This window comes from Leucobacter alluvii, from assembly GCF_039530485.1.
In the GTDB taxonomy this organism is placed as follows: domain Bacteria; phylum Actinomycetota; class Actinomycetes; order Actinomycetales; family Microbacteriaceae; genus Leucobacter; species Leucobacter alluvii.
Window position 1 is genome coordinate 329,747 of record NZ_BAAAOP010000012.1, and the last position, 57,671, is coordinate 387,417.

A 57,671-nucleotide genomic window follows, 5' to 3' on the forward strand; every position below is an offset into this window, starting at 1 on the left:
ACGCACCAGCGGTGCCTGCACCGCGGCCGCCGCGGCCACGGCCGGCGAAGCCGCCTGCCGGGCGCGGCGCGCCGAAGCCGCCTGCACCGGGAGCGCCACCGCCGCCGCCTGGACGGTTGAAACCGCCACCGCCGCCACCGGGACGACCGCCGCCGGGCCGACCGGGGCCGCCTGCACGACCGCCGGGGCCGCCTGCGCCGCCGCCCTGAGGGCGCGGAGCGGGGCGCGGGATGTTTCCGGGGTTCGGGCGCCCGGCAGCGCCGGCACCGGGACGACCCATGCCCTGATTCGGGGCGAACGGGTTGTTGCCCGGGCGCGGGGGACGGGGGATGCCCATGCCCTGGCTGGACGCGAACGGGTTGTTGCCCGGACGCGGGCCACCCGGCTTGGGGCCACCCGACTTCGACCCGGAGGCGGGCTTTGCCGCACCCGGCTTCCCGTCAGCGGATTTCGCCGCACCGGGCTTCTGCCCGCCCGGCTTCATCTCGGCCAGCGCTTCTGCAGCCGGGGATGCGGGTTCGGCCGCCGGCTGCGCCGGGGCGGCCTCGGCCGGGGCAGGAGCCTCGGGCTCCGGCTTCGGGGCGGGCTTCGGGCCCGGCTTCGGGGCGCCGGCAGCCTTCTTGGCGGCGGGCTTCGCAGCCGCATCGCCGTCACCCTGGGCCTTGGTCACACCGTCTGCCTCGAGGGCAGCCTTGACCTTGCGCGCCACCGGGGGCGCAATGCTTGACGAGGACGCCTTGACGAACTCGCCCATATCTTTGAGCTTGGCCAGAACGACCTTGCTATCGACACCGATCTCCGCAGCGATCTCGTGTACGCGTGGGTTTGCCACTTTTCTCCTGTCTGGGTTCACGCCAGACAGGCGAGAACCATTAATTAGCCGACGGGCTTCATTGTGAGCCGCTCATTAGTTGTCCATGAGTGTTTTCAGCCTGTTCTCTAAGGGACTTACGTCGGGTTTCCCCGACACTCGCAGTGCACGGAGGAGGATTCCTCGCGTCACCGCACGATCCAGACACTGGAACACGGGATGCACCCACGCTCCTCGCCCCGGAAGCACCGCGCGATCGTCGACCAGAAGTCGACCTTCGCGCACCACCACCCGCAGCATCTCTGTGCGCGGGGCGCGTTTGCGACACGCGACACAGGTCCGAACCGGAACCATCTTACCAGCTTCCTACTTTCTGCTCTCCCAGATGCGGCGCCGCTCTCAGTCGAAGCCGCATCTGGGAGCCTCAGACGCTCACGATCAATCGCGTGCGTCAGTCGTTCATGATGGAATCCGGCTGGATGTCGATCTTCGCGCCCGTCAGCTTCGCGGCGAGGCGGGCGTTCTGACCTTCCTTGCCGATCGCGAGCGAGAGCTGGAAATCGGGAACGAGCGCACGCACCTGCTTCAGCGATTCGTTCAGCATGAACACGTCGGTCACCTTCGCCGGCGACAGCGCGTTGGCGACGAATGCCGGCAGCGCGGGCGAGTAGTCGACGATGTCGATCTTCTCTTCTCCGAGCTCGCTCATCACGGCGCGCACGCGGCTGCCGAGTTCGCCGATGCACGTGCCCTTGGCGTTGATTCCTGCCTGCTTCGCGCGGACTGCCACCTTGGTGCGGTGACCGGCTTCGCGGGCCAGCGACACGATCTCGACGAGCCCCTCGGCGAGCTCGGGCACTTCCCGTTCGAAGAGCTTGCGCACGAGTCCGGGGTGGGTGCGGGAGACGATGACCTGCGGCCCCTTCGTGCCCTTCGACACGCTGGTGACGTACACGCGCAGACGTGTGCCGTGCGCGTAGCTCTCACCGGGGATCTGCTCCTCTGGAGGGAGGATCGCCTCGAGTTCGCCCAGGTCGATGTGCACCATGCGAGGGTTCGGCCCCTGCTGCACGACACCGGAGACGATCTGGCCCTCCTTGTCTTTGAAGGTGCCGAGCACTGCGTCGTCGGTGAGGTCGCGCAGACGCTGATTGATGACCTGCTTGGCGGCGCTCGAGGCGACTCGGCCGAATTCATCGGTGGTCACGTACGACTCGCCGATGACCTGGCCCTCGTCGTCGAGTTCAGGGATGAGCACGGAGATCTCGCCGCTCTTCCGGTCGAGGGTCACGCGCACATCGCTCTCGCGGGGAACGGGGAGCTTCTGGTTCTCCGCATGGCGCAGGTATGCCGACTGAATCGCTTGCTCGATGATCTCGATCAGTTCGTCGAAGGGGATTTCCTTCTCACGCTCGATCTGACGCAGCGTGACGAGTTCGATCTTCACGAGTGGCCTCCTGTGGTATTGAGATGTCTATTCAAATATGGTCCGCGCGCAGGCGGACCACTCAGGATACCCCACTCGGCTCATCGCCTTTCGAGCACATCTCCTCGTCGGTCAGTCCTCTGGAAACGCGACGTGCACCGGTTGCACGCGCCCTGATTCGATCGCGACACCTCGGCCGACCGGAAAATCGGCGCGCTTCACGCGGCCCAGCGGTTCCCGGAACGGCGACTGCCCTTCGGTGCTGTCGGGCTGAAGCGCGAGCCCCCAGTTCGGCTGCTTGAGTGCGCTGAACAGATCCCAATTCGCACTCCCACTGCCCTGCTCGAACTCGAACAGCACGAGCACGTCCGAGCGCCGGGCGGCCTTCGCGAGCGCGATGAGTTCGGGGAGCGCTTCGGTGCCTTCCGCATCAGCCGGCCGTTCGATCACGACGATTCCGCGCTTTCCCGACGGCGGGAAGACCGGCACGGGTTCCTCGCGGGCAGGATCAGGCAGACCGCCGGGCGCCCCGAGGGGTCCGCCGACGATTCCGGCTCCGATTCCTCCAGGCGGGGATCTTCTGGCCCCGGGCTTCCCTCCGAGCGCTATCGTCAGCGCCCGGGCTCGCTCCCTGACCCCGTCTTCGCCGAGTCCGATGTGGTCCCACCCGTCTCGCCGGCAGAGTCCATCCGGGGTGAAGGTGAGGAGCACCCGTTCGAGAGCCTCCCCCCGAGCACCGGCCCACCGCCGGAGCGCCTGCACGCAGACGCGAGCCGCTGTCGAAAGGCCTGAGCCCGGAGGCCCTGCGATGACGCCGAGCCCAGTGGCAGGCATCCCGATCGGTGCGAAATCATCGGTGTCGATGCCGTACACCGGTCGCCCACCGGCGTCCTCGCTGAGCGCCGAGAGAGCGATGTGCGTCGGCGCGTTGCGGATCGGCAGGGCCTCCGTCACCCCGAGCCCTCTGAGCTGTTCGGCGAGCCGTTCGAGCCCGTGCGCCTGCGCACCCAAGCCGTCTCCGTCTCCGATGCGGGCGATCTGGATCTCGTCGTCCGACCGCACCATCAGTGCGCGGCCCGCAGACGCGCCCTCAAGCGCGTCGGCGCTCACACCGAGCTGGTGGTAATCGTGCGTACCCGCGAGGCGGAGCACGAACTGCTGCTGCACCGCGGACGCCATCGCGGCCGGGATGGCTGCGGGCCGGTCGCTGGTCAGCACGACATGCACACCGACCGAGCGTCCAGCGGACATGATCTCGCCCAGCATCTGCATCGGGGAGGTGGGCCCTCCGAGAGTCTCGGTCGCCTGCCGGAAGGCGGCGACACCATCGACCAGAAGCACGATCCGCGATTCATCTTCCCCGTTCGGCGTGCGGCGGAAGGCCCGCAGGCCGGCAGCCCGCGCTGAGGCGTAGCGGGAGCCGCGCTCTCCGATCAGGCCGAGCACGTGTCGCAGTATGCGCGCGGTGAGCTCCGAGTCCGCGAGCGGGGCTACGGCACCGACGGTGGGCAGCACGTCGAGCGCCTCGAGCGCTCCCCCGCCCGCGTCGATGGCGTAGAGCTGCACCGGGAAGTCGTCGGCACGGGTGCTCAGCGAGGCCGCGAGCGTGATGAGCGCTGTAGATTTTCCGGTACCGCTCGCGCCGATGAAGGCCACGTTTCCCGTCTCTTCGAAGTCGATCGCGACCGGACGCTGAGCTTGAGAAGCTGACTCGTCCCGCAGGCCGATGATCGGCGCATCGTCGATGTCTTGGAGCAGATCATTCGCCTGCTGCCGAACTGACTGGAGTCCGAGTGACACGGGAAGCGCGTCGAGCCACGGGCGGCGCGGCGCGGCGACCCCGGTCTTCACCGCCGCCGCCACGATGCCGTCGCGGAGCTGTTCGATATCCCGCGGAGGCTTCGCGCGACGGCGCGGTACGAGCTGGGGTTCCGGTGGGATGTTCCACGGTTCCCCCTCCGTGAAGCCCAGCGATCGAAGCTCGACACGAGATCCAGGGGCGCTGTGTGCGGCTCGCCCTCCGAGGTATCCCGTCTGGAAGTGGGCGATACGCCCTGGGCCGACCTTGAATGCGCCGCGGCCCGGAGTTTCGGCGGCGAAGAAGGCCGCATCGGAGACGTCGAGCACGTCGGCACTGTCCGATTCGTCTGCCATGCGCAGTGCGATGCGCAGATTCGTATTGGCGCGCAGATTGTCGGTGATGACCCCCGCGGGCCGCTGGGTCGCCATCACGAGGTGCAGCCCGAGCGAACGGCCGCGCTGGGCCACGTCGATGACGCCGTCCACAAATTCGGGAACGTCTGCAGCGAGCGCGGCGAACTCGTCGATCACGATGACGAGCACTGGCGGTGCCGCAGGATCCGAACGTCGCTCCATGGTGATCAGATCCTTGGCGCCATGCGCGGCGAGCAGTTCCTCTCGATGGTGGAGTTCCGCCTTCAGCGACGCGAGTGCCCTGCGCACCAGGTGGGGGCTGAGGTCGGTGACGAGCCCGACCGTGTGCGGAAGGTCGACGCATTCCGCGAACGCGGCGCCGCCTTTGTAGTCGACGAGCAGGAAGGTGAGCCGGTCCGGGCTGATCGTCGCGGCCAGGCTCATGATCCACGATTGCAGGAACTCCGATTTCCCGGCTCCAGTCGTGCCGCCGACGAGTGCGTGCGGGCCGTGCGTGCGCAGATCGATCACAGCGGGACCGTCTGGGCTCTGGCCGATGACGGCGGCGAGGGAGATCGGTTCGCGCTCGTCCCCGGCTTTCCAGTTCCGGGACACGCTGCCGGACTGGTGCCATGCGCGCACCACTGGCTCTGCCCCGCCCAGCAGGTCGGTGCCGTGCAAGTCCCTCAGCTGCACCGTCTTCGGGAGATCGCTTTCATCCAGAGCACGTGCGCTCACATCTTCTACCGGAGCGAGGCGCCTCGCCAGTTCGAGTGCTTGCAGCGATTCCATCGGTGCAAGGCGTTGGAGCTGGATCGAGGTGCCCGTTCGCACGAAGCTGACCCGGCCTTCGGCGGTGCTGAGCTCGACGAAGGTGCGGCATGCTGCGGGGAGTCGGTCCGTGGAGGGGGCCACCCAGATGAGGTGCATTCCGTGATCCGGGCCGTCTTCCGCGAGTGCGATGATGCGCGAGGGATCGATGAGCCCGGTGTCGAGCACGAGCACGACCACTGCTGGAACTACCGGAAGGTCGCCGACTGCAACGCCGGAGTCCTCGTCGTTGCGCGTCTCTTCCTCGAGATGCGACCGCACGGTTCGGCGGCGGTTCGGCGCCTGCCGCCTGGATTCGAGCAGCCCTTCGAGAGCAGTGATGAGTCGCGCCGAACTGGAGGAATCATCGGCCAGCTGCCAGGAGGGGATCGGACTGGTGACGGTGTCGATATGCGGAAGCCATTTCAACCATTCCCACTCGCCCGCGTGGTGCGCCGATGCCAAGCAGGCGAGCACCAGTTCGGACGGAGAGTGGAGGCCGGCGAGTTGCATGATGAGAGACCGCGCGATGCCCTCCGCCCAGATCGGTTCTCCCACCACGCCGATCGACCCGCACCGCTCGAAACGCTCGAGCAGCGGGACCGGTGCGACGTGAGCGAACTCCGCTTCGACGCGCTGAAGCGCCTCCCACTGCACGAGGTCGGTCTCGCCTCGCGCGGGCAGTGCGATCTCGGTGCGACTGGGAAGCTCACCGTCACCGAAACGAACCTCGAGGAAGGATCGGTGCTCCGGTCTGCGCGTCCAGAGCAGGCCCGAGCGGTGCTGCACCGCATCAGCGATCTCGGCGAGCGTGGGGGTCTCGGAGGCGCGAACCTCGATTTCGCGTGTTCTCAGGTCGGTGAGTTCAGCGCGATCGAGGGCGAGTGATTCCACGAACCTCGCGAGGTCGCGCTTCTGCTTGCGTTTGCTTCCCGCGCGGGTGTCGAGCCATGATCCGATCATCATGAGCGGGGAGAACGCGACCATCATGAGGCTCATGGGCGATTGGGTCACGAGGTACATGGCGCCACCCATCATCATCGGCGCCAGCATCGCGAGCATCGGGATTCGATTCCGTTCCGCGGGGCGCGGCGGGGCCGGGAGTTCGCGCTGCGATGCTGGAAACATCGGGGCCACGCGCGGAGCGCGGACGTGCATGACGCGGTGCGAGAAGCTCGGGGTGTCGGGCACGGGCGGTCCCGGCGTGATCCGCACCGTGACGTCTCCGAGGGCGAGTTCGCGGGGTCGATCGACACGGCACTCCGTGATCGCCTCTCCTTCTGGTCCGCCGAGCAACACGCCGTTGGCGGACCCGAGATCGTGCACGACGATGCTCGTCGTACGGCCGGCGACGATTTCGATCTGGGCGTGCCGTCGCGACACGCTCGCATCGGTGAGGTGCACGCGGGAGCTGGGGTCGCGGCCCACCGCGTTCGTGCCGGCGATCAAACTGTAGGTCGCTCCGGCGTGCGCGCCGGTCAGCACTTCGAGGTATGCGGCGACGTCGATGAGCCGTCGTTCGGCGCTGCGATTGCCGAACTCGGGAACGGCTTCGATGATCCACCCCGATTGCAGCCCGGAGGCGCCGAGCGGTGACATCGGGTCGAGGAGGAGCACGGGTTCGGATGCTCCGGCTCTGCCCCGCAGGGTGACCGGTATGCGACGGGTCTGCGCGGCGCGAGCGAGTCGTCCGTCTCCGGAGACACCGGCTCTGAGGAGCGCTCGTGCCGCGTCGCCGACCGTTGCCGTCACATCGCATGAGAGCGTCACGTCGTGAAGACCGAGGTTCGGCACGGCGAGGGTGAGCTTCAGCTTCATGTGAGTTGTTCGTGCAGCGTCCGCTCACTCCACGGGCGTGTTCTGGAAGCGGTACAGGGGAGCATCCGTATCCTCATCACCGCCGGGTGCTGACGTTTCGCCACGAAAGCGAGCGAGGTCGCGCACGTTCTTCTGCACGGCTACGGACGCGAACAGGCTCATGGCGAATCCGATGCCGTAGAACCCCTTCTCGCTGAGCGTCATGCTGCCCGCATTCCAGAGGCCGATCGCGAGGAGACCGAGCGCGAGCGCAACAGCGCACCAGGCGATTCCATAGTAGAGATTCGTCACCGGCAGTTTCTCAGCACGGTCGCGCACGGTCTTCTGCAGTGAGACCGCAGCGAAGAGACCGAACATGAGCACAGTGAAGTAGTACCCCTTTTCGTTGAGTTCCATCCGCGCATTGAACAGGCCGATCAAGTACGTCGACATTCCGATCAGGAGCGCGAGCCACGAGGCGCCGATGAAGGCCGGCGTGGGCTTGTGCGACGATTCCTGGGGTTCGTGCATGGTGTGTGTCCTTCCTGCAGCAGCGTTTGATGTCGCCACTGGTGTTCGTGCATACCGTGGTGGGCTCGTGAGCGAGCGGCTCCGAGCATGCCGCTCATTCCTCCGATTCGTTCTCCATCTCGCTGTGGAGCCTCCAGTTGGTCACCGTGTTGTTCACGGAGCAGGCGGTCGCGACTTCCAGGGACATGCCCTCCTTCGATGCCTGGAAGGCCAGCTGCGCGCCGTCCTCACCGTCGGCGCGGAAGTACGGATCTGACTCGTATGAGCGAATATCGGATACCGCCCAACCCTCCGATTCCCAGAAGGAACGCACCGCTGCAGCCGCGGCCAAAGGATCGTCTGCGCTCAGGTTCTTCAATGACTCGTCCAGCCGCCCTCCTGAACCGCAGTCGCGAGGGAACAGGGAGTTCAAAGTCCGAGCGCGATCTTCGGGCCTGTCGCGTGCCCACAGAACGTCATTGTTGTAAATGTCGTACCAACCCTCCGCGACCCCACTCGCGGCGATCGCAGCATCGAACTGCTCTCCCACCCATTCCCGCTGCTCGTCCAGCGTCATGTTCGTCGTCTGATTCCCGGGTTCGCTCGACACGATCGGCACCTCCTGCATGCAGCTCGACAGCATCATGACTGCAGCGAGGCCTATCGCCACAATCATCGTCTGTTTCGGTCTGGTCCAACTCATCGTCATTCGGCCTCGCAGGTCACTCGAATCGGTGTCACCGTGCGGCCGATGCCCGTGGTCTCGACGCACATTCCCGCGGTGCGCGTGAACGACCGCCACAGATCCGGGTCGATGTGACCGGTGGTGATCTTCGCGACGGTGTCCAAAGATTGGGTTCGCACGTCGAGGTACCCGTGGCCTTCCGACGCGGACATTCCTATGATGTCCCGGCTATCGCCTTCGCCGATCGTGGAATGCCCGTCGGTATTCTTCAGATTCTGGTTTGGATCGCCCTCGGAGGAGAACGCGAGACCTCCCGCATACACGGGGCTCTGCAGATGCAGCTGGAAGAGGTCGCGCGCATCTGGGTTCGGTTGCCCGCGCCCAGAGAAGCCTGCCCCGAGCGGCGCCAGATGATCGCCCGAGGCGTGCGTGGTGAAGATCGCCTTCTGTCCAGTTGCGATCTCCCGTACCCGTAGCACGTCGTACGAGGGAACCGTTTCGGTATCGAGACCCGCGGAGCCGAGCATGGTGAGCGAGTCCACCGGATGGTCCTCCCCGATCAGGGTCAGCGCGAATGTGGCGAGCGTGGTGCCGTAGGAGTGGGCGAGCACGTTCACCTCCGGGAGGCCGGACTCGCCCACACTTCGCGCCGCGTGAGCACCCTCGAGCTCAGCCGCGAAACGCGGCGCGCCCGCCCTCGCCGCGTCCACGGAGAGCACCCCGAAGTCGCCCGTTTGCGGTAGATTCGGGGTGTCGTACCCGAGCCAGGCCACCGTCGCGGTCGAACCAGAGAACCCCGACACCTTGTTCTGCGCGCTGTAGACGTGCCGGCTCGCTTCATCCCAGCCTTCCAGCGCCAGATGGGCGTCGCTGTTCATTCCCGCGACCTGCCAGGTCGTGTGCGTCGCCGTGTCCAGGCCCCCGTACCCGACCGCAGCCTTCGGCACCTCACTCGTCATATCGAGTGCGACGAGTTGGATGGGCGGCCTTCCCTCTCCGAACTGCTTTTCTTGATCGGCTTCGAGCTTCAGAATCTCCCGAATATCGGCCAGCAGCTGCAGCTGCTCGGGGGTCATGGCCTGCGGATACTGCTGGTAGAACTCCACCATCTTGCGGTTCGCCGCATCGCGGACCCCATACGGGAGACCGGGAAGATTGCCGACGACCCATGGCACCTCATCGATCAGGCGCTCGCGTTCGACCGGCTCCAGTGCCGCCCAATTCGCCGCGACGGTTTCAGGATCGGGCGGGTGGTCCCACGTGAGCTCGCCCGATTCGGTGCCGAGCAGTTTCGTCAGCAGCGGATGCGACTTCTTCGTCTCGGGCGCATCTTCACTCGTGCCCCACAACTCCCCGGATATGGTCACGGCGATGGTGAATCTACGCGCCTCGGCACTGTCGGAACTCACGCTGATGAGCTGCCCGATCGCGGTGTCGTCGAGGGCACCGATCAGACGCTCCTCAGCTCTCCGACGCTCCTCGATGAGGTTCGACCACGTCGTCTTCGCATCTTGGATGCTCACGAGTGCGGCTTGCCAGATCGATGCGGCGCGCATCCATTCGTGCTCGTGCATCGAATGCAGGTGCTGCACGGCGAGTTCCTGCTGATCGGCGTCGAGGTCTCGCGCCTGGCTTCCGAGCTGGGGTCGGGGCATCACGCCTGGTGCCCCGACAGACCACTCATACGGCGTCTCGACGCGAATCACTGAAGCGATGCTCTCGATCTGGACGGTGCACTGACGAATCTCCGACAGGGCCTCGTCGACGCCCTGCCGTGTCCGTTCTGCGCTGTCATGAATCCGGTCCACCTCCGACGCGTAGGCGTCGAGGGCGCTCTTCGCATCGCTCGCCGCCCGGAATACCGTGTTTGCTCCCGGGAGCAGGAATTCGCTGATCTTCGTGCTGAGGGTCGCCAGGGCAGTGCTCTTCTCCGACCCGAGGGTGAATCGAGCATTCTGCACATCTGCGGCGTACTGCATCGCATCCGAGGCGACATCCTGCGCGAATCGACCGATCGCGTTGATCTCGTCAACTGACCCGACTACGGGCGTGCCCTCGAGCAACGTCGCACCGTCGACTGGAACGTAGATCGTCACCGCCCGGTCCCCCTCACGGCGAATCCGATGTAGAGAGCGCTCGCCAGACGCGCGTCCAGATCAGAGCTGTCGCTCATGATGCCGGCGACCCCGGTGCTCGCGGTCTTCGCAGCGTCAGCGAGGGCGAGTCGGCCGGTCGAGAGTCCGGTGATGAATCGCGCTATCTCTTCGCCGGCTCCCGTGATCGTCGCGGGAGCACCGCCCGGCAACGATTGGTTTCCGTCGATCATCACACGCGATGCAGCGACGAGATGTGAGGCTGCCGCTTCGAGCACCGCGTCGGAGATCTTCAGACCGTCAGGCATAGTCATTCCCTCGTTTCACAGAGACTCGGCGCGACCCGCAGCGTGCCATTGCTCCCCGGCCGAACCGGAGCACGACCGGAGCTGCGAGTCGAGCCGATCAGCCTCAGTTGATCTTGGCGGCGATCTGGGCGTCCATCTCGCGCATCGCATTCGCGGTCTGCGTGAGGAAGGTCTGGATCTCGGAGAGCTTCTGCACGACCGTGTTCGCGCTCGTCGTGTAGTCGTTGTAGGCCGCGTTGAACTTGCCCGACGCCTGGTCGGTGACGAAACCGGAGGTGACCAGATTGTTGATCTGCATCTGCAGTGCGCGAAGCTTCTCGGTGATTTCGTCGCGCCCGGTGCCGAGCTGCGAAGCAGCCTGCTCCATCTCGCCGTAGGTCACATTGATGTTGGCCATGGGGATCCCTTCTCTCGCGCGATCCCCCCGGCTCGCGTCAGTGCTGATGGTCATCGCCCGGAGTGTCCGGGAGATGACTTCCACCGTATGGAGTCGCGAGACGGGAGTGCACAGCACTCGGCAGGAATGTGGATAACTGCGGTATACGAGGGCGAGCACTCCGGTATGAGCGGCGATGCGATGCGGTGATTCGGCGAGAGGCTCCGCGCGGCCATATGGAAAACGGGGCGCCGCTGCACCAGCAGCGACGCCCCGTCACACCTGCGCGACCGAAGGCCGCGATCCTCACATCACACGCGCACGCCGAAGAGGCCGGGCACGTCGGAGAGCGCGACCTTCTCCTTGGTTCCGGCGGCCCGATCCCACACCTCAGCGAAACCGTCCGCCGCATCTCGGCCCACGACCACCACGCGAGGAACCCCGAGCAATTCGGCGTCGCCGAACTTCACGCCGGGCGACACCTTCGGGCGATCGTCGAAGATGACCTCGACACCGGCGGCATCGAGCGTCTCGACGAGCGACTCGGCGACCTCGTATACAGCCGCATCCCGGCCTGTGGCGACGACGTGCACGTTGAACGGCGCGACGGCTTCCGGCCAGATCAGCCCGCGATCGTCGTGGTGCAGTTCGGCGAGAATGGCCATGATGCGAGTCACTCCGATGCCGTACGAGCCCATGGTCACCGTGACGAGTTTGCCGTTCTCGTCGAGCACCTTCAGCCCGAGTGCCTCAGCGTATTTGCGGCCGAGCTGGAAGATGTGACCGATCTCCATGCCGCGAGCGGTCTCGATCGGCCCTGATCCGTCGGGAGCGGGATCGCCGTCGCGCACGTCGGCGATCTCGACCGTGCCGTCTGCGACGAAATCCCGCCCGAAGACGAGATGCGCGACGTGCTGGCCTTCGACGTTCGCCCCGGTCACCCAGGTCGTGCCCGCGACGACGCGCGGGTCGACGAGGTACCGCAGGCCCGTAGCGCTCTCGGCGCCGAGCACAGGGGTGATCCCGCCCTGGTCGTCGATGCGCGCCGGCCCGATGTACCCCTTCACGAGGCCGGGGTGGCGGGCGAGATCCGCGGCCGTCGCCGGCTCGACCTCAGCGCCAGGGAACGCGACTTCCGCGCGCTTCATGTCGGCGTCGCGGTCTCCGGGGATGCCAACGACGACGATCTCGCGCTCGCCGCCGATGGGCGTCACTGCGAGCACGAGGTTCTTCAGCGTGTCGGCGGCGGTCCATGCGCGCCCGTCCTCGCGCGGCAGCACCGCGTTCGTGTGGGCGACAAGGGTGTCGATCGTCGGGGTGTCGGGCGAGTCGTAGACGACGGCCGACGGCGCATCGTCGAACGGAATGGCCTCGGGAACGGGGGTGGAGTACGCCTCGACATTCGCCGCGTACCCGCCGGCAGAGCGCACGAAGGTGTCCTCGCCGATCGACGTCGGCAGGAGGAATTCTTCGCTGCGCGATCCGCCCATCGCGCCAGCGTCGGCGGAGACGATGGCGTATTCGAGACCGAGCCGGGTGAAGATGCGCTCGTAGGCGGCGCGCTGGCGCTCGTAGCTCGCGTGCAACCCCTCGTCGGTCGAATCGAACGAGTAGGCGTCCTTCATCGTGAACTCGCGGCCGCGCAGCAGGCCGGCGCGGGGCCGAGCCTCATCGCGGTACTTGTCCTGAATCTGGAAGAGCGCCAGCGGCAGGTCCTTGTACGACGTCACGATGTCCTTCACCATGTTGGTGAAGACCTCTTCGTGCGTCGGTGCGAGCAGGTAGTCGGCGCCGTGGCGATCCTGCAGGCGGAAGAGGGCGTCTCCGTACTCATCCCACCGACCGGAGGCTTCGTATGGCTCGCGGGGCAGCAGTCCGGGGAAATGCACTTCGTGCGCACCGGCGGCGACCATCTCCTCGCGGATGATCTGCTCGAGCTTGCCCTTCACCCGCAAGCCGAGCGGCATCCACCCGAAGATTCCCGGGGCCTGGCGCCGGATGTAGCCCGCGCGCACGAGCAGCCGGTGGCTCGCCACCTCGGCGTCAGAGGGATCTTCTCGGAGGGTCTTGAGAAAGTAGGAGCTGAGCCGCGTAATCACCTCACCATCGTAGCCCGCGCGCCGCGCGTCGGAGGTGCGCCGTACGCTGGAGCCGTGATGCGAAACCGCTGGCTGCACTGGCTCGCACCGGCACTGGTGCTCGCGATCGCTGCTGCGCTGAGGTTCTGGGCTCTCGGCCGTCCCGGGGTGCTCGTCTTCGACGAGTTGTACTACGTGCGGGATGCCATCAGCCAGCTCGCGCACGGATACCCGACGACCTGGCCCGATGACGAACCGGACATGAGCGGGTCGCGTGCGCTCGGCTTCTCCGACGAGCCGTCGAACGCGGTGCACCCTCCACTCGGCAAGTGGCTCATCGGCCTCGGAGTGCTCGTGTTCGGGCCCGGTTCCGGCTGGGGGTGGCGAAGTGCGGTCGCGCTCGCCGGCGTGCTCACCGTGGCGGTCACGATGCGCCTCGGCTGGCGCATCACCCGGAGCGTCGTCGTCGCATGCACCGCGGGTCTCCTCCTCGCGATCGACGGAGTGCACGTCGTACTCACGCGAGTGGGTCTGCTCGACGGCTTCCTCACCCTCGCCGTCGCGATCGGCGCGCTGTGCGTCTGGCGCGATATCGAATGGACCGGGGCACGGGCGACGACGCCGGATCAGCGTGACCGCTCCGGTCCACCGCCGCCCCGCGTTCCGGTGCTCTGGCGCCGCCCGTGGCTGCTCGCGGCCGCGGGAGCCTTCGGCGCTGCGGCCTCGATCAAATGGTCCGGCCTGTACCCGCTCGCTGCCTTCCTCGTCTTCATCACCGTGCGCGATCTCGTCGTCCGGCTCCGGGCACGGGAACGCCACGCCGTGCCGCGCGCTGCGTGGCAGGCCGTCGTCGCCGGGCTGGTCGCCCTCCCCGCTGCTGTGCTCGTGTACGTCGCCAGTTGGGCGGGCTGGATCCTGAATCCCGGCGGGTGGAGCCGCACCGCAGGAGAAGCATGGTGGCCGGCGCTGCTGCAGTATCACGCCGAGATGCTCGACTGGCACCGGTCGCTCAGCGCGCCGCACCCCTACGCCTCCCATCCGCTGACGTGGCCGCTCGCGCTTCGCCCGACCGGGATGTACGAATCCCGCTGGGGTTCTGATGCTGGGTGCCCGTGGTCGGCCTGCGCAGCGGTCGTGTCGCCCCTGCCGAACCCGCTCGTGACCTGGGGTGGCGCGATCGCGCTCATCGCACTCGTCTGCGTCATCGTCTTCCGCGCGCGCCGCGGGCCCGACCCGCTGGTGACCGCGAGCGCGTTCGTCGTCGTCGGCTACCTCTCGGGGTGGCTCCCGTGGGTGCTGACCGTGTCGCGTTCCGCGGTCTTCCAGTTCTACGCCGTGGTGCTGACGCCGTTCTCGGCGATCGCTCTCGCGATGGGGCTCGCGCTGCTGTGCCGCGTGCGCATGCGACCTCGGCTGAGCGCGGGTGAACCGCATCCGGCGGCGAGCGCGGCCGGCGATGCGGCGGCGAGCCATGCGGCGGCGAGCGGTGTGACGGCGGCGAGCGAGCACGGACGCGAGTTCGAGGGCCCCGGCGGGGGCTCGCCCGAGACTCTGCTCGGAATCCGGATCGCGGTCGCCCTGTATGTGGTCGCCTGCATCGCTCTCGCCGTCCTGTTCCTCCCTGTCTGGTCCGGGGCGCCGATGGCCGAGTGGTTCTGGCGCGCGCACCAGTGGGTGCCCGGCTGGCAGTAGCAGGGCGGCGGACTCAGTTCGCCTGCTCCCTCAGAGCAAGCGCCATGACAGCGCCCACGCCGTGAGTTCGTGCCGATTCGAGAGCTGGAGTTTGCGCAGCACGTTCGAGACGTGCGTCTCCACCGTCTTCACCGAGAGGAACAGCTCGGCTGCGACCTCCTTGTAGGCGTAGCCGCGGGCGATCATGCGCATCACCTCTTGCTCGCGCGCCGAGAGACGGTCCAGTTCATCGTCTCGCGCCGCGGTCTCCCCGCCGCCCGTGCCGAACGCATCGAGCACGAACCCCGCGAGCCGCGGCGAGAACACGGCGTCTCCGCTGTGCACCCGCCCCACCGCTGCCGTCACCTCGGCGCCGGATGCGGTCTTCGTCAGGTACCCCCTGGCGCCGGCGCGGATGACCTGCACGACATCGTCGGCCGCGTCCGAGACGCTCAGCGCCAGCACACGGATGCCGCGCGTCGCAGGGTTGCCCGCGAGACGCTGCAGCACCTCGGCCCCGCCACCGCCGGCGCCGCCGGGCAGGTGCACGTCGAGCAGCACGACGTCGGGCACGGTCGCCGTCACCACCGCGACCGCCTCGTCGACGTTCGCGGCTTCGCCGACCACCGCGAGCTCGTCCCCGAGTTCGGCTCGGAGACCGGTGCGGAAGATCTGATGGTCGTCGACGATGACGATGCGGATCTCGTGCGGTGCGCGATTCATCGGGTCTCCTCGTTCTGCGCGGTCTCATGGTGCGTCATTCCCGCGGGTTCGGTCGGCGTCTGCCGGGGAATCCCGAGCCGTACCGAGGTGCCCCCGCCCGGACCGCGCACGATCCGAGCCTGCCCACCGGCTCGTTCCATTCTGCCGAGGATCGACTCGCGCACGCCCATTCGCCCCTCGGGAAGGTCGTTCGGGTCGAGCCCGACTCCGCGGTCTGTGATGTCGATCGTCACCCGATCCTGCGTCGCTTCGAGATAGACGGTGACGTCGCCGCCCGCGTGACGCGCGGCGTTCAGCATCGCCTCGCGCGCCGCTGCGACGATGGGTGCCGGCGCGACGAGCCCCTCGCCCGCTCCGACTGAGACGACCTCGAAGCGCACGGGATGATCGGCTTCGAGCGCTGCGGCGTGCGCGCGGAGCTCGGTGTCGACGGCCTCGCGCGGCTGCGGGGCGCCTCCATCGGCCGCACGAAACAGCCACTCGCGCAATTCCCGCTCCTGGCCTCGCGCCAACCGGGCGACCTCGCTGCCCGGTTCCGACCGCTGCTGGATCAGCGCGAGGGTCTGCAGCACCGAGTCGTGCAAGTGCGCGGCGATGTCGGAGCGCTCGGCCTCACGAGCTCGGGCCGCGCGCTCGCTCATCAGCTCGCGATTGATGCGGAGCAGCCAGGGCGCCACTGCAAGGGCGACGCCTCCGAGCACCGCGAGTGCCGCGCCGATGACGGTCCAGGTGTTCGGCTCGCGGGCGGTGACGAAGAACATGAGGACACCGACGGCGACGAGCGCGAGGGCCCCGAGGGCTCGCGGCAGCGCATGGCGATCCGGGCGGTCGCGATCTGCGATCTGCCACCAGGTGAGGCCGACGCCCACCAGTACGGCGAGTGCGGGGAGCAACAGCTCGAGTCGCAGCTGCACCCCGAGTCGCTCGAGCACGAGACCGGCGCCCGCCAGCAACAGACACGTGCCGAGCAGCAATTCGGCGATGGGCCAGCGGGGTCGGCGCTCGTTCGCAGTGTCGGCTGCGGGCGCTCCGAGTTCGATGGGGGGCACCTGCGCCGCGGGCATGCGCGTCGCAGGTGCCGATGGCGCTGTCGCCGACGGGGCCGCCGGAGTCGCTGCAGCTGCCGGAGCCGAGGCAGCCGAGGCGGGAGCAGCAGCCGAGGCGGGAGCAGCAGACGCAGTGGACGTCGCGGCAGCAGGCGGGGTCAGCGCCCGTCGAAGCGGCACGATGCCCGCATCGTCGCCGTTCCACGGCACAGTGGCCCAGAGCCACAGGTAGAGCACGGCCCCGGCTCCGCCCAGCGCGGTCAGCACGAGCATCGCAATGCGCACCGTCTGCGACGAAACGCCGAGATGCGCCCCGAGTCCCCCGCAGACGCCCATGAGCACGCGGTCATCGCGCGAGCGGGTGAGAGGAGCATCGGCCATGCCCCCATCCAATCAGGTCACGCGACGCGTGGGGGTCTCGGGGTCTCGGGATCAGGGAAGGATCAGGGTGATCCCCCATGGCCGAGCATTCCCGTCTCAGCCAGACTCGAACCATGGACACCACACCTCCCACACCGGGCCCCGCAGTGCCGCCTGCGGGCCAGGGCTTCTTCACCTGGTTGCGCGGTCTCGGCATCACCCGCAGCAGCGACCGGTGGTTCGCCGGCGTCGCCGCCGGAATCGCAGATCGCCTTCGGATCGATCCCATCATCGTGCGCGGCATCTTCATCGTGCTCGCGCTGCTGGGAGGCCCTGGCGTTCTGCTCTACCTCATCGGCTGGCTCCTCCTGCCCGACGCGAACGGCCGCATCCACGTGGAGGAGATCATCCGGGGGCGAGCAGAGACCGGGATGATCGTCGTCGCCGTGATCCTCACGGCAGTCGTCATCGTTCCGGGCATTCTCGGCCTCGTGAGCCCTGGAGACGCCTACCCGCTGTTCAGCGTGTGGAGCTGGGGCGTCTGGGGGTCGCTCGGCATTCCCGGATGGGTCACTGCGACAGCGGCCTGGCTGTCCTGGATCGCGATCCTCGTGCTCGGGTTCTTCTGGGTACGGAGCATCGTGCTCAAGCGCGGCCGAGAATACGGCGAACACGCATCCGGTGCCGACGACGCGGCGTCAGGAGAGGCCGGGGCCGATCCGGATCACGCGGATCGCGCTGCCGACCGCGAGTACGCCCGCACCCCGCACGACTCCGCCGATTCCGCTGCATCGTTCGCCGCGCGGGCGAGCGAGAGCGCCGACCGCGTCGCACGGGACGCCGCTGACTGGGGTCGCCGCGCGGGCGCCGCTGCCGATAAGTGGGGGCGAGAGGTCGGCGAGCAGACCGAGGCGTGGAGCGCCCGCTACGCGGAGCACCACGACGCGCATCGGCTGGGAGCCGCCCACACGGTGATCACCCTGGCACTCGCGCTGCTCGCGGGCGGACTCGCGGCACTGTGGACGACCTCAGTGCACGGTCCGCTCTCGATCGAGAGCGTCGCTCCCGACGCGCTCATCACGGGCCTCATCGCGGCGCTCGCCGTGCTGGCATTGTCGTTGATCGTCGCCGGAACACGCGGTCGGTACACCGGGTGGATCGGGTTTCTCTCGTTCTGCGGTGTGGTGGCGTTGCTCATCACCGTCGTGCTCCCCTGGGGCACTCGCTTCCAGCCGTTCGGCAATCTGCATGTGACCGGAGCGGAGACCGGTGCCGTCGTGCTCGCGGGCAACACCACGGTCGATCTCGGGGATATCGAGACGAGAGCGGGCGGCGCCGATGATCTCGAGGTGTGGGTGCTCGCGGGTCGCAGCACCATCGAGCTTCCTGCGTCGTCTCCGGTCATCGTGCACGCGCGCGTACTCGCTGGACGGATCGATGAATCCGGCCGCAACGACCTCGACTCGTCTCGAGCGACCCAGATCGTGACGAGCGGGCCCTTCATCTCGCGGGAGATCCGATCGAACGTCACGCCCGACAACGAGGACGCGGCACCAGTCGTCACGGTGACGCTGCTCGCGGGCAACGTCGACGTCACGGGCGGTGCGGGCGGGCGGGATGCCGAGAGGGCGGATGAGAACGAGCGCGCAGGGGTCGATACCCCTGCAGACACGGACGCGGATCGGCGTCTGGAGCAGGAGGCCGATCGCCTCGACGGCCAGCTCGACGTGCTCGACTGGAAGCTCGCAGAACCGGGCCTCAGCCCGTCTGAGCGCCGGAGCCTGGAAGACGAGCGCACCGATATCGCACAGGAGCTCGAAGCCCTGGAACTGGAGATGAACTCATGAGCGTCGAATCTACGAGCCCCGGGACGAATGAAGAGACGACGGCCAGGATTCCGCTGACGCCACCGCCCGCGAGCGGCGTCGCAGCGGCTCCCGCCGACGCGGAGAGCGGTCCGGGAGAATCTGCCGGCCAGAGCGCACCGAGCGCACCGAGCGCAGCCGCCGCACCTCGACCGGACGCACGCGAAACGCCTGACGCATTCGGGGCGCCGACGGGCGAACGCGCGGCCGGAAACACTGCTGCAAGCGATCGCGCACCGTCGCGGCCGAGCCCGCGGACGGGGCCCATCGTCTGGGGAGCGCTGATCCTGGTCTTCTGCGGATACATCTCGCAGCAGGTGCTCGGCGGCGGCGGCCTGGACGCGGCCGGCTGGATCACCGCGACGATTATCGGGCTGGGCGTCCTGCTGCTCGGTGTCGGCTTCGCCGTGCTGATCCGCGGCCGTCGCGATACCCGGCGTCGGCGGTAGGGATCAGGCTGGCACCCGCGGGATCTCCCGCGTCTGCGTTGAGATCCAATGCAGCGGGACCTGGATCGCGACGCGGGTGCCACCGCCGGCGTCCGGGCCCCAGGTGATGCTCCCGCCGAGTTCGCCTTCGATCAGCGTGCGCACGATCTGCGTGCCCAGCCCGTCGCCGACCGTGCCGCCGGGAAGCCCGGTGCCCGTATCGACCACTTCGACCGTGAGCTGCTCATCGGTACGCCGGGCGGTGACGAAGACCTCGCCCTCGCGGCCTGCGAGTCCGTGCTCCACGGCGTTCGTCACGATCTCGGTGAGCGCGAGGGCGAGAGGGGTCGCGTACTCCGAGGGCAGCTCGCCGAACTCCCCTTCCTTGTGCGGGTGCACCGTCGTGTTGTGCAGGCTGGCCACCTCTGCGGCGAGCCCGATCACGCGGTCGAAGACCTTGTCGAAGTCGACGATCTGCGAGAGCCCGGTCGACAGCGTGTCGTGCACGACGGCGATTGCCGCGACCCGGCGCATGGCCTGGCCGAGCACCTGCTTCGCCTCTTCGCTCCTGGCGCGGCGGGCCTGCACGCGGAGCAATGATGCGACGGTCTGCAGATTGTTCTTGACCCGGTGATGGATCTCGCGAATCGTCGCGTCTTTCGTGATGAGCTCCTGCGCCTGCTGGCGCAGCTCGGTCACGTCGCGCGTCAGCACGATGCCGCCGACGCGGGCTCCGTCGCGGAAGACCGGTATCGAACGCAATGTGATCGTATGTCCGTGCGTGTCGATCTCAACGCGCTTCGCGATCTTGCCCTGCGCGATCAGCGGCAGCGACTCGTTGGTGTCGAACTGCCCCTTCACGATGTCGGCGACCACTTCGCTGAAGTTCTCGCCCTCGATCTCATCCCGGAACCCGAGGGACGAGAACGTGGTCTGGGTGTTCGGGCTGGCGAACGTCGCGACCCCGTCGAGATTGATGCGCACGAGCCCATCGGCTGCGCGCGGCGCGCCCTGCTCCCCTCCGCGGGAGCTCCCGGGAACGGGGAACATCCCCTTCTGGATCATGCCGAGCAGGTCAGCCGCGACCTCGCGGAACGCGGCTCCGATGCGAGAGGCCGGTTGCGTATCGGCCACGCTCGTGTGCACGGTGATGACGGCGAACGGACCCTGCACCTCTCCGTCGGCATCGGTGCGACTCACGGAGTACGCGGCAAGACGCATCGGATTCTCTTCATACCAGGCCGGTGACGTGGAGACCGTCGGATTCGTACTGGTCATCGCCTCGTCCACGAGTTCGCGCCAGTCGGCTCGCAGCAGATCGCCGATCACGTCGCGGTAGAAGAGCGTCACCGAACCTGCCGGCCTGCTGTGGGCGATCGCGAGGTAGTTCTCGTCACTCGTCGGCACCCAGAGCACCACGTCGCCGAGGGCGAGATCCGCGAGCAGGCGCAGATCGAGCGTGAGCAGCTCGAGCCATTCGATCTCCTCTTCATCGAGGGAGGAGTACTTCGTTGCAAGATTGCGCAGTGTGGCCACGACCCCAGACTAGAGCACCGCGTCCGGGAGCGAACTCCGAGATCCGCGTCTGAAAGCACGGGCGCGGTGTCTCCCGCCATCCGGGAGTTCTTGACACCCCATAGGGCGCAGTGCATAGGGTGATGACCACATCATCTCGAATCCGGCAGTGCAGTGAGGGTGAGTCGCAACGGGAGCGGCGCGCGGATCCGTTCGAAGGGACCCGTCATGCCTGCCTCCGCTCCAACGCCCCAGCACGACCGTACGCTGCGCGCGGTTCCGCAGCAGCCGCGCGCCCACGCGCGCAGTCACCTCCACGCGGTGCCGGATGTCGTGCCGAGTGCGAGCGGGCTCGGTGCGGCACCTCCCGCACGCTCCCCGTCGCCGTCACGGGTGCCCGGTCATCGCGCGGTGCTCGACGGTCCACCGGTCGATCCACCTCCCGACGCATTCGTGCAGCGTCTCGCGGTGTACGCCTTCGAGGTGCTCGAGGGGGTGCGGTCGGTCGCGCAGTTCGGTGGCTGGATCACTCCGGAAGTCGCTGCTGCGCTGAAAGCGCGACGAGCTCTCCGCGCGGAACGCGAGGCCCTCACGCGAGACCGTCGACGGCGCACGGCGACGCCGGGCCGAGCGCATCTCAGCACGCCGCTCCCCCACATCATCGAGGCGACCGTCGTGCTCCACACCGACTCGCGCTCGACCGTCGTGGCGATCCGCCTCGAACACCGCAGGGAACGTTGGCGCGCGACCGACATCACGGTGCTCTGACACGCGGCGCGAACTGGACCGGCTGAAACCTACCGGTCGTTCAACCGCGACAGCTTCTCGACTTCGTACATCACGTCGACGGGAACCCCCGCGTTGCGCAGCACGTCGCGCGTCGACCGCGGCGCGGTGAGCCACCCGGCCTTCCACCCGCGCCGCAGGCAGTCGCGCAGCTGCGCGCGATCGCGCGACGCCCGGAAGGTTCGGAACCAGCGCCGCGCGGTCGCGGCGGAGTACAGCAGCTTCTCCCACCCGAAGAGTGCCGGGCTCCGCCGGAACACCCAGAGCTTGTTGCGCACCTCGTAGAAGAACCGCGGACCCGGATCCTGATCGCTCGACCCCCGCTTCACCGTGCGATGCGTGACCACCGAGGCCGGAACATACAGCCCGCGCGCGCCGCGCAGCAGGCGCGCCGAGTACTCGAAGTCGTCGTTCCACAGGAAGTAGTCGGCGATCGGCAGACCCTGCTCGCGGACGCGGGCGGCGCGCAGGAATGCCGAGACGAACGAGATGGAACGGATCTCCATGGCGTCGACGGACGCGGCCCGCGCGCGCTCAGCTTCCGATGCGCGGATCTTCGGCTTCGGCGTATTCATCGGGTGGTCCTCCCCGTCGGTCCACACGACGCGTGAGCCCATCACGGCGAGGTCGTCCGGCCCGGACGCGCGGTACCGCTCGTAGGTCTCGAGGGCTCCCGCGAGCGCATCCGGCCCTGGCACGGTGTCGTCGTCCATGACCCAGACCCAGTCGGTATCGTCCTCGACGACGGCAGCCGCGATCCCGGTCGCGAACCCTCCCGCGCCGCCCGTGTTCTCGGTGAGCTCGATGTGACGCGCACGCTCGCCCCAGGCCTCCAGCATCTCGGCGGCGACCTCGACCGATCCGTCGTCCGACGCATTGTCGACCACGACGAGACGGTCGACGGGTCGGCTCTGCGCGGCGAGAGCGGCGAGTGATTCCCGCAGCAGTTCTCGCCGGTTGTAGGCCACCAGCACGGCGGTCACACGCATGCGATCGGTCTCCTTCGCGTTTCGAGCAAACCCGGCAAGTCTAGCCCGCCTCTTCCTCGGCCGGAGACGAGGCGGCGATCCCATCGGCGATGAGCTGCTGCACCGTCGCCCAGTCCGGGGCCTCTGGGTCGATCGCGGGCGGAACGAGCTCGACGTTGACCGGCTCGTACCCGCGGGCGTCGGCGGCGAGGTCGACGAATCGGCCGAGCATGGAGTCAGGGATGTCGGTGTCAACGAGCTGCGAACCCGCCGAGAGCACCTCCTGGAATCGCGCGAGGACGTTCTGCGGATTCATCTGCGCGAGAATGGCCGATTGGAGTTCGCGCTGCCGCTGCATCCGCGCGTAGTCGCCATCGGCCGACCCGTACCGCGATCGGGCGTACCAGAGCGCCGTGAACCCGTCCATCTGCTGCTCGCCCGGCTCGATCCAGCCTTCGACGCCGACCAGCTCGCCCGTCATCTCGTCGACCTGGCCTCCGATCGGCAGGCGCTCCTGCACGTTGATGGTGATGCCCCCGAGCGCGTCGATGAGGCTCTCGAACGCGTCCATGTTCACGAGGACGTAGAACTGCACTTCGAGTCCCGTCGCCCCCGAGACCGCGTCCTTGGTCGCCTCGATGCCGGGCGACGATCCCTGGGAGACGGCGTCGGCGTACATGCCGTCGTACGACGGCGATCCCGAATCCTCGAGTTCGGTGACGAGCGAGTTGAGGTTGCCGGTGGTGAAGCAGTAGTAGCCGCCGCCGTCCACGATCTCGTAGTTGTTGACCTCGTCGCAGTATCCCTCCGGATAGACGGGGGCGAGAGGAGAGCCCTCGGGGAACGGGGTGTCCTTGAGCTCGCGCGGCAGTCCGACGATCATCGACTGCCCGGTCTCGGCGTCGATGCTGACGAGCGAGATGCTGTCGGGACGCAGGCCCTCGCGGTCCGATCCGGCGTCTGTGCCGAGGAGCAGGATGTTGTACCGGCCGTCGACCGGCGCGACCGCCGGTGCACTGCGGAAGAGGTCGCCAATGAGCCCGCGGCCGGCTCCGACGGCGTTTCCGGCCCAGGCGGCGCCAGCGGCGGGGACGATGGTGAGCAGCACCGAGAGCATCGCGACCGGAACGCGCCACCCGCGCTGCACGCGCACGAGCTTCGTGAGCCGGAGCGTGTCGATGCCGAGCACCACCCAGATCACCGCGTAGATGAAGAGCAACCACTGCACGACGAGCAGCACGATGCTGTTCGTGAAGAACGTGAGCGTCGCCGTGCGCGCGAGCACCAGGCTCACGCCCGCGATGATGACTCCGACGACGAGGATCGCCGTGGCGATGAGCCCGAACCGACCGAGGCGGCGGTTGCCGGCGACCACCTGAGCGGTCCCCGGCAGGATGAAGCCGAGGATCACGAGCCATCTGGCTCGCTTGCTCATGAGCGGTTCTGACACCAGATCGGGGTGGCGCAGCGGCCGCTCGAGGTCGAGCGTCATGCGCGGTATCCCGCAGGGTTCCCGGACTGCCAGTTCCACGAGTCGCGGCAGGCCTCGGCCAGGTCGCGGGTGGTGCGCCATTCGAGCTCGGTGTTCGCGAGCGACGGATCTGCCACCGTCTCCGCAACGTCACCCGATCGCGGCGCTTCGATCGCATAGGGGACCGGCCGGCCGGAGGCCGTCTCGAAGGCTCGCACGACCTCGAGCACGCTCGAGCCGATGCCCGATCCGAGATTGTAAGTGGAGACGCCGGGGGTGTTGTGCTCGAGCGCCGCGACGTGCCCCTCGGCGAGATCCATCACGTGGATGTAATCGCGCACGCCCGTACCGTCGACGGTCTGATACGTGTCGCCGAAGACGCTGAGCCGCTCGCGCTTGCCCACCGCGACCTGCGCGATGAACGGCATGAGATTGTTCGGGATCCCGCTCGGGTCCTCCCCGATGCGCCCCGAGGGGTGCGCCCCCACGGGGTTGAAGTAGCGGAGCAGCACGGCGCCGAGTTCGGGCCACGCGACCTGCGCATCTCGCACGATCTGCTCGTTCATGAATTTCGACCACCCGTAGGGGTTGGTGAGGCCGACGCCCGCGGGGTGCGCCTCGTCGATCGGGGAGTACTGCGGGTCGCCGTACACGGTGGCCGATGAGCTGAAGATGAAGTTCGTGATGCTGCGCTCGCGGAGGACGTCGAGCAGCACGATCGTGGAATCGAGGTTCACCCGGTAGTACCGCGTCGGCTGCGCCACCGATTCGCCGACGGCCTTCAGCCCGGCGAGGTGGATCACCGCGTCGAAGGCGACATCTGCGAGCGCACTCCGCGCCGCATCCCGGTCGGCGAGGTCGGCCTCGACGATCTGCACCGTCGCCCCGCTCAGCTCCTCGACGCGCCGCACCGCCTCGCGACTGCTGTTGGAGAAGTCGTCGAGCACGATCACCTCATGGCCGCGTTCGATCAGAACGAGTGCAGTGTGCGAGCCGATGTAGCCGGCGCCGCCTGTCAACAAAACACGCATGGGGACAGGGTACTTCGCGGATCGTGGGGGAAACCTCAAGCCGCACCGCAATGATCTGCTTTGCGTGCCGAGAATGTGCCGACCGGTGCTCGCTCACCCCGCCTGCGTGAGCGGCTGGAGCATCGGCGAGACACGTCGAGAGCGCGAAAACTCGGAGCGCGCCCCGAATTGTTGCAATTACGTCTCACTCCAGTGCTTTACGCCGTGGCGCACAGCCGCTCTCAGCTTCGCATTCCATACAATGTGGAGTGCGGGCTCGTACCGCACGCACGTGAGATGACGATTCGAGGGGAGTTCGATTGGCGACGCTCACCCTCATCGCCGACCCGTTCCCCGATTGGGAAGCCGCGGCGCACGCCTCAGCGGCTCGTGATCTCGCACAGGCGGTCGCTGAAACCGCTCCACGCAGTTGCAGCGCCCGATACCTGCTGGCTCGCGGCGGCGAGATGCCGGACTTCGCGTCTCCGCGACTCGCCACGGAGATGCTTCCGCTGCGCGCCAGCGTCCTGCCGCTCGTCTGGCAGAACGGCGCCACCGCTCGACCTCTCGACGGCGAGTTCGTGCACGCGCTGACTCCGATGATGCCGCTGCGATCCCGCGGCGACGATGACGGCTCGCAGACCTCGGTCACGATTCCGCACAGCATCGCCTGGGAGGCGCCGTCGCTGCTCGGGAATTCGCAGGCGCGCCTCTTCCGCGCGTTCGCGCGACGGGCCGTCAAGCACGCCGACATCATTCTCACTCCGACGCACGCCACCGCGCGCGTGCTGCAGCAGCAGTACGGCAGCGACCTCCCGGTGCAGGTGTTCCCGCTCGCCACACCCTCCGCCTTCGCCGCGCCCGCTGACGCTGCGGAGCGCCGGGACGCGTGGGGGCTCCCCGATCGCTTCGCGGTCACCACGGCCCGACCCGGCGAGCACGGCAGACTCGAGTGGGTGTTCGACGCGATGCGCAGCGACGAGCGCCTTCCGCCGCTCGTCGTGCTCGACGGCCTGGATCCGCAGGGCGCGACCACCCGCGAGAAGGACCGGGAATCCGCACTGGATATCCCGCAGGACCTGCAGGGCCGTGTGCACACGGTGCGCATCGCAGATCTCTCGGACGTGGGCGCAGTGCTCGCCGCAGCCCTGGTGCTCGTCCAGCCGCAGTCGTTCGCCGGAACGGGCTACACCGTGCTCGCCGCGCTCGACGCGGCCGTGCCAGTGGTGCACGCCGGCCACCCCGCCACGGAGGAGCTCGTTCTCGATGCGGGCGTGTCAGGAGATACCGCGGAAGCATTCGCCCGTGAGTACCACGACCTGGTCGGCCAGACCGGTGCCCTGCCCACGCTCACGGTGCTCGCATGCGACCGGAGCCGAGGGTTCAGCTGGCGCGCTTCGGCCTGGAACCTCTGGGAGACCCACGCGAACCTGTAGCTCGCGTGAGCTGCCGTTCGTGCCAGTGACCTGCGCTGGGTCGCGGCTGGTCGACGGTTACTCGGCGGCGATGCGCGTCTTGAGCGCGTCGTTCTTCTCCCCCACGGCGGCAGTGAGGCCGTCGGCGTAGTCGGCGAGGCGCTTCGCGATCGTCGTGTCGGATGAGCCGAGGATGCGCGCCGCAAGAATCCCTGCGTTCTTCGCGCCGCCGATCGACACAGTCGCCACGGGAATGCCGCCGGGCATCTGCACGATCGACAGCAAGGAATCGAGTCCGTCGAGCTTCGCCAGCGGCACGGGAACGCCGATCACCGGAAGCGTCGTCATGGACGCCACCATGCCGGGCAGATGCGCCGCTCCGCCCGCACCCGCGATGATCACGCGGAGACCGCGGGCGGCGGCCTCGCGAGCATAGGTCACCATCTTTTCGGGGGTGCGGTGCGCGCTGACCACCTCGACCTCGTGGGCGATGCCGAACTCGCGCAGCACCTGCACGGCGTCGGTCATGACCGAGTAATCGGAATCGGAGCCCATGATGACGCCGACGAGGGGTGCGGAGGATTCAGCCATGCTCTCCATCGTATCGGCGCGCAGGATCACTCGAAGTGCTGGGCAGCGGCGACCGCCTCCGCGCGCACCGCGTCGAGCTGCTCGCCCGTCACGGTGACATGCCCGACCTTCCGTCCAGGCCGCGGCTGCTTGTCGTAGCTGTGAAACTTGGCGCGCGGGTGCGCAGCGAGGGCCTCGGCGTATCGCACCGGCATCGGGCCTTCGGCCGGCCCGCCCAGCACGTTCACCATGACCGCTGCGGGCGCGGTCATGGAGGTATCGCCGAGCGGCAGGTCCGCGACGGCGCGAAGGTGCTGCTCGAACTGGCTCGTCACCGACCCTTCGATGGAGAAGTGCCCCGAGTTGTGGGGACGCATGGCCAGCTCGTTGACGAGTACCCGACCGTCGCGGGTCTCGAACATCTCGACGGCGAGCACACCGGTGACGTCGACACCCTCGGCCACGATCGCACCGATGCCGGCGGCCTGCTCGAGGACCTCGGCACGGTCGGTCGGGGCGGGCGCGAGCACCTCGGCGCAGACGCCATCGCGCTGGATCGTCTCGACGACCGGCCAGGTGCGCGTCTCCCCGCTCGGCCGACGTGCGACCAACTGCGAGAGCTCTCGCACGAAATCGACGAGCTCTTCGACGAGCAGAGAACCGCCGTTCCCGTCTTCGGCGAGCGCGGTGAACCAGTCGCGGACCTCTGCGGCGTCGGAGATGACGCGCACGCCCTTCCCGTCGTACCCGCCGCGCGCGGTCTTCACCACGGCTCGTCCGCCGTGCGCGTCGAGGAAGGCCTGGAGATCGGTCTCGTCGGCGGCGGCGGTCCAGTCCGGGATGGGCACGCCCAGCTCTGCGAGCTTCTCGCGCATGACGATCTTGTCTTGCGCGTACTGCAGCGCTTCCGGGCGCGGGTGCACGGCGACGCCGCGCGACACGAGCTCGTGCAGGATCGACTGCGGCACGTGCTCGTGGTCGAACGTGATGACGTCGACGGTCTCGGCGAACGCGTACACCGTCTCGGCGTCACGGTAGTCGCCGACGACATCAGCAGCACGCTCGGCGCTCGCTCCCTCGCTCTCGGCGAGCACGCTGATGCGCAGCCCCAGGTGGATCGCCGGGGGAACCATCATGCGGGCGAGCTGCCCGCCACCGATCACGCCGATCTTGATGCTGCCGTTTTGCGTCACGTCTCGCCTCTCGGGTTCGCGTCGTCGGCGCAGTGCGACGCCGACTCACGCCTCCATTCTGCCGCATTGCCGCGGGTGCGCATTCGCGCCGCGGGCCGGGCGCCTGCGCAGCGCGAGATGAACCGACGCGCGGGAACACTCCAGCGCGCCGGGCGCGGCAGCGGGCTGGGCGCGGCACACTAGTAGCTATGCACGATGCCAGCGAGCCCGCCACGGATGCCGCGAACCACGACGGCATCTCCGAGATCATCGCTGAGTTCTCCGAGGTCTTCGCCTTCGCGCGCACTCGGTGGGCGCGGTACGCGGAAGAGGTGGACCCCGAGCTCAAAGGCATCGGCATCATGATGCTGCAGCTGATCCTGCGCAAAGGCCCGATCTCCGCGACGGGGATCAGTCAGATGCTCGACATGGATAAGGCGATGGTGAGCCGGCAGGTGACGAAGCTGCGCGAGCTCGAACTGGTCGACACGCAGCCAGCGGCCGAGGATCGCCGTGTCGTACTGCTCACGCCGAGCCCCAAGGCGGAGGAGCTGCTCGGTGCCATCCGCCAGAAATGGGCGCACGCGTACCACGAGCGCTTCGCCGATTGGAGCCCAGGAGAGCTCGAGCAGTTGCGCGTCTCGCTGCACCGGTTCAACGCATCCGCCGACGGTATGAGCAGCGAGCCCTTCGGGCCCCGCCGCGGGCGGGACCACCGAGGCGAATCCGACGGCGCCGGACCGACGCCGACGCCGACGCCGACGGGAGTCGACTCCGCCGATCCTCCCCCGCAGTAGGGCCGGCCCCTTCGTCTCACCCGCCGTTCGCCGATCGTTCACGCAGCCGTTACCCCACGGGCGGCCGTAACCAAGTCGTGACTTATACAGTGGCCACATGACGACCTCATCGCCGCTCCACGTGCAGTTGTACGAGGAGATGATCCACCGCATCCGAACGGGCGCGTGGCAGCCCGGCGAGAAGGTTCCGAGCGAGAAATCGCTCATCGCCGAGTTCGGCACATCCCGCGGCCCCGTGCGCCAAGCGCTCGCCGCTCTGCGCGCCGACGGCATGATCGTGGGTGGCCGGGGAACCCCGCCTCGTGTGCAGCACACCGCTCCCCCGCAATCGTTCGATACATTCATCTCGTTCAGCGAGTGGGCCCGCGAACTGGGGCTGACGCCCGGCCAACGCGTCATCGAGGCGAGTCGCCGATCAGCGACCGAGGAGTGCGCCCGCGAGTTGCAGATCGCCCCGGACGCACCGGTGATCGAGATCATCCGCGTGCGCTACCTCGACGAGAAACCTGCGATGCTCGAGCGCTCGCTGTTCCCGTATGAGATCGGCAAGCACCTGCTCGGCACCGACTTCCAGCACGGCAGCGTGACGCAGGCACTCGCCAACGTCGGAATCGTCCCGACTCGCGCGCGCCACGTCATCGACGCGATCGCGGCGCACCCGCTCGAGGTGGAGCAGTTGCACATCGCGCCTGGCAGCCCACTGCTGCGGGTGCGCCGCCTCGCCTACAACGAGTTCGGCACCGTCATCGAGAGCGCCGACGACCGGTATCTCCCGACCATGGCGACATTCGTGGTCGAGAACAGCGCGAAGCACCGCAACCATCTGTCCCGTCACACGGCGACCCCGGCGGGCGGCCTCCTCTCCCTGTACGACGGGGCTGGCCGCTAGCCGCATCCGAGGTCCGGAATGTCGCGTCGCAGGACGCAGGCGGTGCCTTATGCGGCAGCGGTCTGCAGCGCCGGGATCTCGGACATCGAGGCGGTCACCATGATCGGAAGGTGATCCGACGTGCCGCGGTCGAGCGTACGCACGCTGTCGATGTCGAGGCCCATCGAGGTCGCGAAATCGAAGTGGCCCCGGAACATCTTGTAGCGCGTGTAGGTGCGCTTGTCGCTGAGGCTCAGCTCGTAGCCGGTGTCGCGCATCTCGGTATCGAGGCGTCCTTTGAACACCGGGTAGTTGTAGTCTCCGACCATGAGTGCCGGCAGACCGGGCCCGAGATGGCGCAGCTCGGCGAGGGCGGCGTGGATCTGATGCCGGCGCAGCGAGTTGAGCGCCGTGAGCGGGGCCGCGTGGAACGAGGCGACGACCAGGTCGCGCTGCAACTCCGAATCATGCATCCGCACGCCCAGGAGACGCTCGTGAGCGGGGGCGAGCAGACGGTCGTGCAGTGACTTCTTCAATTGGAACGTGTGGGCGGAGCGCGTGTGGAAGCGCCCGTCGCGCACGTACATCGCAAGACCGAGGCGGTTGCGCTCGGTCGCGTGCACGAGTGAGAGGTGCCCGAGTCGTGCGGGAAGCGCGACGGCTTCAGCTTCTTGCAGGCAGAGCACATCGACGCCGTGATCGTCCGTGAGCGCATCCAGCTCACTGAGGGCGCGGTTCTTCCGCAAGTTGTAGCTGATGACCTTCATATCGCGTACCTCCATGTGGTCGTGCAGGGCGGCTGAGCCCAACAGAAGACACCCTACGCCCGGCGGCCTGTGGAGTCAGCGTGTCACTCCTGACAAATCACTCAGCTTGCTGCTGGCGCCGTGCGGGGCGTTGCAGTGCCCCATCGGGCGCACCGGACCCGAGGCGCACCGCTGCCCCTGCTACAGCTGGCGCAACCGCACCTCGAGCGTGCCGATGATCATCTGCTCCGTCACCGGAGCGACCCGGCCCGGTTCGAGCTGCGTCGCGGTTCCGTCGGCGCCGACGAGCGAGACGCCATTGGTCGACTGGAGGTCCTCGATCGACCAGTCCTCGCCTGCGCGGCGCAGGCGCGCGTGCGACTTCGACGTCGTACGCGTCGGATCGGTGATCTGCAGCACCGACGACGCCTCACGCGCCTCCGGCTTGCGACCGATGACGATGTCGTCGCCGTCGAGTTCGAGGAGTTCGCCGCCGGGCAGTTCGAGCGCCCACCGCGAGCGTCGCGACACGACGACCGTGTGATCTTCGTCGAGCCCGCCCGGTGCGGCGACCGGAGGCGCGACCGGAGGCGCGGCCGGCGGCATGGCAGAAACGGGCACCGACGGCGTCGTGGCGGGAGCCGCCGATGCAGCGACCGGAGCAGTGGGTGGAGCGACGGAGGCGGCGGGAGTCGGCGCAGCGGGCTCGGGCGTCGGCGGCGCAGCGGGCTCGACCGCCGACTGGGCTGCGGGCTCGGCCGCCGGCTGGGCTGGAGCGCCACGGTCGAAGATCGACGGCTCCGGAGCGGGCTCAGGGGCGGGCGTCGGAAGCGGCTCCGCCCCCGGGCTCACGGGAGGGTGCGCGGGCACTGGGGGTGGAGCGGGCGCTGCTCGCTGGTCGCTCTCGGGAGCCTGCGACAGCACTGCGGCTGACGGCTCGGGAAGGACCATCGGGCCGGACTCGTGCTCGACGTTGGTGTCTTCGACGGCGGGCCAGGAGAAGGGGCGCGGAGGGGCTTCCCCGCCGAGTGGCTGCGGCGCGCGCGGCGCGACTCCCTCAGCCGCGAGACGCTCGAAATCGCCTTCTGTCGTATTGCTGAACCCCCAGTTGTTCACGACCGGCTGCTGCGCGCCCGACCCTGCCTGCTGGCTCTGCACGGGCTGCTGGTTCTGCACCGGCTGCTGGCGCTGCACCGGCTGCGGGGGCGCGGGCTGCTGCCATCCGCCATTCGCGGGTTCCGGCACGGGGGCTGCGGCCCACGGGTCCTGCGCAACCGCCGGCTGCTGCGGCACCGGAGGCAGGCCCTGCCAACTGGGATCGTGCTGACCCGCTGCGGGCTGCGGCGCGAAGCCGGCAGTCCCGTACGCCGGAGCACCGGCGTAGCCGGCTCCGTCGACCCCGAAGCCATCAGCCGCGGGGTAGCCGGCGGCGGCGTATCCCGCTGCGTCGAACTCTCGATCCCGCAGCTGAGCTGAGAAGAGGGTCGCCCACAACGGCGGGATGAACGCTCCGAGCACCGTGAAACCGGCGCCCTTGCCGAACTCGGTGTTGATGCGGTGAATCGCGATGATCGAGACCACGAGCACGATGATGCTGAGACCCGGAACGATCATGAACAGCGCGAGCCAGCCCGGGAGACCGCCCCGCTGGATCAGCTGCCACTGGTTCCAGAGCGGGATCCAGCCCCACCCGGAGGGCAGTCCCAGGTAGGGGAAGAGTCGCGAAAGCGACCAGAGGTACCAGACGTAGACCGCGAGGCCGACGAGCGACCAGACACCGAAGACGAGGAAGAACCCAGCACCGAGCTGCGTCGAATTCTCGTAGACCATGAATCACTCTTTTCCGTTGGGCGATGTGGCAGGCTGCCGATCGGCACGGCAGCCTCGCGATCGGGGCGCGACGCGGCGGTAACTCTGACAGGGTACCGTTCTGGGGCCCATTCGAGAATCCCGGCGATCACGACTCGTCATGCGGGGCGTCTTGCGACGATGGGGCGTACGCGAGTTGCACCACCTGATACCCGCGCGACCGCGAGATGACCTGTGCGCGACCCGGGGCGCTCGGAATCGCCTTGACCTTTCCGATCAGCTGGCCCTCTTCGGGATTTCCGCTCAGCAGGATGCCGGTGACGCCGAGATCGGTCATGCCCTGCAGGATCGGATCGTACGCCGCACGTGACGCGCCGCCGGAACGGCGCGTCACGACGACGTGCAGTCCGAGGTCTCCGGCCTGGGCCAGGAGCTGCGCGAGCGGTGCCGCTGGGTTGCCCTGCTGCGTGGCCACCAGATCGTAGTCGTCGATGAGAATGTACCCTTCGGCCCCGGTCCACCAGCTGCGATTGCGCAGCTGGTCTGCCGTCACGTCGGGTCCGGGGAGCCGCGCCCGGAAGAACTCGACGAGCTGGTTCACCGCACCGGCGGCCTGCTCGGCGGTCGTCAGGTAGGCCCCGAGGTAGTCCTCGGGAATCTCGCCGAGGTGCGCGCGCCGGTAGTCGATCATGAAGATGCGGGCCTGGCCCGGCTCGTAGCGACGCGTGATCTCGTGCACGATGCCGCGCAGCATCGACGACTTGCCCGAACCCGAGTCGCCGTACAAGAACAGGTGCTGTTCGCGAGCGGGGTCGATGCCGATCGGCGCGAGTTCTGCCTCGTCCAGTCCGAGCAGCAACTGCTGGGGGTTCGCGGCCGGATGCTGCCGCAGTTCGTCGAGCGGCAGCCGTTCCGGCAGCAGACGCAGTTTCGGGCCCTGCTCGCGCTGCCAGGCGCTGCTGACCTTTGCGACGAGGTCGTCAACGCCGTCGACGAGGGTCTCTGCTGCCGTGTCGGTGTCGATGCGGGGAAGGGCGGTGAGCATCTGGAGGCCGGAGGGATCGAGGCCGCGACCAGGCAACGCCGATACGTTCGCCGCCGCACGGCGGTTGACCTCGGAGTCGGCGGCGTCGCCGAGTCGCAGCTCGATGCGCCCGCCCATGAGGTCCTTGACATTGGGTCGGATATCGAGCCAGCGACTCGCCGTCAGCACGATATGCACGCCGAAGCTGAGGCCGCGGGCCGCCAGCTGCTGCACGGGAGCCTCGAGATTCTCGTAATCGCTTCGGAGCGTCGCCCACCCGTCGACGACGAGGAAGATGTCGCCGTAGCCGTCGTCGACGATTCCCTGCTCGCGCCGTGCACGGTACGTGTCGATCGAGTCGATGCCGTGCGCGCGGAAGTATGCCTCTCGTGCGTTGAGGAGCGACGTGACCTCGGCGACCGTGCGACGGATCACCTCCGGCTCGCCTCGCGTGGCGAGGCCGGCGAGATGGGGGAGATTGCGCAGCCCGGCGAAGCTGCCGCCGAAGTCGATGACGAACACTTGCACCTCGTGCGGGGTGTGCGTGAGCGCGAGCGCCGAGACGAGCGTCCGAGCCGCGGTGCTCTTGCCGGAGAGCGGAGCACCCACGATCGCGACGTGCCCTGCGGCACCCGACAAGTCGAGGGTGAGCACGTCCCGTCGCTGATAGAGCGGCACGTCGACGATGCCGACCGGAACCGTGAGTCTGCGGTGCTCGCGCCAGCGGGGAGCGTGCAGGCCGAGCTCGTAGCTGACCGCGAGCTTTCCGAGCAGCTGGTCGAGCGTCGCCGGCTCCTCCAGCGGAGGCAGCCACACCTGGTGCGCGGCCGGCCCGATGCCTGACATCCGGGCGACCGCCAGCTCGAAGGTGCTGCGCGTCTCCTCCGGTTCTGCCGCTGCGAGCTCCTCGGCTCGACGCTCGGCTTCGGCGGCCTGACGCGCTGCCTCATCGGCGGGGTCGGTGAGCTGCTTCGCAGCAGCCGTGAACGGGGTGATGCGCACCGCGCCCGGCGCAGCCGACGCATCGTCTGCTGCGATCACGCGTCGTGCGGGCGGTGGTCCGGAAACATAGGCCGCGCGGAACTGGGTGAGGTTGTCATCGCTGCCGACTTTGAGCAGACCGCCGCCCGGCTCCTGCGGCAGGTGATACGCGTCGGGTACGCCGATGACGGTGCGCGACTCAGCCGCCGAGAAGGTGCGCAGGCCGATGCGATACGAGAGGTGCGTGTCGAGTCCCTTGAGGCGCGACTCCTCGAGTCGCTGCGAAGCGAGCAGCAGGTGCACGTGCAGCGAACGACCCAAGCGGCCGATCGCGACGAACGATTCGATGAACTCGGGCTTCGCGCTCAGCAGCTCGGAGAACTCGTCGGCGACGATGAGCAGCGCGGGCAACGGCGGCAGGTCGCTGCGACCGTTCTTTCTCGCCTTCTCGTACTCGCCGACGTTCACGAAGTTCCCCGCCGAGCGCAGAAGCTCCTGACGCCGCGTCATCTCGCCCTGCAGGGCGTCCTGCATGCGGTCGACGAGGCTGATCTCCTCGCCCAGGTTGGTGATGATCGCCGACACGTGCGGCATGTCGGCCATGCCTGCGAATGTCGCACCGCCTTTGAAGTCCACCAGCACGAAGTTGAGCTGCTCGGGCGAGTGCGTCAATGCGAGCGAGAGCACGAGCGTGCGCAGCACTTCGGACTTGCCCGAGCCCGTGGCGCCGATGATCAGACCATGCGGGCCCATGCCCTGCGAAGCGGACTCCTTGAGGTCGAGGATCAGCGGGGCGCCATTCGTGTCCTGCCCGATCGGCACGCGCAGCCGGTCTCGCTCGGGCAGATATCGCCACTGCTGCTCGAGGTCGAGATCACGAACGTCGGGCAGGCTCAGCAGCTCGAGCAGCTCCTGCTGTCGCTTGCTCGCTCGGGATACCGACCCTCCGCCGCCGCCTTCTCGGTGCAGCGGTGCGAGACGGCGCGCAACCGCTTCCGCCTCGACCAGGCTCATGTCGTCGGGCGCGATGGTCTGCGCCTGCGTGCGCCCCTCTGCCACCTCTGCAGTGCCGGAGCCGATGTAGACGCGTGCGGTGTACGCATCGTCGTTGTCGTCCCAAGCGCTCGGCAGATCGAGCACGGTGACTCCTTGCAGGCCACCGGCGAATACCGAGTCACTGGGCGGCACGGTGGCGCCGTCGACGACGACGAGGAGGTGCGGGCCGCTGGAGGGCGAGCCCCCGCCTGCCGAGAATCGCGGGCGTTCGCGCAGATCCGCCGGGAGCATGCGGAGCAGGGTGTCGAGATCCGAGCCGATCATCCGAGCCGGGCCGAGCGAGTCCCTGAGTCGGGTGGACTGCGCATGCGGCAACCACTTCGCCCACTCCCACTGCGGGAGCGATTCGGGGCCGGCAGCGATGACGATCTGCAGGTCGTCGGGACTGTGCAGCGCTGCGAGGTGGCAGATCATGCCCCGAGCCAGGCCCCGGATGCGACCGACGTCGTCGCCGACGAGCTGCACGCTCCGGTAATGCGAGACGCGCACATAGGTGGGCAGGTCCGGTTGGGTCTCATGCGTTGCGAGAAAGCGGTGCGCCGCCGTCGTCGCCACCGGATCGAGATCTGCGATCGGAGGCAGCTCTGGGGCGACCAGCGTGAGCGCGAGCGGCTGTTCGCAGGTTCCGACGCGCACCGTGAGGAAGTCGTCGTCTGCAGCGCCGCGCTCCCACACCCTGGTACCGTCTTCGACCAGATAGCTCAGCGTCTCAGGGGCGGGATAGCGCCAGTTGCGCTCGCGGCGCTGCGCTTTCGCCGCGGTGCGCACGGTGTCGCGCAGATCGGTGAGGTACGCGAGATACTCGCGGCGCGAGCTCAGAATCGATGCCTGCCGCGTCGCCCGCTGCCGCCAGCCGTTCACGAAGACGAACCCGAGCGCCGAGATGAGGAACATTCCACCGGTGATCCAGCCCGTCGGACCGGCGTTGCTCACGGAGACCATGATGATCGCGCCCACGCTGCCGAGCATCGGAAGCGCCGAGGTCAGCAGACTGCTGCCTCCCTCGGAGGGTTCGATCTCGGGGGGCGCCTGCAGATTGACGCTGCCGGAGGGCACGCGCGGCGGCGCGAGTCGACTGCTCATCGATGTGCTCCTTCGAGCCGGTGTTCGGCCCGGCCGTTCCCTGGTGCTGCCACCGGTTCAGACTACCAACGGCTCCCGACGCGGATGCAGCCCTTTTCCCCCGTCGCGCCACCTCGGGAACGATTAAGCTCTCGGACAGGAGCGGGTCATCGGCGCAGCGCCCCGATCCGCGGTCGACGCGAGCGTCGACGCTGATGAGAAACGTGCATGAAGGGATACTTCGGTGGAGCTCGCTGAGGGAACGGCCGCGACGCCGCCGGCCGCGTGGTACCCGGATCCGGCCGGCAGCGGCATGCTGCGCTACTGGGACGGATCGGGCTGGACCGGTCACCTCGCCCCGGCTTCGACGCAGGCGCCCCAGGCCGACCCGGCGCACCCGCATGTCCGGCCCGCATACGCGCGGGCTCGCAGACCGCCCCACGAGCGGGCTTGGACGACGGGCACGATCATCACGCTCATCGTGTGCGCTCTGCTGGTCATCGCGACGGTTCCGGCGCTCGCCTGGCTCGCGGGCGCCAAGGCGCACGCACTCGAGGGCGGCGCGGCGGCGGCCGTCGAGAAGTTCCTCGCCGCTGCGACGACGGGTGATCCGGCGTGGCGCGACGCAGCCGACCCAGCGCTGCATCCCGAGACCGACGACAGCGCCACCCCGCTCTACGGAGATATCGCCTCAGCAGAGCAGCTCGGCCTCACCCTGGACTACCGATACGACCCCGGCGATTTCGTCTATGCGAACGCCGGGTCGAGTTACCTCACCGGCGAACCGCAGACTGCGGACACTGTGTCCGTTCCCGTCGCTCTCACCTATGACTACACGGTCGATGGCGAGTCGTTCACCTCAGAACTCACGCAGGCCCTCTGGCTCACCCGCCCCTTCTACTACGACGGAGACGACGAGCCGAGCGCCTCCGATGCATCGCGCGCGCCCTCGGCCGTCGGCCCCTGGCGCGTGGCGGGGATCGCGGCCGGATCGACCATCGATTTCGACATCGCAGGCGACGAATTCGAGACCACGTTCTCCGATGCCGGCACCGGGAGCGACGAGAGCGTCTGCGCCGACCCGAAATCGATGATTCTGGAGATGTCTCAGCTCTCGCGTCAGGACGGCATGCTCAGCAGCTCGTGCCTGGTGCGACAGGGGGACGCCCGACTGCGCCCCGACGACCTCGACCCGCAGGCGGTTGCTGCGAAGTTTCCGGTGATGAACGAGTTCAGCACGATCCCCGACGACGTCATGGGAGCGGAGGTCGGCTACGACACGCTGCCACCGCTCTCCCAATACCCGATCACGATGGGCGATACGCAGTACGTCTTCACGATCGCGGCTACCCCGAGCGGTGGCGCAGGCGTGCAGGGCCAGACGCTCCGGTTCATCCAGGTCGCAGAGGTGGCGGGCGAATGAGCGCAGACACGAGCAGCGCGGGTGCCTCCCGCGAAAGCGGCGACGTTGCGACGCAGCCGCGTCGAAGAAACCGCCGGGCGAGACTGGCCCAGCTGATCGTCATCGCGGCGACCGTGCTCTGCCTCGGCGTCGCAGGTTCGGTCGCCGCCCTGAACTGGCCCACCCCGTACCCGGCGGGGCAGGCAGCGGCGGTGCCGGCTGGCGACACGACCCCAGCCTGGGTCGAGGAGGACTACGACGCTGAGACGAGCAGCTACGATCAGGCGTGGTTCGACATGAACGAGGCCCTGCAGCAGCACGATCGAGAGCTGTTCCTCTCGTACGCGGAGGGTGACGCGCAGGCGCAGCTGGCGCTGTGGTGGGACAACCTGTCCGCACTCGGCTGGACCACGGGTTTCATCGCCCCGAACACCGACGCCGATGGGTCCCAGCTGGTCAACATCGGCGTCGACCTCGGCTTCCCTGCGAACGAAATGCGCGGGAGCGGGGCGGCCGACGCTGGGCTGATTCTCACCCAGGGCAGCTATTACCGCATCACGACGACGGGCAGCGGCGATTCGCTGCGCATCACCTCTTTCGTGCCGCGCGACGTGATCCAGCCCTGGGACGACGGCAAGATCTACGTCGAGCGACGCGACCACGTCGTGCTGTTCGCACTGGAGGACGAGCGAGAGTTGGTGACGCGCACCATCGACGAAGCCGAAGAGGCGGCAGTGACGACGCTCGAACTCGCCACGCGCATGGGCGGTGACGTGCCGCAAACCGGTTTCACCTCGGGCATCACGGCGAGCAATGAACGTCTCGAGCGGTGGCGGTACGGAAACTTGGAGAAACCGGAGGGCGAGATCGACGCCGCCGGGTTCGCCCGGTCGAGCTATCGCCCCCAGGGCTCGGAGATCATCGACCCGAGCATCGCGACCGGTCAGGCGACCGGCGGCACGACCGTCGTACTGGGGCCCGGTGCCGACTTCGACCGGCGCGCGGTCTTCATCCACGAATTCGCCCATGCGATCCACTACACGGCGGCGCCGTCCCAGAGCTGGGCCACCTCGACGGCGGCGCTCGAGGGCTTCGCCCGGTATGCCGAGTACGCCTCCGGCGCCGCGCAGTTCATCGCCTATCCGGAGCTGAAAGCCGCGGTGGCGTCGCTGGGCGTCGACGTGTTCTCCGACGAGCGCATCTACCAGGAGGCCGGGGCGCTCGAAGCCTACGACGCCGCCGGATCGTACTATCTCTTCGTCGCTGAGAACGGCGGCGACCCGTGGGCGCTCGCGGTCGACTCGGTCACCGAGGGCCGACCCATCTCCGAGGTCGCCGCGGCATCCTCCGCTGCGCTCTCGGCCGAGAACTGGCAGCTCTGGGTCGCGGGCCAGTAGGCCGAGCTACCCGCGTTCCCCTCAGCTGCCGTCGCTCTCCGGGATGCGGCCGCCGGCGCGCGAGGCACGTGCTGCCGGTCCGCCGTCGCCCTCGTCCTCGAGCTTGGGAGCGATGTACCCGCCCAATCCAGACCGGGCCGACTTCTTCTCAGCGCCGCCGCCGGCGCCGCCGCCCATCATCATGCCTCCAGGGCGCGCGCCGCGGCCCGAGCCGGCGGTGTTCGACGATGCGCCGGATCCGCCACCCGATCCTCCGGCACCGGCCGCCGCCGCCGCACCGCGCAGGCCGCCGCCGCCGGTCAGGCCTGCCCCGGCGGGAGCCGCGCCGAGCCCTCCGGGGCCGACCGCGCCGAGGCCCATGCCGAAGCCGGAACTGCCGCCGCCCGCGCCCGCCAGCTTCGCTCCCGCCGCGAGACCGGCCGCGCCGAGCCCGGCTGCCCCGAGACCGCTGCGCACCGCCGACCCGTCGAGGTTGCTGTCGACGCTCGGGCGCTGCCCGGTATCGGTCCAATTCGGATCCTCCGGGCCGCCGGGGCCATCAGAACCCGGCCCGTCGGGGTCGAAGGGCGGTGGGTCCGTGATCACCGGCGGCCAGTCGGGGTCGAGCGGCTGCGGGAGCGTGGGGTCGTTCGGACCGTCCGGGCCGTTCGGTCCGGTCGGATCAACCGGTCCCCCAACGTCGCCCGAACCGCCGCCGCCCGATCCGGGGCCGGTACCCGTCGGACCGCCTCCGCCCGGATTTCGGCCGACCGGCGGCGGCACACTCGGGCCAGGGCCTCCCGTGACCGGAGACGAGGTGCCGTCGCGGTCACCAGTGGGCTGATTTTTGATATTCGGATCGCTCGGATCGACACGATCGAAACCGGTGCGGATCGCGAGGTCGAGTTCCTCAGAGCGCTCGACGACGAACTTCCTCATCCGATCCACAGCTTTGCGGGCCTCCTCCTCCCGGCGCTCCTGGAAGAACGCGCTCGCAACCGCGACTCCCACGGGACCGGTTCCGAGCCCGATCAACCCGTAGGCGGTCATCGCCTCTGGCTGCCCACGGTCGATCGCGTCGCGAACGGTGGAAGGGAGGCCTCCCATCGGCAGCGCTTCAATCTCCTGTTGAGCCCGTTCCCGGATCAGCTCACTGTGCTTGGGAATGATCTTCTCGATGTCGTCCAGCCAGCTCCGGGCGTTCTGCAAGGTCAGTTCCATGGCCTGCAGATGCGCGGCAGCGACGCTGGCCGCCGTGCCCGACCATTCTCCGTTCTCGATCGATTCGCGCACCTCCTGGGTTCGCGTCTTGACGTTCCGCAGTGACTCCTGCATCCAGGAGAGTTTGTCGAGGTGCCACGACGCGCCGGATGCGAGATGGTGCAGTTCTTCCTCAGCGCTCATGTCCGCCTCCTACAGTCTGATGATGATTCTCTGCTCGCGGGCGCTTTCTCGTGGCGAGGACCACGACTGCGATCAGCACGAGTACGACGATTCCGCCTCCGACGGCGATCCAGACCCACAGCGTACTGCCGGTCGCTTCACTCGGGGCATCGGCGGCCTGCCCGTACACCGAATCGACCCGCTCGCCGCTGTCTGAGAGGACCTGGGCACCGTCGTTCACGACGGCTGCATAGGCTTCAGCCTGCGGCGGGAACGGCCCGAGTGACCACTCGCACGCCCATTTGTCGCCATTTTCCGACACGGTGCCGACCGAGCCGTCCGGTGCCGCGCATCTCGAATCGGAAACATCGGAGACGAACAGCGGATTCACGTCGGGGAGCTCTCGCGGATCCAGTTCGAGGGCGCTCTTCGGGTTCGCGTACCCGTAGCCGAACCGGGTGTCGTTCCACACGGGCTCGTGCTCACCACCGGCGCCGGTCGTGCGCACCATCGCCTGCAGTGCCTGAAATACCGTGGCATCGGGATACTTCTGCATGATGAGTGCAAGCGACCCCGCGAGGATGGGCGCCGCATACGAGGACCCGTCGATCCGCGTCGGCCCCCACGCGGACTCATCGCCCACACCGAGGAGGGACGCACCAGGTGCGGCGAAGGCGAGATTCGACGATCCGGAGCCCCGGTCTCCCGTCGCTGCACTCGTGAGCAGTTCGCCATTCGCGTCGATCGCGCTCACGGGCGCTGCACCATTCGTGAGCCACGGGCCGCCGATGAACCCCAATTCCGTATCAGGATTGGGTGTGCCCGTCACAACAGCGACCCCACGCGCCTGGGCTTCGATCAACACCTGATCCCAGTCGCCGAGTCCGCTGAGCACCGACACCGACACGATGTCGGCACCGTCGCGGATCGCCGCACGCGCGGCGAGAGCGGTCGCATCACCCTCCCCGCTCGGATTCTCGTAGATCTCGGTCCCATCGCCGAGGCTGATGTCGCGCGCGAGATCGATGTCTCCATCGGCCCGGGTCGGATCCCGAAGTTCGCACTGGTCGACTTCTTCGACGTCACCGACTCCGTAGAACCAGACGGAAGCCTTCGGTGCGATTCCCGCAGCTCCAGGGCCGCCGTCCTCCGCCGTCCCAGACCCCGCGAGCATCGACACGACGTTCGTCCCGTGCTCCGAGATCGCCGGGTCCGTCGACTCGATCTGCACGGGCTCGCCGGTTTCGGGATCGACGCATGTGGTTCCCCGCACCTCCACGTCGGCCCCCGCCAGCTCGGGTACCTCGGTGTTGATGGCCTCATCGATCACCGCCACGGTGACGCCCTCGCCCGTGACGCCCTCCTCCTGAAGCGCAGCGTAATCGAGCCATCGCTTGGCATTCCACAGCAGATCCGAGCGCTCGCCGGGACCCACCGGTGCGGCCACCGCCGGCGATGCGTAGCTCATCAGAACCACGGCCGAAGCCAGCATGAACGCGCCGCTGGAAAGTCTGACTCCGCGCCGGATCACAGCATCCACTCCGTACCGGAGTTGGGGTCCTCGGTCTCACCGGCAGGGTTCTTCGGAGTCTGCGGAGTCTTCGGCGTTTCAGGGGCAGGTTGCGATCCCGTCACATCGTGAGTGAGATCTTCGACGTCGGCAAGCAGCGCGTTCAGTGTGGCGGCCGCTTCTGCATCGACTGCCTGCTGCTCCGCGACCGCCAGCTTCATGGCTTCCTGAATCCGCTGCAGTTCGTCGTCCAACTTCTCGACCTGACCGTATATCTGCCGTCCGCCCTGCTCGAGCGCGGAGAAATACTCGCGTCCCAGCCCCGAGCTGATGCCGCTCACCGACGCCATCTCCGCCCTGTTGGGGTAGTCCCCCTGGATCGCGCGCAGCGTGCCGAGCAGATCTCCGAAGCCCTCGGCCAGGCCGATCCGTTTTCCGCTCATGACCCTGTCTCCCTGTTCTCCCCCGTGCACATCACTGCAGTCCGCTCGCCCTCGTCGACTCTCTCAACCGCTGGAGCGTCTCGACGAGACGCTGCTGAGCCTCGACCATCTCTGGCGTGAGCGGCACCGGCCCCTCGTGCTCCTCTTCCGCAGCATCCTCGAGCTCGCCCAACGTCTTGCCCATCGCCGTGCGCACCGCCCGCGCCTCGGTCGAGAGGTCGAGGCCCTGCAGTACGGCGAACTCACTCGTCTGACCGAGGTCGATGCGCTGCTGCAAGATCTGCCAATCACGACCGTGCTCACCACGACGGCGCGCCTCAGCCGTTTTCACGGCCTCGTCCCGACGTGCTGCCTCGCGCTGCTCGCGCGCCGCGGCCATCGCGCGAGTGCGCGCGTCGAGCTGCGCCGTCGCGGCTTGCAGCTGCGCGATGGCCTCTGCTGGATCTCTCGTCATCCCTGCGTCTCCTGGTCCTGCGTAGTGACGATCACGTTCACGGCTGCGAGCCGGAGCCCGAGCCGCCAGCCCCCGAGCCGCCAGCGCCGGGTGCGCCGCCGCCAGCACCCCCCGAGCCGCCGCTGATCGTTCTGATGTCTCGCACGCCGCCCACGACCGAGCTCACGGTCTCGTAGACCGCGAGACCGATCGATGCGGCCGCCGTCAGACCGGACAACGCGCTTCGCACGCCACCGAGCAGATTCGCGATGCCCGTGTGAATCGCGATGACCGCCTCGATGAATCCCAGGAATTCGTTGAAGAGGTCGATGACCTCGATGACCCAGCCGGCGACGATCGGGATGGCGATCGCGAGCACCTTCGCGGCGTTGATCTGACCGAGAACGGGCACGGCGATGATCGACAGGAGGTCGAGCCCGAACGACACGATTCCCGAGATCACCTCGTTGATGAATTCCAGGATGCCGCGGGCGAAGTTCGCCAGCTGCTGATCCATGACACCGGCTTGCTCGCACTGCTGCGGCAACCCGTCGAGCAGCTCGCCGAGGCGCTCGTGACAGCGTCCGAATTCGTAGGCGGCTTCGCCCTGCCAGTCATCGGTGACGAATTCGCCGAACGACGACACGCGCTCGTTGATGAGCTGTACCGCCTGTCCGCACCGCGGCCAGGCCTCGGCTGCGAGTTCCATCGAGCGCCAATCGCCCACGAAGGGCTTGTGCACCCATTCCTCGAGCGGGCTGAACCCGACGAGCAGGCTGACGACCGTGTCGATCATGCCGAGACCAGATGCGCTCTGGTGCTCGACGCGCCACATGGTCTGTTCGAGCACCGTCGCGGGCGTCGGCGGCGTCAGCACCGTGTCGATGCCGAGGGGTGGAGCGTACGCATTCATACCGTTACCTCCGTGCGATCGGTCACCACAGTGGGCGCATCGGAATACGCGGCCGTGATCAGCGCGTCGAGATCGAAGGCGATCCCCGTCTTCGACGACGTGCCGGGCTGCGTTTCCAGCGAGGCGTCGACGAGCCGCACGTCATCCGTACCGGGACGCACTGGAGTGACCGGCTCCCGGTTCTCCCACAGCTCCTGCAGGTCCGCGAGCTCCTGAGGGGAGGGCTCGCGATCGCCGAAGAACAGCTCGCGCACCCACTCGGGCACATGCGCGACGCCGTCTTGGCATCCGGAGCACTCCGGATGGCAGCCCACCTGGGTCTCGTCCATGGCGCAGGCCGCGCACTGGCACCCGCCCGGATGCATATCGCACGACGCGCAGCGGCACCCGACCGGGTGCCCCTCGCACACGCCGCAGTGGCATCCGCTCGGATGGAACGCGTTGCACGCCTCGCAGCAGCAGCCCTCCGGATGCCCGTCTGGGCGCTCGCCTTGGGCGTTGTCGCCGTCTTCGTCGTGGGGCGACTCATCGTCGGACTCACCATCGCCCGGCGTCGGCGGTTCTGGCAACTCTGGTGTGTCCACCTCGGGTGTCGTCACCTCGGACGTCGCCACGGGAGCCCCGCCACCGCCCGGCGATCCGCCGCCACCGGGCGATCCGCCGCCTCCGGGCGATCCGCCGCCTCCGGGCGATCCGCCGCCGGGAGCAGGAGCCGGAGCAGGAGCGGGAGCAGGTGCGGGCGCCGGTTGCTCGCCGCCCGGCTCGGTCGGGCAGACCGTGTCGAGTTCGCCCTCGTGGCACTGGCAGATGTCGATCACGTGCTTCTCGCAGTTGCCCATGTCCTCGAGCGCATCGCGCACGCTCTGCGAGGTCACGGCGAGGGTGTCGCCGAGGGCTTGCAGATTGTTCATGACGGCGTCGCGCGCACCATTGTGAATGGGTTGGAGGGGCTGCAGCAGCAGCCCGAAGGCACCCTCGAGCGAACAGTATTCGCGGGCGTACTCCACAGTCCGCTGCAACGCGTTCTCGCACTCGGCGATGTTCGCGATCGCAGCTTCCATTGCGGAGGGATCGTAACTTATGCAATCACTCGACATGGTGATTCCTCGTGCTCGGCGTCCCGCCGGCCAACGACGTCCGGGGTGTGAGGCTCGCGAATCTCCGTCCGCGACTCCTCACACCCGTGTCAGGCCGGAAAGATCAACCGGCGAAGCGTCCGGCGTTGCGCGCGTCGCTGGCGTCGTAGGTCTGGGCGATCTGCTCAGTGCTGCCCGAGATGCGCTCGAGCAGCGCCTGCAGCTCGTTCAGCGACTGCGTCCACTTGCGCTGTGCGACATCGTAGGAGCCCTGCGCTTCACCGCTCCACGCCCCACGGAGCTTCGCGACTTCTGATTCGAGTCGCTCGATCTCCGAGCGGATCCCCTGTGATCCGGTACGGATTTCGGCGGCCAGCGCGCTCACCTGTGCGGTCTGCACCGACATTGACTGCATGCTCATGATTCTTCGTTCCCCTTGAAAGTGTTCGGTGTGTGCTTAGTTGCCCGACATCATTGCGCCGAGACCTGAGATCGCCTGCTGGTGCTCCTGCTCCGTGGCCGACTGATCCTGCTCGGTGCCGCGCAGCGAGTTCTCGAGCTCGACGAGCACGTTGTTGAGCTTCACCGTCTCGGCGTCCCAGCGCTGCATGAGCTGCGTGAACGCGCCCGCGGCGGAACCCTTCCAGTACCCGCGAAGCTGCTCGATATCACCGCGCACCTTCTTGGTCTGCTGATCGATGCCCGACTTCGCCTCGGCGACAGCCTGCTGCCCTCTGCGCAGGGCCCCTTCTTCAGCGGAAATGGTCTGAGCCATGTCGACTCCTCCTTCTCAACGATTCGGCCCCGTTGCGGAGCACATGACGTGATGACGTTTCGCTCTGAGCGAGGCCGCCAGTAGAGACGGTACGCGATACTCGGCGCAGACGCCAAGAAACAACTCCCCTCAGCCGCATCTCGCACTCCGCCGAAGTGCAGCCCGACCAGCGACGGAGCCGCTTCGCGCCGCCGCCGTCGGCGAACCGTCACCTACAGTTCACCCGTGATCGTCGCGACCGTGAAGCTGCGCTGACCCATGCGCACGCTCGCACCGTCTTCGAGTCGCACCCGGGCCCCGCGCACGAGGGCGCTCGTCGCCCCCGTGTCATCGACCATCTCCGATCCGTTGGTCGACCCGAGATCCGAGACCCAGACGCTGTCTCCACGGTATTCGAGACGGAGATGGGTTTTCGAGACCGACCCGTCAGGATCCTCCACGACGACGAGCTGGACTTCGGGGTCGCTCGCCTCGGGCCGTCGCCCGAGATTCACGACCGTCGGAATGCGCAACTGCGCGCGCTGACCCGTGTCGAAGTTCAGCAGCAGCAGCGTCCCCACCTCGCGCGGAGCGGGCGCTGCGGCGACCGGTGCGTCGACGGCGACCACTCCTGGCGGTAGCGGCGGCGCTGCGGCGCTCGCGACCGTCGCCGCTGCCGGAGCACGGGGCGCCGTCACCGGAGGCGTCGGCTGCGCGATCGGCACTCCCCCGGCGTGCGCGAGCTGCGCCTGAGGGGCGACGGCCTGCTGGTGAGCGAGCATCGACGCTTCTGGAGTATGCCCGCCCGCCCCCGCCATCGTGCCGGGGGCGGGCGGCGCATCGGCGGGACGCACCGGTGCCTGGAGCGCCCACGCCTCTGCGTTCCTCGACCAGAGTTCGCGCTCCGCAGCTGAGGGAACCTTGACCACCAGCGTCCGCCCAGCGCGATCCGCGAGGCTGCGTCCCATGTGCTCGGGATCGGCTGCGCTCGTCGCGACCATGACCCAGCCGCCGATGAAAGCGGCGAAGCTGCCCGCGCCCTGCACCAGGCCGCGGACGAGGCCCCGGGCCATGCCCGGAGAGTAGGGCGCGTCATCGCGTGCGGTTCGTTGACGGAGCGCCAGATTGCCGACCGTCGCACCGGTCCGCGCTTCGACGACGAGCAGAATGATCGCGGCTTCGGCGAGCACGAGGCCGCCGACGAGGAGGCTGCCCGTGAGCAGCCAGGCCGCGACCGCCAGGATGAAGCAGACCGCGGCATCGATCGAGTACGCGGCGAGTCTGGCCCCCAGGCCGGCAGGGCGGGCCCAGGCCCGCGAGCGGGCGAGCGCCGCGCTCACCCGGCCGATATCCGACCGTTGAGCGGAGGCCGGCCGACCGGCGGCGCGCCGCTCAGCGGCACGTCTGGCAGTAGCGCGCTGCGCTGCGGCCCGCTGCGCCGGGGCGCCCTGGACGGGCACTCCCCTGGCGGGAGCACCTTGCGCAGCGCCGCCGACGGGCGCGCCCGGAACCGGCGGTCGCGGATGCTGCGCGCGCTGGGGCACGGAGTGCTGAGCGGGCGACGAGGGCGGCTGCGTCGGCTGCGGGCGCGCCACTGCGGACGCGCGGGTCGGCTGCGCGGATCCTCGACGACTGCGCCTGCGTGCACCATCGTTCATGCGGCCAGCACTCCCTGCAATAGGTTCAACGTTCCGGCAGCCAGTATTCCGGAGGGGAGCACCAGGGCGACCGCGATGCTGTCCACGATATCTCCCGTGCGCGACCAGCCGAGCGACCGCTCGCCTCGCGCGAGCGGCGGGATGACAGCGGCCGCGATCACCCCGGCCGCCAGCACGAGGCCTGCGACGAGGGTGGCGATGACGCCCGGGACGATCGGCGCCACTCCGACGGCGAGCCCGGAGAGTCCGACCGCGACGGCGACGCGCGGCGGCACACGCAGAATGTTCGCGGCCGTTCGGCGGGAGGTGAGGAGCAGACCGAGCACCATCCACATGACGAATACCGCGGCCGAGATCACTTGGACCAGATCACCGCTCCGGAACGGCACGACAGCTGCAGGAATACCCGCAGCTGCGATGACCGACAGGGCGACGACGGTCGAGGCGAGACGCGCCTCTGCGGCGTCGACGAGGTCGCGCACGCGGCTCTCGTCGACGCGCTCGATGTACTCGGGCACCCGGCCGCGCACGGTCCACCGCAGCACCATGAAGCGCCCGTAGTCGATGTGGTAGCCCGGATCCACGCCCACCAGCAGGCTCGGCGCGGCGCGAAATCCGACCGCGGCGGCGGCACCGGCGACGATGAGCAGCTGCGCGGGCGACCAGCCGAGCGCAGGGCTGACCATCGCGAAAGCTGCGAAGAGTGCGGAGATCACCACGATCGGCGTCGCCGCGGCGCGGAGCAGTGGCGCACTCGCCACGAATCCGAGCATGGCGGCGAGCACTGAGACGCTCGCCGCGCCGACCGCGATGGCAAGACCAGGCGTGCCCGCGACGCTCGGCCACACGGCGATCGCGGCGGAGATCCCGGCGAGCACGAGTGCGGAGGCGAACGCCGCGCCGCGCCCTCGGCGCTCGAACGAATTCGACGCCAGAGCCGCGACGGCGGCGAGCGCGAGCACGATCACCGTCGGCCATCGCGATTCAGGGGCCGCGGTCACCAGCGCGGCTCCGGCAAGGCCGAACCCGGTCAGAGCCCACGGCAGCGAGCTGACGTTCGCACTGCGGTCGGAAGCGCCTGAACGCGCGGCGGCGGAACCGGCCGCGCCGGCCACGGCGTAGAGCCCGCCCTCGCGGAGTTCGCGAACGCTGGTGGCGGTGTCGACGACGGAGCCGTCCGGGCCGAGTACCTGCTCCCCTGCCCCGAGGTGCACGCCGATCGCCGCGAGCGCTCCGGCGAGCGCCTCGTTCTGAGGCACCACCAGATCGTGCCGGTCTCCCGCCGCATCGAGCGCGATCCGGCGCAGGTGCGGCGCAGGCTGACTCACGCCAGCAAGTGTAGCGCCGCCCTGCGGAATGCGATCGAGGGGACGGAGAGGCCCGATCCGCACTAGGATGCTTGCTGGAACCTGGGGAAAGCCCGATCATTCGGATGGGGAGGCAGTACGTGAGCGCAGAAGCGACCGACACGAGCGCCGTAGTGCGGCTATCGGTCGTGCATGCTGAGCGCCGAGTCGACCTCGCGATACCCGGTCGCCTGCCCCTCCTGGAGGTGCTGCCCGGCGTCGCACGCGGTCTCGGGGTACTCGACGCCACGCTGCTGCACGGCGGCTACCGTCTCACACGCGCCGACGGCTCGGAGCTCGATCCCACGCGCGGCGCGATCGCGCAGGGCGTCGACCAAGGCGAGATACTCACGCTCACGCGGGGCCAGCTGGTGGCGGTCCCCCGCCGGTACGACGATGTCGTCGAAGCCGTGATCGATGCGACCAGCGCCCATCACACGGCCTGGCGGCCGGAGGATGCCGCTCGCACGGCCACCGCCGTCAGCCTGACGCTCGTTGCGCTCAGCGCGATCCTCCTCGCCCTGCAACCCTCCACGTCGTACCTGCCGGCCATCATCGCCGGGGTCGGCACCCTCGTGTTGCTCGCCCTGACCGCCACGCTGTGCCGCATCCGTCAGCACGAGGCCGGACTCGGGTTCGGCCTCGCTGCGGCGACGTTCGCCGGTCTCACCGGATATCTCATCGCGCAGAACCAGCCCCTGTGGGGATTCGCACTCGCGGCAGCCGGGCTCGGGCTGATGGCGGGCGGCGGTGCTGCGCTCCTGCTCGCGACGAAACCCGCTGAGATGCTGCTCCTCCCCGTGGCGCTCGGTCTCGCGCTCGTCGTACCGGCCGGCATCGTCGGCATCACGGGCGTCGACCCGTCTGGCCCGTACGCGATCATGGTCGCCTGTGCCGGGCTCCTCGCCGGGGCGCTCCCCTGGCTCACGCTCAGCAGCACCCGCATTCGTGTCATCTCGCCGATGACCGAGAACGAGATGTTCGATCCACCGCCCCCGGTCGACCCCGAACGCGTCGCCGCCCGAGTCGACGCCGGGCACCGACTGCTCGTCGCCCTGCGCATCGCGTTCGCGATCGCCGTGCTCCTGGCCACCCCTGTCGTGGCGAGCTCCAGCTGGATCGGGACGGTGCTCACCCTCATCTGCGGCGCCGTCCTGATGTTCCAGTCCCGGCAGTCGGCGCGTCGCGCCTCCGTCATCGTGCTGCTCGCGGGCGGCACCGCGATCCTCGCGGTGACCGGTGTGGCCGCGATCCTCTCGCATCGAGAGCAGGCCCCCATGCTGCTCGCTGGCCTGCTGATCGCCACCGGGCTGGTCTCCGGCCTCACACTGCTGAGCGAACGCGCGCGCATGCGCATCACGACGCTGGGAGACACGATCGAGGTCGTCCTGCTGGCGCTGCTGCTCCCGCTCGGTGCGATCACCGCAGGGCTCGCGTAACCCGTGGCGACGAAAAAGGACCTGCTCGAGGCGCAGAACTTCAGCAAGGCCAGGCTCCTGTCCGCCTTCATCGGCGGTGCTCCCGGTGGCAAGGAGCTGGAACCGGCGAAGCCGCTGCGAGCGGTATTCGCCGGTATCGCCTTGACCGCGATGGTGATTCTGGCCGGAGTCTTCATCGGGCTCATGCAGCCCAAGCTGCCGAGCGGCTGGGAGAACAATCGTCTGATCGTCGCGAGCGACACGGGCGCCCGGTACATCAGCGTCGCGGGAGAGCTCCACCCCGTCATCAACACCGTGAGCGCCCGCATGGCGATTCCCGAGGGCGAATTCAGTGTGGTCACGGTGAAGCAGGGCGCACTCGAAGGGATACCGATCGGCGGTACGGTCGGTATTCTCGGCGCCCCCGACACGCTGCCGGAGACGAGTCATCTCGACGGCGCCGGATGGGCGGCCTGCGCCACTCCCGGCGCCACATCCGTGCACGTGGGCGACGAGCAGATGCGAGCGGCGGCCGACGGCAGCGGCATCGTGGTCGAGCGCGACGGCGAGACCTACGTCGTCTCGGGCGGAACGAGCTACCTGGTGCCCGAGCAGGATCGCACGGCCGTGCTCCGAGCGATCGGTCTCGACGCCGCCGCAACCGTCGAGGTGCGCGGCGAATGGCTCGCACTCTTCACGCGCGGCTCCGATCTGCAGCCGCTGACCTTCGACGGACGCGGCACCATCGAGGGCGTCGACCTGCCAGCTGGATCGGTGATCCGCCCCACGGGCGGCGGTGACTCCGAACGCTACCTGCTCACGGCCGATGGATCGCTCTCGCGGCTGAGCGACCTCGCCTACCGCCTCTACCTGCTCGGCGGCGGCGCGGGTGCGCTCGGCGACGAGGTCGAGATCAGTCCGGCGGAGATCGGGGTCCTGCCCTCGGCCGATGCGGCTGGCGCCGATGACTGGCCGCAGCAGACGCTCACCCCGCTGACCGGTACCACGGCACCCTGCGCAACGCTCGTGGGTGATGCGAACGAGCAGCGCACAGCACTCGCGGAGGGCGGATCGGCGATCGACGACCGCGATGGCGTGGATGACGAAGCGGTGACCGAGACCGGCAACACGCGCGTCACCGTCTCGGAGGACGGCGGCGCTCTCGTGCGGGGCGGAGCGGCGGGCACGCTCACCCTCGTCGACGGCGGCGGCACCGCCTACGCGGTTCCGGGCGACCCCGCCTCGGGCGCGGCACGACTCGGCTACACGGCGAGCGACATCACCACCGTGCCGGCGCCCTGGATCCTCCTCCTGCCCGCCGGGCCCGCGCTCACACCGGAAGCCGCAGGGGCGACACCGGAGGCGCAGTGATGAGCCGACGCCGCGCGGTTCCGGATCGCGGGGGGCTCCGACGCGTCGGCGCTCTCGCGCTGGCATCCGCCATCGCCTCCGGTCTGCTGATGGCCGCCCCCGACGTCGTCGCGCCGGTCCGGGCATCCGCTGCTGAGGAGTGCGGCGTCGGTGTGATGGCGCGTCTGCCCGGTCCACCGAGCGCGTTCGCCGCGATGGGCTGGGCTCCCCAGGGCACCGCGGACACCGGGGCGGCCGCGCCGACCGGGGCGGGCGTCACCGTCGCCGTCATCGACTCCGGCGTCGACGTGTCACGGCCGCAGCTCGCCGATGCATTCGCGCCGGGAAGCACGTCGCTCATCAGCGACGGGGAGCGGCCGGACGGTCTCGGCGACCCTCAGGGCCACGGCACTGCGCTCGCCGGCGTCATCGCCGCCCGCCCCGCCGACACCTCCGGCGCGGTCGGCCTCGCGCCGGATGCGAGGATCGTGTCGCTGCGCATCTTCCGCGGCACCGACGAGGAGAGCGAACGGGCAGGGTTCGGGCCCGACGCCGAGCGTCTGGCCGAGGCGATACGCAGCGCCACCGACCTCGGCGCGCAGGTCATCGTCGTCGCGCTGAGCGATGACGTCGACACCCCTGCGCTTCGCGATGCGACCGCGAACGCCGCGGCCAGCGGCTCCCTCGTCGTCGCCAGCGGAGGCAACCGGAGCACGACCGAGAACACCGAAGACTCCCCGCGCTTCCCGGCGGCGTACCCCGGGGCGCTCTCCGTCACCGCGGTCGACGCGAACGGTCTGCCGACCTCGGATTCGATTCACGGCCAGCACATCGAAGTGGCCGCTCCCGGGCAGGACGTGCTCACCACATCGACCGGCGGCGGCGACTGCCGCTACGCGCCGGACGCCCCGTCTTCGAGCTTCGCGACCGCGTACGCGGCGGGCGCGGCCGCGCTGCTCGCGGAGGAGTACCCCGATGAAGGCCCCGAGGGATGGGCGTATCGACTCATGGCGACCGCCGCGCGGTCGAACCCGGACGCCCGCGACGACCAAGTGGGGTGGGGCGTGATCCGCCCCGCTGCCGCACTCGACCTGCGCCCGGATTCCACCACGCGCGGACCCACGAGCCCGTTCGCCGACACGAGTGATGCGGCCTTCTCGTCGAGCAGTACGCGCGTCGCCCCCGAGCCGGCGGAGCCGGGGAACGCGGCGTTCATCACTGCGATCGCCGTCGTCGCCGCCGGGCTCGTGTCCCTCTTCGGCCTCGGAGCGATCCTGCGCCGCCGCCCGCGCAACGACTCCGCGTCTCGCTGAGAGACCCTCGCCGTTGCCCCGGCGGTCCGGATCGGAGGGTCAGCCGAAGGCGAGTACGGCGACCAACCAGAGCCCGCCGACCGCCACGATCAGGCTGCTCCCGAACCCCACGACCGCTCCGATGCCGAAACGCCGGTTCGCGCGGGCGGTCGATCGCACGCCCGTGCGATCCGCCGGGGGCGGCGCCGGGCGGGATTCCGGCGGCGGGCCGAAATTCGCGTCAGTGTCGGTGCCCGAAGCGGAGCGGCGGCCGGAACGCTGCGAGGTCATCACCGGCAGCGCGGGGCTGACCCCTCGGCGGGGCAGCGCATGGTCAGGTGCCGGGCTCGGCGCCTCCGGCACACGGTACCTGGCGTCGAGCGGCGATTTGAACATGCGGGCTGCGAGTTCGGGCGGGAGTTCGAGGGGAGCCGGTTCGTCGACGGGCGGCGCCGGGTTTCGCGATAGGGCGCGGGGTGCTGCGGGGGTCGCGGGCGCCGCCGATGCTGCCTGCGACGCCCGCGGCGTCACGATGGTCTCGTCGTGACGCTCGGACTGCGACGCGCCCGACACGGCAACTGTCTCGTCCGTCGCCTCCCGCCGGGCGCGACGGGGCGTCACGATGGTCTCGTCAGGCGCCTTGGACGGAACCTGCCGAGGGGTGACCACCGTCTCGTCGCTCGGCTCCCGCGACTCGTTCACTGCGCGCGCCTCGGCACGGTCGCAGTGAGCGTGCGATCGTCCTCGCTCTCGGTGTCGACCTCCGATCCCGGATCGGAGGTCACGTGCCACGCCGAACCGCCCGAGAGCACATCGACGACGAGCACCGTGATGTTGTCGCGCCCGCCTGCCTCGTTCGCGCGTTGCACGAGCTCCTCGACCACGGCCTCGGGCTGCCCGCCCATCGTGAGGGCGGCGCGCAGCTGCTGATCGTCGACCTCAGTGGTGAGCCCGTCCGAGCAGATCAGCAGCCGCGATCCGTCTTCGACCGGCAGCAACCAGCTGTCGGCAGTGGTGTCGGCTGACCCCAGGGCCCGCGTGATGACGTTCCGACCGGGCAGAGCGTCGAGTCTCGCCCCGCCGGCGATCATCTCGTCGCGCAGAGAATGATCGATCGTCACCTGGTGCAGCTCGGCGCCGCGGTGCAGGTACACCCGAGAATCGCCGACATTGAGCACGAGCCAGCAGGCGCGGCCTTCGTGGCGCACGAGTACCGCCCCGGTGAGCGTGCACCCCGCACCCCGCTCCCGGTCAGCGGCGATGCTGCTGACCGCTTCGCGGGCGGCCTCGAGCGCGAGGCCGACATCGCGCACGGTCGACAGCTCGCCGGGGCGGATCACTGACGCGAACGCGTCGACGGCCGCGCGGCTCGCCTGGTCTCCGGCCTCGTGCCCGCCCATTCCGTCCGCGACGAGGTAGCTCGGGAACTCCAGGAGCGCCGAATCCTCATTCACGGCCCGCAGCATGCCGGGGTCGGTGCGAACGGCAGCGGTCACCTCTGGCGCATTTCCGATTCGCATTATCGTCCTCCTGCGTTCGCGCGTCGCAGCGGGCGCGCGACGCGTCGTGTACGTGCTGATGGCAGCAGCGAGCGCAGCGAGTATTCGGCGCGCAGGCGCTTCCACATCCCGAGTTCCGCTCGTCGTGCCGCCAGTTCTTCATCGACCAACGTCCACAGCTGGTCGGCGTCGCTTCCCTCGATTCCCTCGTGAGAATACACCGCCCGGTCGACGGTCCACGCGAGCCACGAGCCCGATGGCACGCCCAGCTGCTCCATCACGTCCCGGCGGCTGCCGGGCTCTGCGGCGACGCGGCCCATGTCGGCGAGTCCGTCGATCAACGCGTCCCAGGCGCCGAGCGCCCGCTCTTCCGGCGAGGCTGCGGCCCGGCGACGCTTGCGGCGCAGCCGCTTCGCGACGGGCAGGAAGAGCAGTGGCAGGGCGAGCAGCACGAGCGCGAGCAGCGACAAGCCGACCGCGCGCAGCACGGGCCAGAGCGCGGCGAACGCGTTCCGGTCGGTCGAGTCCGCCGGCTCGTTCGCGTCACCGCTCGTGCCAGAGGGCGGATCAGCCTGACTCGCATCGCGCTCCTCCGGAACGGACGGGAACTCCGGCAGTTGCTCGCCGCGTTCGAGCGTGCTCGGCGGCGTCTCGACCTGCGGGCTGGCATCGACCGGCGCCCATGCTCCGCCGTCGCCCCGCACTTCGACCCACGCCGCGAGGTGCTCCCCGGTGCACACCTCCGCGCAGGCGGGCACGCCTGGCACGCCGGCGTCGTCGTCATCGCCGAGGCGGACGCCGAGCACCACCCGTGATTCGAAGCCCATCGCCCGAGCGATGAGGCCGGCGGCGGCGGCGAACTGCTCGTCGTCGCCGATGCCCGCCACGAGAGCCCGTTCGTCGGCACCCTCACCGGCGGCGCGCTGCTGCTCGTTGAGCTGCAGGAAGAGCGATTCGAGGCGCGCGATCGAATGGCCGCCCGCACTCGGAACGAACTTGGTGCCGTACTCCGTCGCGGCGGTCTCGAGCCATTCGCGTTCGCCCGCTCCATCGGTGAGCGAGTGACTCAAGTAGCCGCGGTCGCGCAGACGCTGGATCGCCTCGAGCAGTCCGTCCATCGTCGTCGGCAGCTGTTGCGCGTCGAGCCACTGCGCGAGTTGCGGGGTGCGTTCGAGATCGATCAACGGCGCGTCCTGCACGGGGTCGCCGCTCGGCTCGCGATCTGCGGCAGCGCTCATCTCGCCGGTGTAGCCGTCGCCGGCGCGCACGCCGCGACCGCCAGGAACGGCGATCGCTGCCCAACTCGCGCGGTTGACGTAGAAGGCGTCTCCCAGAGCGCCGGATCGCGGCCCGTCGAACGTGAGCGGCGCCGCCAGTGGCGGGGCGACCGGCAACCAGATGCCGTCGTATCCCTCTGCGATCTCGACCGAGACCGTCACGGGGTCGTCGACCGGTTCGCCGCTGGGGAAGCGAGTGAAGCGCCCGTCGAGGCCGGCGTCGACGAAGAAGTCGACGCCGTCGTACCCGTCGAGTACCGCCATGCGCAGCCTCGCGGGAGCTGCGCCTTCGGTTCGCACCGAGAACATGGGCGCAGCGAAGGCTTCGTCGCGTTTCGCGGCGCGATACCCTGCGAGTGGGCTGGTCTGCTCGCGCACCACGAGCTGGGGATCGACGCGGTCTCGCGGTACGTTTCGGTCGGCGTTCGCGAGCGGCGCGACGGCGGCGCCGATCCCGAGAGCGACCAGCGCGGTGAGCACTCCGCTGATCGCGCGCACCGCCGCGTTGCGGCGAACCCCGCCCGCACCCTCGGCCGGCTGCGCGGAACGACCGAGACGGAGGGCGCGCCGGCGACCCATCCCCGAAGACCACGCCACCCAGATCGCCCCGGCGACGCAGACGACCGCCCAGAGCGCGAGCTCTCGAGGAGCCGTGACGGTGAACGCGCCGAGTTCGATGGGCGCGCTCACCTGCGACGAGCCGAAGGTGACCCCGAAGGCGACGGGGAGGAGCGTCGGGATGGCAGCGAGCGGCGCAAGACGGCCCCCGCGCAGTGCCAGAGCCGCGCTCATCGCCGTCGCTCCCATGGCGACGAGCAACCACGGCACCATCACGGCCTGATAGATGCCGACGGGGAGCGTGAGGGTGAGCAGTTGCTTCCACCCGAGCGTCACGGTCGCCAGACCATCGACGAGTCCGCTGAGGAGTCCCAGCGGGCCGGTGCCGAGTGCGCTCGGAACGGCGAGCGGTACCACTCCGACGACGAAGGCGCCGATGAGGGCTGCGACGGTGCCGACTCCCCATCGCAGGCGGCGACCGAGCCAGACGATGCCGAAGGCCGATGCCCAAGCCACACCGCCGACGAGCCACACCCACGGAGTGCGATAGATCGGCATGACCGAGAGTGCGCCTGCGATGACGGCGACGGCGCTGAGCACCGCCGCACCCGCCACGAGGGCAGGGCTCGTGCGCGTGCGGCGACCCCGAGCCGGGCGGCGAGCGCGCGGCTCGCGCTTCGGCTTCGGGGAGCGGAGGCGCGCGGAGGCGGCCCCGCGAGCGGCACGACGCGGCCCTGCTTCGGATGGGATGTCGCTCACGACAGACCCCCTCGCACCATCAGCTGCGGGAGATCGCCGATCGCACCGACCGTGAACATGGTGCAGTTGTCGATTAATCGTGCAGCAGGATCGGCGAGCACCTCCGCCCGCACCACGAGCACGCGCACGTCCTCGGTGAACGCTGCGGCGGCGCGGCGCAGGCGCGCCGGATCCGGCACCGAACCCGTGACGACCGCGACGATGGAGAGCGGGCGCCGCGACTCTGCGAGGCTCCGTGTGAGCCGTTCGATCGGGAGAGCGTCGACGGCGGGTTCGAGCTCGGCCCACGCGTCGAGCAGCTGCGCCGGAGTGCTCGACGGCAGTTCTTCGAGACCGTCGATGCTCGGACGGACACGTCCCGGGGCCCACTGCGATGCGATGAAGCGCTCCCGCCCCTCGCGCACGGCCTGCAGCCCGAGGGACGCTGCGATGCTCACGCCGAGTTCGAACTCCTCATCACTGGCGTACTCCTCGCGCGACGCGTCGAAGAGAATGGCTGCGCGCGCCGTCTGCGACTCCTCGTACTGGCGCACCATGAGCGTTCCGGTCTTCGCCGTCGACTTCCAGTGGACGTGTCGCATCGCGTCGCCGCGCACGTACTCGCGCACGGCATGGAACGAGAGGTCGGAATCGGTGAGACGACGACTGGCCGCACCGTCGAGATCCCGCACGAGCCCCGCCGACCCCTGCGGCAGTCGAGCCGTGCGCGGGTGCACGTGGACGAGATGGCGGTCGCGCCAAGTGATTTCACGGCGCACGAGCCCGAGCGGATCACGGCGCGCCAGGGTCAGCGGACCGACTTCGATGACGCCGCGGGAGACCGCAGGGATTCC

At 68.9% G+C, this 57,671-nt stretch carries 47 protein-coding genes (2 of these 47 running past the window's edge); 12 read left to right on the plus strand and 35 right to left on the minus strand.

The window, feature by feature from the left end:
- From infB to ABFX18_RS12825, 10 genes are all read right to left on the minus strand, one after another.
- A protein-coding gene (gene infB, locus ABFX18_RS12780) for a translation initiation factor IF-2 (protein ID WP_346058517.1) crosses the window boundary here: on the minus strand, positions 1 to 832 show its 5' end (the start). It extends 1,919 nt beyond the left edge of the window; only the first 832 of its 2,751 coding nucleotides appear in the window; its start codon is at positions 830 to 832; the stop codon falls past the left edge of the window.
- Between the two features lie 75 nt (positions 833 to 907).
- Positions 908 to 1,165 carry a YlxR family protein gene (locus ABFX18_RS12785; protein WP_090146750.1) on the minus strand — a complete coding sequence of 86 codons (258 nt, stop codon included), beginning with the start codon at positions 1,163 to 1,165 and terminating at the stop codon, positions 908 to 910.
- A 97-nt stretch (positions 1,166 to 1,262) separates the two neighbouring features.
- Positions 1,263 to 2,258, minus strand: coding sequence for a transcription termination factor NusA (nusA, locus tag ABFX18_RS12790; protein ID WP_090146748.1), 996 nt, complete (start codon positions 2,256 to 2,258; stop codon positions 1,263 to 1,265).
- Positions 2,259 to 2,369: 111 nt separating this feature from the next.
- The gene (locus ABFX18_RS12795; protein WP_346058518.1) at positions 2,370 to 7,019 is read right to left on the minus strand and encodes a type VII secretion EssC family protein; all 4,650 of its coding nucleotides are present in this window, start codon (positions 7,017 to 7,019) and stop codon (positions 2,370 to 2,372) included.
- Between the two features lie 24 nt (positions 7,020 to 7,043).
- On the minus strand, positions 7,044 to 7,529 hold the full coding sequence (gene yiaA / locus ABFX18_RS12800; protein WP_346058519.1) for an inner membrane protein YiaA: 486 nt from the start codon (positions 7,527 to 7,529) through the stop codon (positions 7,044 to 7,046).
- Between the two features lie 94 nt (positions 7,530 to 7,623).
- The gene (locus tag ABFX18_RS12805) at positions 7,624 to 8,085 is read right to left on the minus strand and encodes a hypothetical protein (RefSeq protein ID WP_346058520.1); all 462 of its coding nucleotides are present in this window, start codon (positions 8,083 to 8,085) and stop codon (positions 7,624 to 7,626) included.
- Positions 8,086 to 8,213: 128 nt separating this feature from the next.
- Entirely contained in the window at positions 8,214 to 10,289 is a 2,076-nt protein-coding gene (locus ABFX18_RS12810) for an alpha/beta hydrolase (protein ID WP_346058521.1), read from the minus strand.
- Positions 10,286 to 10,594, minus strand: a complete 309-nt coding sequence (locus ABFX18_RS12815; protein WP_346058522.1) for a hypothetical protein — start codon at positions 10,592 to 10,594, stop codon at positions 10,286 to 10,288. The genes ABFX18_RS12810 and ABFX18_RS12815 overlap by 4 nt, the downstream gene beginning before the upstream one ends.
- 103 nt (positions 10,595 to 10,697) lie before the next feature.
- Positions 10,698 to 11,045 (minus strand): WXG100 family type VII secretion target, encoded by a 348-nt coding sequence (locus ABFX18_RS12820; protein ID WP_249290837.1) that lies wholly within the window; start codon positions 11,043 to 11,045, stop codon positions 10,698 to 10,700.
- 236 nt (positions 11,046 to 11,281) lie between these two features.
- Positions 11,282 to 13,069, minus strand: a complete 1,788-nt coding sequence (locus ABFX18_RS12825) for a proline--tRNA ligase (RefSeq protein WP_346058523.1) — start codon at positions 13,067 to 13,069, stop codon at positions 11,282 to 11,284.
- Between the two features lie 57 nt (positions 13,070 to 13,126).
- Between ABFX18_RS12825 and ABFX18_RS12830 the strand changes: the two genes are divergently transcribed.
- Positions 13,127 to 14,740 carry a phospholipid carrier-dependent glycosyltransferase gene (locus ABFX18_RS12830; protein WP_346058686.1) on the plus strand — a complete coding sequence of 538 codons (1,614 nt, stop codon included), beginning with the start codon at positions 13,127 to 13,129 and terminating at the stop codon, positions 14,738 to 14,740.
- Positions 14,741 to 14,770: 30 nt separating this feature from the next.
- On the opposite strand, the gene ABFX18_RS12835 is transcribed toward ABFX18_RS12830, so the two are convergent.
- Both ABFX18_RS12835 and ABFX18_RS12840 read right to left on the minus strand, forming a co-directional pair.
- Positions 14,771 to 15,442, minus strand: coding sequence for a response regulator (locus ABFX18_RS12835; protein WP_346058524.1), 672 nt, complete (start codon positions 15,440 to 15,442; stop codon positions 14,771 to 14,773).
- A complete protein-coding gene (locus ABFX18_RS12840; RefSeq protein ID WP_346058525.1) occupies positions 15,439 to 16,869 on the minus strand; it encodes an ATP-binding protein in 1,431 nt (476 codons plus the stop codon). Before ABFX18_RS12840 ends, ABFX18_RS12835 begins: the two co-directional genes overlap by 4 nt.
- 113 nt (positions 16,870 to 16,982) lie before the next feature.
- Here ABFX18_RS12840 and ABFX18_RS12845 point away from each other — a divergent pair, with 113 nt between their 5' ends.
- Positions 16,983 to 18,695 carry a PspC domain-containing protein gene (locus tag ABFX18_RS12845; protein ID WP_346058526.1) on the plus strand — a complete coding sequence of 571 codons (1,713 nt, stop codon included), beginning with the start codon at positions 16,983 to 16,985 and terminating at the stop codon, positions 18,693 to 18,695.
- Positions 18,692 to 19,162, plus strand: a complete 471-nt coding sequence (locus ABFX18_RS12850; RefSeq protein WP_346058527.1) for a hypothetical protein — start codon at positions 18,692 to 18,694, stop codon at positions 19,160 to 19,162. Before ABFX18_RS12845 ends, ABFX18_RS12850 begins: the two co-directional genes overlap by 4 nt.
- 3 nt (positions 19,163 to 19,165) lie before the next feature.
- Here ABFX18_RS12850 and ABFX18_RS12855 read toward each other — a convergent pair whose 3' ends face one another.
- On the minus strand, positions 19,166 to 20,677 hold the full coding sequence (locus tag ABFX18_RS12855) for a histidine kinase N-terminal domain-containing protein (protein WP_090146722.1): 1,512 nt from the start codon (positions 20,675 to 20,677) through the stop codon (positions 19,166 to 19,168).
- 207 nt (positions 20,678 to 20,884) lie between these two features.
- Here ABFX18_RS12855 and ABFX18_RS12860 point away from each other — a divergent pair, with 207 nt between their 5' ends.
- On the plus strand, positions 20,885 to 21,424 hold the full coding sequence (locus ABFX18_RS12860; RefSeq protein ID WP_336661222.1) for an Rv3235 family protein: 540 nt from the start codon (positions 20,885 to 20,887) through the stop codon (positions 21,422 to 21,424).
- A 29-nt stretch (positions 21,425 to 21,453) separates the two neighbouring features.
- Here ABFX18_RS12860 and ABFX18_RS12865 read toward each other — a convergent pair whose 3' ends face one another.
- The 3 genes from ABFX18_RS12865 to galE are packed head-to-tail and all read right to left on the minus strand — an operon-like array spanning position 21,454 to position 24,912.
- Entirely contained in the window at positions 21,454 to 22,431 is a 978-nt protein-coding gene (locus ABFX18_RS12865; RefSeq protein WP_211650100.1) for a glycosyltransferase, read from the minus strand.
- A 40-nt stretch (positions 22,432 to 22,471) separates the two neighbouring features.
- Entirely contained in the window at positions 22,472 to 23,902 is a 1,431-nt protein-coding gene (locus ABFX18_RS12870; RefSeq protein ID WP_346058528.1) for an LCP family protein, read from the minus strand.
- Positions 23,899 to 24,912, minus strand: a complete 1,014-nt coding sequence (gene galE, locus ABFX18_RS12875; protein WP_346058529.1) for a UDP-glucose 4-epimerase GalE — start codon at positions 24,910 to 24,912, stop codon at positions 23,899 to 23,901. Before galE ends, ABFX18_RS12870 begins: the two co-directional genes overlap by 4 nt.
- A gap of 299 nt (positions 24,913 to 25,211) precedes the next feature.
- On the opposite strand from galE, the gene ABFX18_RS12880 reads away from it, so the two are divergent.
- A complete protein-coding gene (locus ABFX18_RS12880) occupies positions 25,212 to 26,327 on the plus strand; it encodes a glycosyltransferase family protein (RefSeq protein ID WP_200330069.1) in 1,116 nt (371 codons plus the stop codon).
- 57 nt (positions 26,328 to 26,384) lie between these two features.
- Here ABFX18_RS12880 and purE read toward each other — a convergent pair whose 3' ends face one another.
- Both purE and ABFX18_RS12890 read right to left on the minus strand, forming a co-directional pair.
- Positions 26,385 to 26,897, minus strand: a complete 513-nt coding sequence (purE, locus tag ABFX18_RS12885; RefSeq protein ID WP_346058530.1) for a 5-(carboxyamino)imidazole ribonucleotide mutase — start codon at positions 26,895 to 26,897, stop codon at positions 26,385 to 26,387.
- 26 nt (positions 26,898 to 26,923) lie between these two features.
- The gene (locus ABFX18_RS12890; protein ID WP_346058531.1) at positions 26,924 to 28,069 is read right to left on the minus strand and encodes a 5-(carboxyamino)imidazole ribonucleotide synthase; all 1,146 of its coding nucleotides are present in this window, start codon (positions 28,067 to 28,069) and stop codon (positions 26,924 to 26,926) included.
- A 188-nt stretch (positions 28,070 to 28,257) separates the two neighbouring features.
- Between ABFX18_RS12890 and ABFX18_RS12895 the strand changes: the two genes are divergently transcribed.
- Together ABFX18_RS12895 and ABFX18_RS12900 are read left to right on the plus strand one after the other, a co-directional pair.
- Entirely contained in the window at positions 28,258 to 28,845 is a 588-nt protein-coding gene (locus tag ABFX18_RS12895) for a MarR family winged helix-turn-helix transcriptional regulator (protein ID WP_346058532.1), read from the plus strand.
- Positions 28,846 to 28,942: 97 nt separating this feature from the next.
- On the plus strand, positions 28,943 to 29,734 hold the full coding sequence (locus tag ABFX18_RS12900; RefSeq protein WP_346058533.1) for a GntR family transcriptional regulator: 792 nt from the start codon (positions 28,943 to 28,945) through the stop codon (positions 29,732 to 29,734).
- 47 nt (positions 29,735 to 29,781) lie between these two features.
- Here ABFX18_RS12900 and ABFX18_RS12905 read toward each other — a convergent pair whose 3' ends face one another.
- From ABFX18_RS12905 to eccCa, 3 genes are all read right to left on the minus strand, one after another.
- Entirely contained in the window at positions 29,782 to 30,480 is a 699-nt protein-coding gene (locus ABFX18_RS12905; protein WP_090146703.1) for an endonuclease/exonuclease/phosphatase family protein, read from the minus strand.
- 180 nt (positions 30,481 to 30,660) lie between these two features.
- Positions 30,661 to 32,289, minus strand: a complete 1,629-nt coding sequence (locus tag ABFX18_RS12910; RefSeq protein ID WP_346058534.1) for a DUF5684 domain-containing protein — start codon at positions 32,287 to 32,289, stop codon at positions 30,661 to 30,663.
- Positions 32,290 to 32,416: 127 nt separating this feature from the next.
- Positions 32,417 to 36,412, minus strand: a complete 3,996-nt coding sequence (eccCa, locus tag ABFX18_RS12915; protein WP_346058535.1) for a type VII secretion protein EccCa — start codon at positions 36,410 to 36,412, stop codon at positions 32,417 to 32,419.
- Between the two features lie 223 nt (positions 36,413 to 36,635).
- Here eccCa and ABFX18_RS12920 point away from each other — a divergent pair, with 223 nt between their 5' ends.
- Entirely contained in the window at positions 36,636 to 37,814 is a 1,179-nt protein-coding gene (locus ABFX18_RS12920; protein WP_211650088.1) for a DUF2510 domain-containing protein, read from the plus strand.
- The gene (locus ABFX18_RS12925) at positions 37,811 to 39,190 is read left to right on the plus strand and encodes a hypothetical protein (protein WP_200330088.1); all 1,380 of its coding nucleotides are present in this window, start codon (positions 37,811 to 37,813) and stop codon (positions 39,188 to 39,190) included. The genes ABFX18_RS12920 and ABFX18_RS12925 overlap by 4 nt, the downstream gene beginning before the upstream one ends.
- 21 nt (positions 39,191 to 39,211) lie before the next feature.
- On the opposite strand, the gene ABFX18_RS12930 is transcribed toward ABFX18_RS12925, so the two are convergent.
- The 10 genes from ABFX18_RS12930 to ABFX18_RS12975 form a co-directional block, all read right to left on the minus strand.
- Complete coding sequence (locus ABFX18_RS12930) at positions 39,212 to 40,573, minus strand: hypothetical protein (protein WP_346058536.1); 1,362 nt, start codon at positions 40,571 to 40,573, stop codon at positions 39,212 to 39,214.
- Positions 40,563 to 42,083 carry a S8 family peptidase gene (locus ABFX18_RS12935; protein ID WP_346058537.1) on the minus strand — a complete coding sequence of 507 codons (1,521 nt, stop codon included), beginning with the start codon at positions 42,081 to 42,083 and terminating at the stop codon, positions 40,563 to 40,565. The genes ABFX18_RS12930 and ABFX18_RS12935 overlap by 11 nt, the downstream gene beginning before the upstream one ends.
- Positions 42,080 to 42,505, minus strand: a complete 426-nt coding sequence (locus tag ABFX18_RS12940; protein WP_346058538.1) for a hypothetical protein — start codon at positions 42,503 to 42,505, stop codon at positions 42,080 to 42,082. The genes ABFX18_RS12935 and ABFX18_RS12940 overlap by 4 nt, the downstream gene beginning before the upstream one ends.
- 31 nt (positions 42,506 to 42,536) lie before the next feature.
- The gene (locus tag ABFX18_RS12945; RefSeq protein ID WP_090146691.1) at positions 42,537 to 42,959 is read right to left on the minus strand and encodes a hypothetical protein; all 423 of its coding nucleotides are present in this window, start codon (positions 42,957 to 42,959) and stop codon (positions 42,537 to 42,539) included.
- A 37-nt stretch (positions 42,960 to 42,996) separates the two neighbouring features.
- The gene (locus tag ABFX18_RS12950; protein WP_090146689.1) at positions 42,997 to 43,851 is read right to left on the minus strand and encodes a hypothetical protein; all 855 of its coding nucleotides are present in this window, start codon (positions 43,849 to 43,851) and stop codon (positions 42,997 to 42,999) included.
- A complete protein-coding gene (locus ABFX18_RS12955; RefSeq protein ID WP_346058539.1) occupies positions 43,848 to 44,912 on the minus strand; it encodes a hypothetical protein in 1,065 nt (354 codons plus the stop codon). The genes ABFX18_RS12950 and ABFX18_RS12955 overlap by 4 nt, the downstream gene beginning before the upstream one ends.
- 139 nt (positions 44,913 to 45,051) lie before the next feature.
- On the minus strand, positions 45,052 to 45,342 hold the full coding sequence (locus ABFX18_RS12960) for a WXG100 family type VII secretion target (RefSeq protein WP_211650549.1): 291 nt from the start codon (positions 45,340 to 45,342) through the stop codon (positions 45,052 to 45,054).
- Between the two features lie 42 nt (positions 45,343 to 45,384).
- Positions 45,385 to 45,702 (minus strand): WXG100 family type VII secretion target, encoded by a 318-nt coding sequence (locus tag ABFX18_RS12965; RefSeq protein ID WP_090146683.1) that lies wholly within the window; start codon positions 45,700 to 45,702, stop codon positions 45,385 to 45,387.
- Between the two features lie 212 nt (positions 45,703 to 45,914).
- Positions 45,915 to 47,339, minus strand: coding sequence for an RDD family protein (locus tag ABFX18_RS12970; protein ID WP_346058540.1), 1,425 nt, complete (start codon positions 47,337 to 47,339; stop codon positions 45,915 to 45,917).
- Positions 47,336 to 48,667, minus strand: a complete 1,332-nt coding sequence (locus tag ABFX18_RS12975) for a hypothetical protein (protein WP_346058541.1) — start codon at positions 48,665 to 48,667, stop codon at positions 47,336 to 47,338. Before ABFX18_RS12975 ends, ABFX18_RS12970 begins: the two co-directional genes overlap by 4 nt.
- A gap of 119 nt (positions 48,668 to 48,786) precedes the next feature.
- On the opposite strand from ABFX18_RS12975, the gene eccD reads away from it, so the two are divergent.
- Genes eccD through ABFX18_RS12990 form a run of 3 tightly spaced genes read left to right on the plus strand, consistent with a single transcriptional unit; the run spans position 48,787 to position 52,766 of the window.
- Positions 48,787 to 50,124, plus strand: a complete 1,338-nt coding sequence (eccD, locus tag ABFX18_RS12980) for a type VII secretion integral membrane protein EccD (RefSeq protein ID WP_346058542.1) — start codon at positions 48,787 to 48,789, stop codon at positions 50,122 to 50,124.
- A gap of 3 nt (positions 50,125 to 50,127) precedes the next feature.
- Positions 50,128 to 51,474, plus strand: a complete 1,347-nt coding sequence (gene eccB / locus ABFX18_RS12985) for a type VII secretion protein EccB (RefSeq protein WP_346058543.1) — start codon at positions 50,128 to 50,130, stop codon at positions 51,472 to 51,474.
- A complete protein-coding gene (locus tag ABFX18_RS12990; RefSeq protein ID WP_211650076.1) occupies positions 51,474 to 52,766 on the plus strand; it encodes a S8 family serine peptidase in 1,293 nt (430 codons plus the stop codon). The genes eccB and ABFX18_RS12990 overlap by 1 nt, the downstream gene beginning before the upstream one ends.
- 39 nt (positions 52,767 to 52,805) lie before the next feature.
- Here ABFX18_RS12990 and ABFX18_RS12995 read toward each other — a convergent pair whose 3' ends face one another.
- The 4 genes in view from ABFX18_RS12995 to ABFX18_RS13010 are tightly spaced (each overlapping or abutting the next) and all read right to left on the minus strand, a layout consistent with a single transcriptional unit that may run on beyond the window.
- Positions 52,806 to 53,447 (minus strand): hypothetical protein, encoded by a 642-nt coding sequence (locus ABFX18_RS12995; RefSeq protein WP_346058544.1) that lies wholly within the window; start codon positions 53,445 to 53,447, stop codon positions 52,806 to 52,808.
- Complete coding sequence (locus ABFX18_RS13000) at positions 53,444 to 54,265, minus strand: PP2C family protein-serine/threonine phosphatase (protein WP_200330108.1); 822 nt, start codon at positions 54,263 to 54,265, stop codon at positions 53,444 to 53,446. The genes ABFX18_RS12995 and ABFX18_RS13000 overlap by 4 nt, the downstream gene beginning before the upstream one ends.
- The gene (locus tag ABFX18_RS13005; protein ID WP_346058545.1) at positions 54,265 to 56,838 is read right to left on the minus strand and encodes a transglutaminase domain-containing protein; all 2,574 of its coding nucleotides are present in this window, start codon (positions 56,836 to 56,838) and stop codon (positions 54,265 to 54,267) included. The genes ABFX18_RS13000 and ABFX18_RS13005 overlap by 1 nt, the downstream gene beginning before the upstream one ends.
- Positions 56,835 to 57,671, minus strand: the 3' portion of a protein-coding gene (locus tag ABFX18_RS13010) for a DUF58 domain-containing protein (protein ID WP_090146666.1). 531 nt of this gene lie beyond the right edge of the window; only the last 837 of its 1,368 coding nucleotides appear in the window; its start codon lies beyond the right edge, outside the window; it ends in the stop codon at positions 56,835 to 56,837. Before ABFX18_RS13010 ends, ABFX18_RS13005 begins: the two co-directional genes overlap by 4 nt.

What these genes read in the sequence shown, in the direction of transcription:
- ABFX18_RS12785 (WP_090146750.1), bottom strand. Translation starts at nt 1,165, where the DNA reads ATGGTTCCGGTTCGGACCTGTGTCGCGTGTCGCAAACGCGCCCCGCGC.
- ABFX18_RS12795 (WP_346058518.1), bottom strand. Translation starts at nt 7,019, where the DNA reads ATGAAGCTGAAGCTCACCCTCGCCGTGCCGAACCTCGGTCTTCACGAC.
- yiaA (WP_346058519.1), bottom strand. Translation starts at nt 7,529, where the DNA reads ATGCACGAACCCCAGGAATCGTCGCACAAGCCCACGCCGGCCTTCATC.
- ABFX18_RS12805 (WP_346058520.1), bottom strand. Translation starts at nt 8,085, where the DNA reads ATGACGCTGGACGAGCAGCGGGAATGGGTGGGAGAGCAGTTCGATGCT.
- ABFX18_RS12815 (WP_346058522.1), bottom strand. Translation starts at nt 10,594, where the DNA reads ATGCCTGACGGTCTGAAGATCTCCGACGCGGTGCTCGAAGCGGCAGCC.
- ABFX18_RS12820 (WP_249290837.1), bottom strand. Translation starts at nt 11,045, where the DNA reads ATGACCATCAGCACTGACGCGAGCCGGGGGGATCGCGCGAGAGAAGGG.
- ABFX18_RS12830 (WP_346058686.1), top strand. Translation starts at nt 13,127, where the DNA reads ATGCGAAACCGCTGGCTGCACTGGCTCGCACCGGCACTGGTGCTCGCG.
- ABFX18_RS12835 (WP_346058524.1), bottom strand. Translation starts at nt 15,442, where the DNA reads ATGAATCGCGCACCGCACGAGATCCGCATCGTCATCGTCGACGACCAT.
- ABFX18_RS12840 (WP_346058525.1), bottom strand. Translation starts at nt 16,869, where the DNA reads ATGGCCGATGCTCCTCTCACCCGCTCGCGCGATGACCGCGTGCTCATG.
- ABFX18_RS12845 (WP_346058526.1), top strand. Translation starts at nt 16,983, where the DNA reads ATGGACACCACACCTCCCACACCGGGCCCCGCAGTGCCGCCTGCGGGC.
- ABFX18_RS12850 (WP_346058527.1), top strand. Translation starts at nt 18,692, where the DNA reads ATGAGCGTCGAATCTACGAGCCCCGGGACGAATGAAGAGACGACGGCC.
- ABFX18_RS12860 (WP_336661222.1), top strand. Translation starts at nt 20,885, where the DNA reads ATGCCTGCCTCCGCTCCAACGCCCCAGCACGACCGTACGCTGCGCGCG.
- ABFX18_RS12865 (WP_211650100.1), bottom strand. Translation starts at nt 22,431, where the DNA reads ATGCGTGTGACCGCCGTGCTGGTGGCCTACAACCGGCGAGAACTGCTG.
- ABFX18_RS12870 (WP_346058528.1), bottom strand. Translation starts at nt 23,902, where the DNA reads ATGACGCTCGACCTCGAGCGGCCGCTGCGCCACCCCGATCTGGTGTCA.
- galE (WP_346058529.1), bottom strand. Translation starts at nt 24,912, where the DNA reads ATGCGTGTTTTGTTGACAGGCGGCGCCGGCTACATCGGCTCGCACACT.
- purE (WP_346058530.1), bottom strand. Translation starts at nt 26,897, where the DNA reads ATGGCTGAATCCTCCGCACCCCTCGTCGGCGTCATCATGGGCTCCGAT.
- ABFX18_RS12895 (WP_346058532.1), top strand. Translation starts at nt 28,258, where the DNA reads ATGCACGATGCCAGCGAGCCCGCCACGGATGCCGCGAACCACGACGGC.
- ABFX18_RS12900 (WP_346058533.1), top strand. Translation starts at nt 28,943, where the DNA reads ATGACGACCTCATCGCCGCTCCACGTGCAGTTGTACGAGGAGATGATC.
- ABFX18_RS12905 (WP_090146703.1), bottom strand. Translation starts at nt 30,480, where the DNA reads ATGAAGGTCATCAGCTACAACTTGCGGAAGAACCGCGCCCTCAGTGAG.
- ABFX18_RS12910 (WP_346058534.1), bottom strand. Translation starts at nt 32,289, where the DNA reads ATGGTCTACGAGAATTCGACGCAGCTCGGTGCTGGGTTCTTCCTCGTC.
- eccCa (WP_346058535.1), bottom strand. Translation starts at nt 36,412, where the DNA reads ATGAGCAGTCGACTCGCGCCGCCGCGCGTGCCCTCCGGCAGCGTCAAT.
- ABFX18_RS12925 (WP_200330088.1), top strand. Translation starts at nt 37,811, where the DNA reads ATGAGCGCAGACACGAGCAGCGCGGGTGCCTCCCGCGAAAGCGGCGAC.
- ABFX18_RS12930 (WP_346058536.1), bottom strand. Translation starts at nt 40,573, where the DNA reads ATGAGCGCTGAGGAAGAACTGCACCATCTCGCATCCGGCGCGTCGTGG.
- ABFX18_RS12940 (WP_346058538.1), bottom strand. Translation starts at nt 42,505, where the DNA reads ATGAGCGGAAAACGGATCGGCCTGGCCGAGGGCTTCGGAGATCTGCTC.
- ABFX18_RS12945 (WP_090146691.1), bottom strand. Translation starts at nt 42,959, where the DNA reads ATGACGAGAGATCCAGCAGAGGCCATCGCGCAGCTGCAAGCCGCGACG.
- ABFX18_RS12950 (WP_090146689.1), bottom strand. Translation starts at nt 43,851, where the DNA reads ATGAATGCGTACGCTCCACCCCTCGGCATCGACACGGTGCTGACGCCG.
- ABFX18_RS12955 (WP_346058539.1), bottom strand. Translation starts at nt 44,912, where the DNA reads ATGGAAGCTGCGATCGCGAACATCGCCGAGTGCGAGAACGCGTTGCAG.
- ABFX18_RS12960 (WP_211650549.1), bottom strand. Translation starts at nt 45,342, where the DNA reads ATGCAGTCAATGTCGGTGCAGACCGCACAGGTGAGCGCGCTGGCCGCC.
- ABFX18_RS12965 (WP_090146683.1), bottom strand. Translation starts at nt 45,702, where the DNA reads ATGGCTCAGACCATTTCCGCTGAAGAAGGGGCCCTGCGCAGAGGGCAG.
- ABFX18_RS12970 (WP_346058540.1), bottom strand. Translation starts at nt 47,339, where the DNA reads ATGAACGATGGTGCACGCAGGCGCAGTCGTCGAGGATCCGCGCAGCCG.
- ABFX18_RS12990 (WP_211650076.1), top strand. Translation starts at nt 51,474, where the DNA reads ATGAGCCGACGCCGCGCGGTTCCGGATCGCGGGGGGCTCCGACGCGTC.
- ABFX18_RS13000 (WP_200330108.1), bottom strand. Translation starts at nt 54,265, where the DNA reads ATGCGAATCGGAAATGCGCCAGAGGTGACCGCTGCCGTTCGCACCGAC.